Genomic DNA, 57,671 nt, shown 5'->3' with positions numbered 1-57,671 from the left:
CGTCGATGTCAACATTTTAGAAGAAATAGCCAGCCAACAGTGCTTTGAAATTGCCGACCTGCAAAACTTAGAGCCCGCCGAATTCGATCGCGTCGGCTTAGGCGCAGTTGACCAAAAACAAATACCAGGAATGCAAGCCGTCGAAACCTACTCCAAACTCAGAGTATTAGGTAAACCAGGAGTCGGCAAAACCACCTTTTTGAAACATCTTGCCATTCTGTGCAACCGGGGCAAATTTGCCGCCCATCAAGTGCCAGTTTTCATCGCCCTGAGAGATTTTGCCGAAGAATCCAGAGATGATGGCAAGTTTAGCATCCTAAATTACATTCATCAGGCATTTCTCACATCAGGTATTCCCAATCCGTCTGTAATTGAAACTTTACTCAAAGCCGGTAGAGTTTTGCTGTTGCTAGATGGCATGGATGAAGTGCTCAACCAGGACATTACAGTAGTTCTGAAAGAGATGCGCAAATTCTCAGAAAAATATCACAAAAACCAGTTCGTCGGCACCTGCCGCACCGCCGCCCAAAAACTGCAACTGCAAGGCTTTACCGATGTGGAAATTGCCCCCTTAACCGAGGCTCAAATCACCACCTTCGCGGAAAAGTGGTTTGTAGAATTTGCCAAAAACAACTCTCAATCTGGGAAAGCACAGTCTATGCAGTTTATGCGGAAATTGGACTTGTCGGAAAACTGGCAGTTTCGCCAACTGGTAGTCACGCCACTGTTTCTGCATCTTGCTTGCTGGGTGTTTCACGGTCAAGACAAATTTCCGACTAAACGCACGGAGTTTTACAAGCAAGGACTGGATTTGCTGCTGGGGAAATGGGATGAAGCTAAAGGAGTCGAACGCGATGACGTGTACCGAGGGTTTTTATTACCTCAAAAACTCAGGTTGCTGAGTCAGTTGGCGGCAGTCACCTTTGAAGACGGACAGTATTTTTTTGAGCAACGGATCATCGAACAATACATTGGGGATTATTTGCGGAATTTGCCAGGTGCGACATTATTAGAACCAGAGGAACTCCAACTCGAAAGCGAAGCCATACTTAAATCAATCGAGGCTCAACATGGGTTACTTACAGAACGAGCGCGAGGAATTTTTTCGTTTTCCTATTTAGCATTTCAAGAATACTTCACGGCTCGAAAAATTGTTGCCAGTCACAATCTGGGAGGATTAGAGCAAGCGCTGTCCGGGTTGGTGAGTCACATAACTGACCCGCACTGGCGCGAAGTTTTCTTGTTAACAACTGCGATGTTGCGGAGTGCAGATTCGCTGGTGCAGTTGATGAAACAGCAGATTGATGTATTAGTGGCTCAAGACCCTTATCTGCAAGAATTTTTGCTGTGGGCCAGTCAAAAATCGCAGATGATTCCCAAAGAACCCAAAGTTGCCACTTCACGAGCGTTTTACTTGGCGCTTGCCCAAAGCCCTCATACAGCGGCTCACTTTGCGTTAGCGTGCACCCTGGATCAAGGGATGTTTTTAGATGCGGCCTTAGATAATTTGCTGCTGGAATGTGCGGTTAATCAAAGTCAGGATTTTGCTTGTGCCAATGCTTGCAGTGAGGCGCTCAACAATATTCTGGTGACGGTTCTGGATGCTGGATTTTATAAGTCTTTGCAACAATTGAGAGACGAATTGCCATCTGCGAGTCAAAACCGAGAATGGCTTGATGACTGGTGGCAGAAACACTATTCTGCTTGGATGGAAGAGTTGAGGGAGACGATCGCCCATTACCGCAATATTAACCATACTTGGGAGTTTAGTCCAGCTCAACAGCAAGTGCTGCAATCCTACTACAATGCCAATCAACTTCTGCTCGATTGTCTGCACAGCAATTGTGAAGTGACAGCCGCCATCCGACAGGAAATCGAAGCGACTTTATTGCTGCCTCAGCAGGAACTGGAAGCTAGGGAATGGCAATAAATTCTGAATTGATACATATTTATGTAAAGAATTATCAAGTATTCACTCAATTAATACAAATCAAACATCTGTTAATACTCGACTTGAAACGTCAAGTGCCTATAATTTTTATAAGATAACTCACTCTTAGCTCAATACGGTTCACTTAGGACTGCTCCCCCCTAGCCCCCCTTAAAAAGGGGGGACAAGAAAGTTCTCAAAGTCCCCCTTAAAAAGGGGAGGACAAGAAAGTTCTCAAAGTCCCCCTTCTTAAGGGGGATTTAGGGGGATCTCCGGGCAATCAACAGCGCTAACCCAAGCGTATTGATCTGTAAAAGCTTTGTGGAAAAAAACGGCACGTTAACTCGATCGACTCAGGATATGAGATGAACACTTTATTGACTAATGCAATCCCATTGTCAAGGAACTTAAAACCCGATCGCACCCAGCAGGTTTTAGACACACCAGCGATCGACGGCTGCATGAGCAGCCGTCATACTTGTCTGTGCTGTTCTACTGTTTTAGTCCGACATATGCGATCGGGAAGGATTTACTGGCGTTGTGGCTGTTGTCATACAGATATGCCCGCTTAATCAACGCCGACAAGGATGGTTTTCGGACTCGGCAATCATAAATTAGAGGTAAAAATGTCATTCGAGCTAATCAATTTAACATTGCCGACGGTACTGCGAGAAATTGGCGAAGTCTTAGATGACTACCCAGAACATCCCTATCAGTCAGCTTTTGCGATTCATGAATTTCGGCAAAAGCTGATTGCTCATGTTCTGGGCCAAATTCCCAACCATTACGCGATCGCCGGAGAACCAGCACCGACGAGAAAAATCAGCGCTCCACATCGTTCTGCTTTAGCTGAGCGAATGTACCGAGAAACGGTGATTCGAGGGGGCATTCTGCACATTTTGAGAGAAAATGCCGATCGATTGAGTCATATTTTTCAGCAACAAAGCGCTTAGAGTTTACTGCTGATAGTGAAACTGGGAGCAGATATTTCGGAGTGTCATACCATTTCTAAAAATTTTGCTATGACAGAATTTTTGGGTGTGTTTACTCAACTATTTTGTCCGGTGCGTCGCTGTGAGATTCTCGATTTTTCTTTGGGATTTTCTTTCTTCGACGCACCGTACGGCTACTCATTTAGAAAATCTGACTTTTACCAAAATGTTTTTTCTTACGTTTGTTACGTAGTGAATCAACTCATTCAATTTATTCAAAAAACAACCCAACAGCTTGTCAGAATCAGAGTAAATACCAGAGTTTTTAATTCGGATCCGGCAAGCAGTCTTAACATTTAATAACGCAGATGATGAGCTTAAAAAATCGAGCCAAGGCAACCGCCAAAAATATTGAAGGTAAAGTTCAAGAAGGAGTGGGCGATTCCCTACGGGATAGCTACGCCGCGCGTACTAAAGATGGCAACACTCAAGCGATCGCCACGGCATCTAGAGTCGAAGTCCTCGCCAAACTCTACCTAGAAAGCGCCCCGGCTGAAATTTCTGATACAACGATCGCCCAATTGTGCGATTGGCTGTGGAGTGAGTTTCAGAATACCCCGCTAAATATAGAATTCTCATGGTATGAGCGTTACAACAGTCCCGCAGAGATGTTTGCCGATATCCAGCAAAATCATCTGTGGGTATCTGCCGAAAATTACGACACAACCCTGGGTATTAATCCCATCTATAACTTCATCTTCCAGGCAGTGCACGACGATGACCACTACCGCACTGATAGCGATTTTAGTCTGGAAGGCGAAATCGCGACTTACAATGCCACCGCCAAACGTGCACCAAGTCTAGAAATCCAAAAGATTATCTATTCCGAAAGTGTGTTGCGATCGGCGGCCAACCTTTTCCTGGGACATCCGCCGATCGCCAAAATTGTCTTTCCGTGAATTACAGATACTCAATCCACGAGTGTCCTTGTGCTTCACCTTAATCACCTCTCTACAATCAAGAGCCTATCCCATGACTGCAACCATAATCTCATCGAAAAATACCACAATTCATTGGGCGGATGTCATTGAGTATTCCCAGACTCAAGTCAAGAGCAAGATTCTGCTAGAAGATAGAAACTGCCGATATTCCCTGATGTCGATCGCGGTGGGAATGCACATCGCAGAACATTCTTCGAGTCGCAATGCCACAGTGAATGTGATTGAAGGACAAGGCGTGCTGACGCTGGAAGGCACAGAAATTGTCCTTCAATCGGGAGTGTTTGTTTTTGTACCTGCTACCGCACGCCATGCTATTAAAGCAGTGACAAACCTCGCCTTTTTATTAACACTCTCTGAACAGGTTGGTGACTCCAATCATTCTTCTTGAAATTGTCTGCCTTCATCTCCGTGAATCTGCCTTATATCTGTGGTTGATCTATCAATCAAAAATTTAGGTAATCTGGTATAATAAAATCAATTGAGTAAATCGTGAAAAGGAGAATAATGATGTTAGATATTGATGAAATGGGACAAAAAGAAATTCAGGAGTTTCTACAACAAGTAGGATACGGTCATCTTGGCTACATACACGAAGGAAAACCCTACGTGATGCCAATGCACTATTATTTCAAAGATTCTGATATCTACCTGTTTACAACCGAAGGTATGAAGACTCATGACATAAACGTGAATCCAGAAGTCTGCTTACAGGTAGAAGAAATTCACGATCCGCTGCATTGGCGCAGCGTGATTGTGAGTGGCAGAGCCGATCGCCTAACCGAGCAGCAAGACATCGATCTAGCGATGGAATTAGTCAAAGGGCAAAATCCCACACTTTCGCCTGCGATCAATCGAACTTGGATCGACTCTTGGGGACGTGCAGAGGTAATAGCAATCTACCGCATTTCTCACGGCGAGATGACCGGACGCACGACTGATGGACCAAGCAGTCATTAGCGCTCCTGATTAATCAATCCGTTCAATTTATTTAGGAAATAACCCAAACGAAACAGCCCTGCTTAAGAAGGAAGGGATAGGATATTCTTAAAATCCTCTTCTTAAGAGGGATGCGATAGGATATAGATTCGGTTATAAACAAGACATAACAAAGGTTTTTAGGTTTAAGTTAAAAAATATTAGTGAGATCAAGGAGAAAAAAAAGAATATGAGGAAATTTCTTTTAACATTATTGGTGGGAACGCTATCATGTATTTGTTTTTTGGCGATCGCACCAATGCCAGTCATAGCGGCTAGTTCAATGCCCCAAGCTCAATTGTCAGAAACCATCGATAATTTTTTGACTTCTCTTCCTCGCGATTATTACACGATTAAAAATACAGAAGCTCTCAAAAGTATTGTCAAAAATGATCATGCTTCATTAATTGATGTCAGACAACCTTCTGAATATACCTCCGGTCACATTTCAAGCGCTATTAATATACCCTTGGAAACTTTAATGGCAAATCTTGATAAAATTCCCAGAAATCACCCTGTAATTCTCTATTGCACAACTGGTTATAGAAGCGCAATGGGAGTTATGACTTTGCAAATGTTAGGATATGCTAACGTGAGGGGTTTTCCTCCTAGTATTCAAGGTTGGAAAGCGGCAGGAGAACCTTTAGAAAAGTAGGATGTAAGTATTTATGATACTCAACCTAATCCAGCATAACTAGCTAGGAAAAAGACGATTCACTCAGTTTTTCAAAGAGGGCAATATTTATGTTCGGACGTTTTGTTGGAAAAATAATTTCCCAGTTACTATTACTGGGAGCCTTGGTTTTAACTGTAGTTCTGGGGTTGGGAATATTTACTAATGCCCAGGCACTTGCAGAAATTACAGAACTGGAGGAAGCACCAAGCCAAATGGTTTACCAATCTCGGCAGAACCTCAAAGATCAGCATGGCAATAGCTGGCAGGCGATCGCTTTTAAAAGGATTTCTCCTAATGGCCAAATGACTTTTGAACTGCGTTTAGTAGGTTTCCCAGGTGTGGCAAAAATTGACCGTAGTAAACCCTTATTGTTGACTAATTCAATGGGTAAAACACTGAGTGCTAATGATACCTCCAGCCTTATTTTTACTGATTTGTCTGCTCCCGAATCTAATGTAGGTCAGTATGATATTCAGCCGTTGTTACCGGAGTTACAGCCAGAAAACCCCCTAAAGTTGACGCTATCAGCGATGGACGGTGAAGCGATTAATCTATCAGTTCCACCACTTTTTCTGCAAGAGTGGCAAACCATTTTTTCTTCAGGAAATTAGGTTCGGTTGATAAGTTGCTGGCAAAGTTGAAGTAGCCGTAGGGTGCGTCGCCGTTGACAATCCCTAAGTTTCACAAACAATCTCACAGATCCGCACCTGATCAACAGGGCCCAGATAGGGAGCATCTCACTGTAAAAAAATACTTTTTTTTACAGTGCGAGCGTCCAGATACAGCCCTCGGTTTCACTTCGCCCAACACTTTTTTTGTAGCAAGAATTTGTATAAATCATATTAAATAACAAATAATGAATTCACAACTTTCGATGTTTTGGAGCTTACCTGCCGATCGGGTGCTGGCTCAGGTGAAGTCTACAACCGCAGGTTTAAGCAGCCAGGATGCTAAACAACACCTGAGCGAATACGGCGCGAACAGCCTGAAACAGAAACAGCAATCGAACTCACTGACGCTGTTGCTCAACCAGTTCAAAAGTCCGATTATTTTGATTCTGATTTTTGCCGCTGTGCTGTCGATATTTCTGAAAGATGCGGCAGATGCGATCATTATTTTGGCGATCGTCCTAATTAGTGGCTTACTAGGATTTTGGCAAGAACGGGGAGCGACAAATGCTGTTGAGAAACTCCTGGCTTTGGTGCAAGTGAAAGCAACGGTTGTGCGTGACGGTAAATCTCAAGAAATTCCCAATGAGGACGTGGTTCCGGGTGACATTGTGTTGCTTAACGCTGGCGATAGTATTCCCGGTGACTGCCTGATTTTAGAGTCGAAAGATTTGTCGGTGAATGAAGCGGCGCTGACTGGAGAAACTTACCCGGCTGACAAACTCAGCGGCGTTTTGCCCGCTGAAACCGATTTGGGTAAGCGCACTAACATCCTTTATATGGGAACTAATGTTATTAGCGGTACTGGCAAAGCAGTGGTGGTGCATACCGGAAAGGAAACTGAGTTTGGTAAGGTATCGGAACGATTGAAACTTAGGCCGCCGGAAACCGAATTTGAACAGGGACTCAGCAAGTTTGGTTACTTTCTGATGGAGGTGACGCTGATTCTGGTTGTCCTAATCTTTGCCGCCAATGTTTACCTGAAACGCCCGGTTTTGGAATCATTTCTATTTTCCCTAGCGCTGGCGGTTGGCCTGACTCCTCAACTTCTGCCCGCCATTGTCAGCCTCAATTTGTCTCGCGGCGCTAAGCAAATGGCTAACAAGCAGGTGATTGTAAAGCGGTTGGCTGCGATCGAGAATTTTGGCAGTATGAACGTGTTTTGTACGGATAAGACGGGTACGCTGACGGAAGGGGAGGTGAAAATTCACTCGGCGGTTGATGTGGATGGCAAGGAGAGCGATCGGGTTTTGCTCTATGCTTATTTGAATGCTGCATCTGAATCTGGCTATGTCAATCCGATCGACCAAGCCATCCGCCAACACAAGACATTCGACATCTCAGGCTATCAAAAGCTCGATGAAGTGCCCTACGATTTCAACCGCAAACGCTTAAGCATCCTGTTTAAACAACAGAATACCCATCTAATTGTCACCAAAGGAGCGCTTAAGACGATTCTGGATGTCTGCTCAACGGTAGAGACTGGTGACGGAATTGCGATCGACATTGCGCCACAACAGGACAAGATTCAACAACGCGCTGAAGAATTGGGCAGCAAGGGATTTCGAGTATTGGGAGTTGCTTACCGCAATTTTGAAACCGATTCCTTCAGCAAAGACGATGAAACGAACATGACATTTATGGGCTATCTGGCGCTGTTCGATCCGCCGAAACCAGGCATTGCTGACACCCTCAAAGATTTGGTAGCCCTGGGAATCACCCCGAAGATGATTACGGGCGATAGTCGGGCTGTAGCGATCAGTATTATTCAACAGGTAGGACTACCCGAACCAAAGGTTTTGACTGGTTCCCAACTGCAAAAACTCAGTGATGAAGCGCTACTTCATCGTGTTGGAGAAACCAATGTTTTTGCTGAAGTTGAGCCGAATCAAAAAGAGCGGATTATCATCGCGCTGAAAAAAGCGGGGAATGTGGTTGGCTATTTAGGAGACGGCATTAACGATGCCTCGGCGCTTCATGCTGCGGATGTGGGAATTTCCGTTGAGAGTGCGGTTGATGTGGCGAAGGAAGCAGCCGACATTGTGCTGATGGAAAAAGATTTAAATGTTTTGGTTGAGGGTGTGAAGGAAGGACGGGTAACGTTTGCTAATACGCTGAAATACGTGTTTATGGCAACGAGCGCTAATTTCGGCAATATGTTCAGCATGGCAGGTATTTCTCTGTTTTTACCGTTTTTGCCGCTACTGCCCAGTCAGATTTTACTCACAAATCTATTGACTGATTTTCCCGAAATGACGATCGCCACCGATCGCGTAGACAAGGAATTGGTAAACAAACCCCGGCGCATGGATATCAAGTTTATCCGCAAATTTATGTTGGTGTTTGGTTTACTCAGTTCAGTCTTTGATTATCTGACGTTTGGAGCATTGATATTTCTGCTGCACGCCAACCCCGCGCAATTCCGAACTGGTTGGTTTATGGAATCTGTGATTTCTGCATCCATTATTGTGCTGGTAATTCGGACGCGGCAATCGATTCTCACGAGCAAGCCGGGAAAGTATTTGTTGATGTCAACGATCGCGATCGTCATGATCGCACTATTTCTTCCCTATACTCCGCTTGCAAGTTTACTGGGATTCCAATCCTTGCCGCTCGAATTCCTGTTGGTGCTGGCGGCAATTGTCGGACTTTACATCCTCAGTGCAGAAACTGTGAAACGAGTTTTCTATCAACACGTACAATAGACTTGGATTGCATATTTTTTTGATTGATAGATCGATCGCATATAAAAGGCATATCAACACAGATTAACCTGCATCACAGGGGATTTAAGCCCCCACCTTTAGGTGGATTGTTTTTAGGCAGGGGATTTAAGCCCCTGCCTAAAAACTTCGCACTTAACTGTCAACCGTCAACTGTCAACTGTCAACTGTTAACTGACTGCTGAGACACAATTTATGTCAACTAAACCTGAAAGATAGTAACAGTATACTGTTGGAGGATTCCCCTCGATAATTTTCTCTAATTTCCCTTAAAAATGGAGGGATTTGAGTATTTTTAAAGTCCACTTCTTTAGGAGGATACGAGGGGATTGGGACTCAGTTATAAAAGAGAGATATAACAACCAGTAAGGTATTTATTACCTAATGTCTTTAATAAGCTGCAAGAAATAAATTTAGACAATATTTTGGGGATTTTTACTAAGTCTTTGTGTTTTATTTACCCTGGGGCAAAACTCAGTTTTGGCAGTGCCTTTCGCCAAAACTGGCGTGATTGCTCAAGAGAGTCCAGCAATCTCTGAAGTCGCTGTGAATCTGGAATCGGAGGTCGATCGCTTTCTCACGTCGCTTCCACCAGGCTATTTCACGATCGCCAATGTTGCAAGATTGAAAATCCGATTAAAAAATCCTCAAACCGTATTGGTAGATGTGCGAGAACCCTCTGAATATAAGTCGGGACATATCCCTAACGCGCTCCATTGTCCGTATCCTCAATCTCGGTTCACATAAGAACCTTTAAACCATGACACTCAAAATGCTTTCCCGCACACTTTCCCCGACATTACTTCATAACATTGATGCTTACTGGCGTGCCGCAAACTATTTGTCTGTTGGACAGATCTACCTCTACGACAACCCGCTGCTAAAGGAGCCGCTGAAACTTTCCCACGTCAAACCGCTAGTCGTCGGACATTGGGGTACAACACCGGGGCAGAACTTCATCTATGTGCATTTGAATCGGGTGATTAAGAAGTATGACTTGGATATGTTCTACATTGCCGGGCCCGGTCACGGTGGCCCTGCGATCGTAGGCAATGTTTACCTCGAAGGCACCTGGAGCGAGATTTATCCGAACATTACCCAGGATGAAGCGGGTCTGAAAAAACTGTTCCAACAATTCTCGTTTCCTGGCGGGATTTCCAGCCATGTAGCACCCACAACGCCAGGGTCAATTCACGAAGGCGGTGAACTGGGGTATTCCCTCAGCCATGCCTTCGGAGCAGCCTTCGATAATCCCGGTCTAATTGTTGCCTGCGTCATTGGCGATGGTGAAGCGGAGACGGGGCCTCTGGCGACCGCTTGGCAATCCAACAAGTTGCTCAACCCAATTACTGACGGTGCCGTGCTGCCGATTCTGCACTTGAATGGCTACAAGATTAACAACCCCACCGTCCTCGCTCGCATTGAGCCTGAAGAATTGGAGCAATTTCTCCGAGGCTGCGGCTGGACACCTTACTTTGTGGAAGGCGATGATCCTGAAAAGATGCACGAACTGATGGCTAGCACGTTGGATCGCGCGATCGCAGACATCCGGCAAAATCAAAGCAATGCGCGAAACCAGAACAACGCAACTCGACCGCGCTGGCCGGTGATCGTCCTCAAGTCTCCCAAGGGTTGGACGGGACCGAAAGTGGTCGATGGCTTGCAAATCGAGGGCACATCGCGATCGCATCAAGTGCCATTACTGGTGAATTCCGAGCATCCCGATCATGTCCAACTGCTAGAAAGCTGGATGAAAAGCTACAAAGCAGAAGAACTGTTCGATGAAACCGGACGCCTGCTGCCGGAATTGGCAGAATTAGCTCCGCAGGGCGATCGACGAATGGGCGCAAATCCTCACGCCAACGGTGGTTTGCTGCTGCGTGACCTGCATCTGCCAGACTTCCGCAACTACGCGGTGACAGTGCCTACGCCCGGTGCTGTTGACGGTCAGGATACGCTCGTGCTCGGCAAGTTCTTGCGAGATGTAGCCAAGCTGAATCAGGAACAGCGGAATTTTCGGATCTTCGGGCCCGATGAAACGCTCTCGAATCTTTTAGGTGCAGTGTTTGAAGTTACGAATCGACAGTGGGACGCACGAGAAGAACGCAATGATGAGTTTCTCGCGCCCGATGGACGGGTGCTGGACTCAATGCTGAGTGAGCATCAGTGCGAGGGTTGGTTAGAAGGCTATCTGCTGACTGGACGACACGGGCTATTCAATAGCTATGAAGCTTTCATTCGCATTGTGGATTCAATGTTTAGCCAGCACGCCAAATGGCTGAAGGTCACGGCGGAACTTCCCTGGAGACGACCGATCGCATCGCTCAACTATCTACTCGCCTCCCATGTCTGGCAACAGGATCACAACGGCTTCACGCACCAAGACCCCGGTTTTATCGACCATGTAATCAACAAGAAAGCCGATATCGTCCGGGTGTATCTGCCAGCCGATGGCAACTGTTTGCTGTCAGTCTTCGATCACTGCTTGCGGAGTCGTCATTACGTGAATGTGGTGGTAGCTGGTAAACACGCCCTGCCGCAATGGCTGACGATGGACGAAGCGGTTATCCATTGCACCGAAGGCATCGGGATTTGGCAATGGGCTAGCAATGACCAGGACTCTGAACCGGACGTAGTGATGGCTTGCTGTGGCGATACGCCGACGCTAGAGATTTTGGCGGCGGTTTCGATTCTGCGCGAACATCTCCCCGATCTGAAAATCCGGGTTGTTAATGTGGTCGATCTGATGAAGTTGCAGTCTGCCAGCGAACACCCCCACGGACTGAGCGAAGCGGACTACGACTCGCTTTTTACAACAGACAAACACATCATCTTTGGCTTTCATGGCTACCCCTGGCTGGTACACCGACTAACCTACCGCCGCACCAATCGCAACCTCCACGTCCGGGGCTACAAGGAAGAGGGCACGATCACGACTGCTTTTGATATGCGGGTGCAAAATGACCTCGATCGCTTCCATCTCGTGCAAGACGCGATCGATCGTCTGCCACATTTAGGCGCGAAGGGGTCTTACCTGAAGCAGATGATGCAGGACAAGCTGATTGAGCACAAGCTGTACATTAACCAACATGGCCAGGATCTGCCGGAAATCCGTGACTGGAAATGGAGTGCGGGTGCAACGCAGAAAGGGAAATTGCTGATCGAAAAAACGCCTGTACCTAATTGAAATGATGCAAAGGAGTCTCAAATGCCCATTCAATTCAAACCATGAAAACGGCGGTTCGATTCTGCATCCTCTATGTGGAGTTGAATCGAGCCATGAACAAGTATGACCTGGAAGTAAAACAGACTTCTGTTACCCCGATCGCAACCAAACCAGTTCTAACAAACCAGGAGAGAGTGATTATATCTGGAGACAGATTATCTGTCATTCGCTTCGGCTCCCTGATAGTTCTGGTCATTTCCATTCTGATGCTGGCAAAAACTTGGAAAGTGGTCAGAGCAAAAAATATAACGTTCAACTACTTCCATACACTTCCCTGTAGGAACTGTCATTTCTTTACAAATAACCACTATTTACGCGCGATCCGTAAACCCCGCTGGTGTTCTCACTGAGCAATCACGCTTATTGCCCTGACTATCGTCCTCTAAGCAAAAATTGATTATTAAGGAGAAGGTTTCTATGCTGAGTAAAGCTAAGACTCTAGAAGGTTACAAATTGGCAAACCTCCATGATGAAATCGGGAAGGTTAAAGAGTTCTACTTTGATGACCATTACTGGACAATTCGCTATTTAGTCGCTGACACAGGAAACTGGCTGACGGGCAGGCAGGTACTGATCTCTCCTTATGCGCTGGCGGCACGGGTGAAAGAACAGCATCACATCACCATCAATTTGACCAAAAAGCAGATTGAGAGCAGTCCTTCCTTGAGCAGCGACAAGCCAGTCTCCCAACAATTTGAGACGGACTACTACGGATATTATGGATGGCCGATGTATTGGAGCGGTTCCTATTCCTATATGTGGGGATCGTATCCCTACCCCTACCTGGAGCCTAACCCTGAAAAACAGGCCGAAACCACCCCAGAAGAGAAAGGGTGGGATCCTCATTTGCGTAGTACCCATGAGGTGACTGGTTATCACATTCAAGCCGCAGACGGGGAACTGGGTCACATTGAAGATTTCATCATTGATGAGGAGACGTGGACGATTAGGTATCTCATCGTCGATACACGCAATTGGTGGCCCGGACAAAAGATTCTGTTGGCACCGCAATGGATCGATCGCGTGAGTTGGGGCGAGTCAAAAGTCTTTGTCAACCTTCCCCGCGAAACCATCAAGCAAGCACCGGCATATACAGAGGAGTCGCTGCTATCGCGGGATTACGAGACCAGACTGCATCAGCATTACAATCGCCCAGGCTACTGGGAATCGACAGCTAAGGAGTTCCTCCGTTGAAGCGGACAAACCTTTAAACAATCATAGGTAGCTATTGTTAGGAACGGGCGTTGCTGAATGAAAGTATGATGGGTTAGTAGGGGTAAAGCCCCCGTGCTTACCCCATCGGCGGTGGGGGCAACCACGGGGGGATTGCCCCTACAGATTTCATCTCCCAATTCAGCAACGCCATAAATTAAACCTCTGCCACACTCCTCTGTTTCCATAAGCGGCAAGTCCAAGAGAGGCAGAGCCTCCGGATCTGCATTACCAGGCAGAGCCTGGTAACGAGTAAAACGAGTCAATCGCTTAAGTTATTAAATTTTCATTCCTTAGCAACTCAAAAGCGACGATCCACTACTTCGATCGCACCGACACCGCTGAAGCGCGGCAGTGGTTGGGTGAAGCATCGCGACGGGAAATCCGCAACTGGAGATGGAGCAATGAATTACCAAAAGCTTATAGACACTGCCAAAATGCTAGTCGCCAATGACAAGGGACTGCTAGCAATGGATGAGAGCAATCCCACCTGCAACAAACGCTTTGCCAAACTGGGGATTCCGCAAACAGAGGAATACCGACGCGCCTATCGAGAGTTGCTGATCACCACGCCCGGTCTCGGCGAGTTCATCAGTGGCGCGATCCTCTACGACGAAACGATCCGCCAGCAAAAAAAAGATGGTACGCCCTTTGTGCAAGTCATCACCGAAGCGGGAATCATTCCTGGTATCAAAGTGGATATTGGAGCTAAGGATATGGCAGGTCATCCGGGCGAAACCATTACCGAGGGTCTGGATGGCTTGCGCGATCGCCTCCAGGAATATGCTCTTATGGGCGCTCGTTTTGCTAAGTGGCGGGCGGTGATTACGATCGGCACGGACATTCCCAGCCAAGGCTGCATCGAAGCAAACGCCCAGGCCTTAGCTCGCTATGCGGCGTTGTGCCAGGAAGCTGGACTGGTTCCCATTGTCGAGCCAGAGGTATTGATGGCGGGTGATCATACCCGATCGCAATGCGGCGAAGTGACGGCGAAAGTCCTGCAAACGGTCTTCCAACAGCTTTATACACAACGGGTGATGCTAGAGGGCATGATCCTCAAACCCAACATGGTACTGCCGGGATTGACCTGTCCCCAGCAAGCATCGGTGGAGGAGGTTGCTGATGCTACGGTGCAGTGTTTGTTGCGATCGGTTCCCGCTGCTGTTCCGGGGATTGCATTCCTGTCGGGCGGTCAATCCGCTGAACAGGCATCGGCTCGTTTGAATGCCATGAATCTGAGATTCAAAGCGCGATCGCCTTGGGCATTGACGTTTTCCTATGCCCGCGCCATCCAGCAGCCCGCGTTGGAACTTTGGCACGGCAAGGAGTCCAACGTGTTGGCGGCACAACAGGCACTGCTGCATCGAGCCAAGTGTAATGGGGCGGCGCGTCAGGGCGAATACAAGGCAGCGATGGAAAGGACGGCAGCATGAAACCAAACCCCCTGCGCCATTTCGGGATCGTTGCCCCCATGTTCAGCCAACCTCACTCCCTAACAAACATGAAAATTCTAGAAGACTCTCGTGATTTGATTTACACAGATTGGACGCTGCGTGAAGCTCAATTTGATCCAGAGCAGTTGTGTGCTAGAGAAACCGTCTTTACGATCGGCAACGGTTGTTTAGGGACGCGGGGCAGTTTTGAGGAAGGATACCCAGAGGCGTTGCCAGCCACCTTAATTCATGGGGTTTATGACGATGTGCCCGTGATCTATACCGAGTTGGCAAACTGTCCTGACTGGCTATCTTTGACGATCGCTCTTGACGGAGAACGGTTTCGGCTCGATCGCGGCGAAATCCTTCATTACGAACGGCAGCTTGACTTACATCATGGGCTTTTGAGCCGCTCAGTGCGCTGGCGGAGTCCCACTGGCAAGACATTGGATTTAAAGTTTGAGCGCTTTGCCAGCCTAGACGATCACCACGTACTAGGACTGTGCTGTCAAATCACACCGATCGACTTTAGCGGCACGATCGAGGTACAGTCCAGCCTCAATGGTTATCCTGACACCCAAGGCTTTAACCACTGGGAGCAGATCGATTCGGGACAGATCGAAAAAGGGACAGGGCAGGGCGTTTGGCTACAGGTACGCACCCGCAGTTCTCACATTGATCTCAGTATGGCGTTCAAACTGGCGGTGATTGGCGCTGATGCCTCTTTTCAGGTGACAAATGCTCGCGGTGACTCTACCGTATTGAGCGTCTTCAGTGCGATCGCGGGACAGACTATCAGCATTGAAAAGGTCGCGACAGTGTTTACGTCCCAGGATGTTGAGATCCCACTGCAAGCAGCCCAGGACAAACTGGCGAATCTGCCAGCATACAGGGTGCTCCTTGATGCTCATCGGCGGGCGTGGGATGCCGTTTGGGAACACAGCGATATTGAGATCGAGGGCGATCGCACGGCTCAGTTGGCAGTGCGCTACAACATATTTCAACTCCTGATCAGCGCCTCCTCTCACAACGATCGAGTCAGCGTTCCGGCTAAAACGCTGTCTGGGTTTGGCTACCGAGGGCATATTTTTTGGGATACCGAAATTTTCATCCTGCCCTTTTTTACTTTTACGCAACCTGCGATCGCCCGCAACTTGCTCACCTATCGCTATCACACCCTGGAGGGCGCACGTCGCAAAGCCGCCCATAGTGGCTACAAGGGCGCAATGTTTGCCTGGGAAAGTGCCACCACTGGCGATGAGGTAACGCCCCAAACGTCGATATCGACCGACCCCTATGCAGAAGTAGTCCGCATCTGGTGTCGCGATCGCGAAATTCATCTGAGTGCTGACATTGCATTAGCTGTCTGGCACTACTGGCAGGCAACGGGCGACGATAACTGGCTGCGCGACTATGGCGCTGAAATCATCCTCGACACGGCGCTGTTCTGGATGAGCCGGCTGGAGTGGCACGCCGAGCAGGAACGGTATGAACTGTGCGGGGTGATTGGAGCGGATGAATACCATGAGCGAGTCAATAACAATGCCTTCACCAATCGGATGGTGCAGTGGCATCTCGAAAAGGCTGTAGCTGTCTACGACTGGCTACAACAGACGTTTCCAGATCGGGCAACTGCACTGGCACAAGAACTGCAACTCACCGCAGAGCAGCGGCGGCTGTGGCAGACAATGATTGACAAGCTGTATATTCCTCACGATGTTAAAACAGGTCTAATCGAGCAGTTTGAGGGGTTTTTCAAGCTTCAAGATATCGATTTAAGCAAGTATGAGCCCCGCGATCGCTCGATGCAAGCAATTCTCGGTATTGACGCCACAAATCAGCGGCAGGTACTCAAGCAACCCGATGTGTTGATGCTCCTCTACTTGATGCGAGACACGCAAGCTCTCCCGGATTATTGTAATGTGCTGCAAAAAAACTGGGACTACTACGCGCCCCGCACAGACAGCACCTACGGATCGTCCCTGACACCCGCCATTCACGCGAGCCTCGCCGCCAATCTAGGTGAGGTAGAAGATGCCTACAAGCATTTGATGCAGGCTGCGATGGTCGATCTTGATGATAATCGCGGCAATACCATAGATGGTATTCATGGGGCTTCCGCAGGCGGAGTCTGGCAAGCTGTGGTGTTTGGCTTTGGCGGCATTCAACTGAAAGACAGTGGCCCCGTTGCCACTCCGCACCTCCCTCCCACCTGGACTCGTCTCAAATTCAAGCTGAACTGGCGCGGCACTTGGCACTGCTTCGATCTAGTGCCGTCGCAGGCTTATGGATCTGACGATCACGCGACTGACATTCAGGGGTTCATTTTCGACCTTGACGGGGTTCTCACAGACACGGCTGAATTTCATTATCGTGCTTGGCAGAAACTGGCTGACGAAGAGCATCTGCCCTTTAACCGAAAGGCAAATGAGGCACTGCGAGGTGTCGCTAGACGCAAATCTTTGATGCTGATTGTGGGCGATCGCCCGTACTCTGAAGCCCAGATCCAGGAAATGATGGAGCGCAAAAATCGCTACTATGTGGCATCGATTCAAAGCATCACACCGCAGAATCTTTTGCCAGGAGCGATCGCGCTTTTGGACGAACTGAGGCAAGCGGGTATGAAAATTGCGATCGGATCTGCCAGCAAGAATGCCAAAGCTGTGATTGAAAAGTTGGGGATTGCCGAGCACGTCGATGCGATCGCAGATGGCTACAGCGTCGATCGTCCTAAGCCAGCCCCTGACATTTTTCTGTACGCCGCAACTCAGTTAGGACTTGCTCCAGCTCACTGTGTGGTGGTGGAAGATGCCCCGGTTGGTGTTGCCGCTGCGATCGCTGCTGGTATGGGGTCGATCGGCATCGGTTCTCCCAGTCGTGTTGGTGCTGCCAATCTCGTTCTACCCAACCTGATCGGGGTTCACCTGACCGAACTGCAAACCAAATTAGATCATAGAGCGTTAAAAGTATGACAAAACGCTGCAAGAAATGGTTGACGAAGCGCAATGAACGCTCATCAAGTTCTTAAAGATGGGGTCAGAGAATGTTTTTAATAAGCTGCAAGAAATCAATTCAGACAATATTTTGGGGATTTTTACTAGGTATTTGTGTTTTATTTACCCTTGGTCAAAACTCAGTTCTGGCGGGGTCTTTGGCCGAAACTGGCGTGATTGCTCAAGAGAGTCCAGCAATCTCTGAAGTCGCTGTGAATCTGGAATCGGAGGTCGATCGCTTTCTCACTTCAATTCCATCAGGCTATTTCACGATCGCCAATGTTGCAGGATTGAAAACCCGATTAAAAAATCCTCAAACTGTGTTGGTAGATGTGCGAGAACCCTCTGAGTATAAGTCGGGACATATCCCTAACGCGATCAATATTCCGCTTCGCACACTGGCTCAAAACTTGAATGAAATCCCGCGCGATCGCCCGGTGGTGTTGTACTGTTCAACGGGCTATCGCTCGGCAATGGGAGTCATGACTCTACACCTGTTGGGCTATGAGAATGTACAGGGATTTCCCCCTAGCTTTGCAGGCTGGAAGGCTTCGGGAGAGCGTATTGCCTCCAATTAATTCACAAAAACAATTGGATTAAACCTCCAATTGTTTACACTGAAACTACCAAAAACTTGAAACTCATGAGGACTTTTATGATCAACTTAATCAGCTTTAATCGATTTAAAATCTCCCCTTGGCGCTGGCTGCTAACCGTTTGCATTTGCGGCTTACTGCTGGTGGGAAATTCCTTACCCGCTTTTGCTGTTGTGACGCAAATCGAAGAATATCCAGGCCAGATGCTCTACCAATCTCGGCAAAGCCTGCAAGATCAAGCTGGAAAAACGTGGCAGGCGATCGCATTTAAGCGCGTCCATCCCGAAGGAAGTGCGATCGTCTCCCTGCGACTCATCAGTTTTCCCGGTGGGGCGGAGCTCGATCGCACTCAACCGCTCACCCTAACCACATCCCTGGGACAAACACTGACTGCTAAGGATATTTCTAGCAACATTTCTCAGGACACAGCCACTCCAGCGAATGTTGGGGAATATGACATTAAGCTTGCCCTATCGCAGTTGCAGGCAGAAATTCCCTTGCAATTGACAGTCCCAACCCTCGACGGGAAAGCCGTCCGATTATCGGTTCCCGCTGCTGCAATTCAGGAATGGCAAACCCTTACCAGCCCTTGAGTAAACGCTTTACATCAGGCGATCGACAGCAAACAGTTAAATCAAGATATGCCCCGCTGGAACATCAATCAATTAAGGTCGGCGTGGGGCTGTAGAGCCTCTGCCCTTTCAAGTTATTCAGTCTTTGGGATTCGCTTCCAATAAGCTGTTATGCCCCTAAAATTTCAAATACATAACAGCTTAATCATTCAAAAATCAAAAGGATAATTGTTCATGTTTGCACCCATTGTTTCTTTAATCCGGCGAGTTCTTGGCGTACAGCGTTTTACTCATATCAGAGCTAAAGTCATTGAGATACATTCCAACATCATTATTCATGCGAGTGGATGGATGGGTCTGAACCATCAACAACAGATTGAGTTACTTCATATTGCTCGCGAAAACGGTAGAAAGCTGGGATTTCTTATTTAGGCTGATGCCGCACATCACCAAACTCATTACTATTCATCACCGTTAGCGAAATTTCGATGACGAACTGCTCAAACACTTCTGTTAAAGTCATCGGCGCAGTCATCTATTTCAAGGTAAGACCAAGCACATCATTCAATCTCCAGGGAGCAAGAAAATAATGAGCGATCGCCACAGCAAACCTGATTCAGGATTGAAACTATTTTCCAGCAAAAGTCATGCCGAATTTATGCGTCCCTTGATTGTGCCGCCAGGGCAGAAAATTTCCCTTGCCAAAGACTACGACCCAGATTATAAAGCCCATTATCTGAAAAAGTCGGACTCTAAAAGTGACTTGCGGGAAGTGATTGAGGCTTTAAAACATTACCAAGATATGCTTTATGCCCAAAATACTTACTCGTTGCTGATTATTTTTCAAGCGATGGATGCGGCGGGAAAAGATAGCACTATTAAGCACGTCATGTCCGGCATCAATCCCCAGGGATGTCAAGTGCATAGCTTCAAAGCTCCGTCTACAGAAGAGTTGGATCATGACTATCTATGGCGATGTTCTAAGGCGCTACCAGAACGAGGAAAAATTGGCATTTTTAACCGCTCTTATTACGAGGAAATTTTAGTAACACGAGTCCATCCAGAAATCATAGAGCAACGGCAACTCCCGCCTAGCCTAATCGACAAACACCTTTGGAAGCAGCGTTTTGAGGAAATCAACAACTTTGAGAACTATCTCGTCAAGAACGGGACAGTAATCTTGAAATTTTTCCTGAATGTCTCCAAAAAAGAACAAAAGAAACGCTTTTTAGAACGAATCGATCGCCCTGAGAAAAATTGGAAATTCTCCACCAATGATGCTAAAGAGCGTGCTTTTTGGGATGACTACATGACTGTTTACGAAGATATGTTCAATCACACCAGCACAGCGTGGGCACCCTGGCACATCATCTCAGCCGATCATAAATGGTTTACGCGCCTTGCTGTAGCAGGAATCATTTATTCCCAATTAAAGGAACTCAATCTTCACTATCCCAAGGTCAGTGAGGCACAACACCAGGAACTTTTGCAAGCGAAGGTAATGCTTGAGAGCGAAAGCTGAAGACGGCAATCCTTTCACTACAACTCACGATATTCAGTTAACAGTTGACAGTTGACAGTTGACAGTTGACAGCTACTTCTACCTAGAAGGAAGAGGATTGGAGTAATATACCTCTTGCAAAAATCCGAAAATACCCTGAAACAATCTGCGTCAATCGGTGTTGCATCTGCCCGATATCTGCGGTTGCTCTATGACTCGAAGATTTCTACAAGAGGTCTAATGAATAGTCTGATTTTAATTTCTCGCCTTTAAGGGAAAGGCTTTAAACCAATTTTTTCTGGTAAAAACAATAAGGAATATACATCATGAAACCCAGTACCAAAGCTCCTAAAGCGCCCAAAGATCCCAAATCGCAGCCCGATGCCAAAGACGATTTGAAAACTCTGCCACTACCAGAAGTGCAGAAAAGATTAAAGTCGTCACCCGATGGTCTCCAGAAAGCCGAGGCAAAAAAGCGCTTGACTGAAAATGGGCCGAATGAGATTGAGGAAAAGAAGACTAACCCACTCTTGAAATTCCTCAGCTATTTTTGGGGCCCGATTCCGTGGATGATCGAAGTGGCAGTGATTTTGTCAGCCGTGGTGCGACACTGGCCAGATTTTTTCATCATTCTCTTTTTACTGTTGACCAATGCGGTGGTCGGTTTCTGGGAGGAACGTCAGGCGGGCAATGCGATCGCGGCTTTGAAGGCTAAACTTGCGACTCAGACTCAGGCGAAACGTGATGGGCAATGGGTGACATTACCAGCGCGCGAACTGGTTCCGGGCGATGTCATTCGGCTTCGCTTGGGTAACATTGTGCCAGCCGATGCCCGCTTGCTGGATGGCGATTCAATGTCGATCGATCAGTCCACACTGACGGGCGAATCCCTACCCGCTACACGCAACTCTGGAGACGCGGTATTTTCTGGCTCGATCGTGCGTCGGGGTGAGAGTAACGCGCTGGTTTATGCCACAGGTAGCAAAACCTATTTCGGCAAGACGGCGCAACTGGTGCAGGAAGCTCATACAGACAGCCATTTTCAAAAGGCAGTGCTCAAGATTGGCAACTACCTGATCGTCCTCGCGCTTGTATTGGTGACGTTGATTATTACTGTTGCGCTGTTCCGTCATGACCCTATCCTCGAAACGTTACAGTTTGCTTTGGTGCTGACTGTTGCCTCGATTCCTGTGGCGATGCCAACGGTGTTATCCGTGACGATGGCAGTTGGTGCACGGAAACTTTCTCAGAAAAAAGCGATCGTTAGTCGGTTGGTGGCGATCGAGGAATTGGCTGGTGTGGACGTTTTATGCGCGGATAAAACTGGCACTCTGACCCAGAACAAGCTGACTTTGGGCGATCCATTCAGCGTCAACAATATCCCCGCCGATCAAGTGATTTTTAATGGCGCACTGGCATCAAGTGCAGACAATAACGACACGATCGATCTCGCTGTTCTAGACGGACTCAAAGATCAGGATTCATTAAAGACTTACAAGACTGTTCACTTCACCCCCTTCGACCCGGTTCACAAGCGCACTGAGGCGACCGTAAAAGACAAGGATGGCAAAACGTTCAAAGTGACGAAAGGCGCGCCACAGGTGATTCTAGCACTGTCAAAGAATGCTGACCAGGTGAAGCCTGATGTTGATAAGGCGGTCAACGACTTTGCAAAACGCGGCTTTCGCTCATTAGGTGTGGCGCGATCGGAGAATGATGATCAATGGCAATTTATGGGGGTGTTACCGCTGTTTGATCCGCCTTGGGACGATGCTGAATCAACGATCGCCAGCGCAGTCAAGATGGGCATCAAAATCAAGATGGTGACAGGCGATGCCATTGCGATCGCCCAAGAAACCGCTAAGAAGTTGGGGCTAGGCACAAACATTCTCGATGCGAGTAGTCTAGGCGATTCAAAGCAGCAAGAAACTGCGGCAGTCATGCAGTCGATCGAACAAGCGGATGGTTTCGCCCAGGTGTTCCCCGAACATAAGTTCCACATTGTCGATGTGCTGCAAAAACAGAATCACATTGTGGGCATGACGGGGGATGGAGTCAATGATGCCCCTGCATTGAAGAAGGCTGATTGCGGCATCGCTGTTTCGGGTGCAACAGACGCGGCGCGTGCAGCGGCTTCGATTGTGCTGACAACGCCCGGACTGTCAGTGATTATTGATGCGATCAAAGAGAGTCGCCGCATTTTCCAACGGATGAACAGCTACGCCATCTATCGCATCGCTGAGACGCTACGTGTATTGTTGCTGATGACCCTGGCGATTTTGGTGTTTAACTTTTACCCAGTCACCGCAGTGATGATCGTGATTCTGGCATTGCTTAATGATGGTGCTATTTTGTCGATCGCCTATGACAATGTGCAGTACCGCAATCAGCCTGAAGCTTGGGATATGCGCTTGGTGTTAGGGATTTCTACAGTGCTGGGTGTGATCGGGGTTATCTCCGCGTTCGGCTTGTTTTATCTTGGGGAGCGTGTCTTTCATCTCGATCGCGATCACATTCAAACCTTGATGTATTTGAAGCTATCTGTAGCGGGACATCTGACGATCTTCCTCACGCGCACACGCGGCCCATTTTGGTCGATTCGTCCTGCACGCATTTTATTGATGGCAGTATTCGGGACGCAAGCTATAGCGACGGTAATCGCGGTTTATGGTGTATTTATGACACCCCTTGGCTGGGGTTGGGCACTTTTCGTTTGGGGCTATGCGCTGGCGTGGTTTATCCTGAATGACTGTGTGAAACTGCTCGCGTATCGGCTTTTAATGCCACGGAGATCGAGCCAAACAAATTCTATCAGAACCGCTTGAGCCTGCGAAATCGACTGCTAAATTCACTGGCAGAGGCGGTAGAAACCAAACAATACCCAGTTGATCTATACAGCTATTTTCACAAGCATCAAAGCACAGGGGATTTAAGCCCCCACCTTTAGGTGGATTGTTTTTAGGCAGGGGATTTAAGCCCCTGCCTAAAAACTTCGCTGTCAACTGTCAACTGTCAACTGTCAACTGTTAAAAATACAGGTGAGTCAGATGTGGATTCAGTGGACTGCAACGATCAGTTTTTTAATCTATGGAATCGGTGATTTCTGCATCCATGATTGTGCTGGTGATTCGGACGCGGCAATCGATTCTCGCGAGCAAGCCGGGAAAGTATTTGTTGATGTCAACGATCGCGATCGTCATGATCGCACTATTTCTTCCCTATACTCCGCTTGCAAGTTTACTGGGATTCCAATCTTTGCCGCTCGAATTCCTGTTAGTGCTGGCAGCAATTGTCGGACTTTACATCCTCTGTGCAGAAACTGTTAAACGAGTTTTCTATCAACACATCCACTCTTGACCATTCACAATTCACCGCATCAATTTTTTGGTAAGCTGAGAAGAAAAACATGATTACTGTCCACCACTTGAACAACTCTCGCTCCCAGCGAGTGCTCTGGCTGCTAGAGGAACTCGACCTAGAGTATGAAGTCAAGCGCTACGAGCGCGATCCGAAAACAATGCTGGCTCCCGCGTCGCTGCGTGCAGTGCATCCACTGGGAAAGTCTCCGGTGATTACCGATGGTGCGCTGACTCTGGCTGAATCCGGTGCGATCGTCGAATACTTAGTTGACCGTTACGGTGGCGGACGACTCGCTCCAGAGCTTGGCACGCCGGAACGGTTGCGATACATCTACTGGCTGCATTATGCTGAGGGCTCTGCGATGCCCCCGCTAGTGTTGAAGCTAATCTTTAACCAAATCGAAACAAGTCCGATGCCGTTTTTCGCTCGACCGATCGCGCGGTCAATTGTGGCTCGCGTCAATAAATCGTTCATTGATCCTCAAATCGCACTGCATCTGGGTTATGTAGAAGCAGAACTTGAGAAAAGCTTATGGTTTGTTGGTAGTGAGTTCACCGCAGCCGATATTCAGATGAGCTTTCCATTGGAGGCGGCGGCTGCACAGGTAGGGTTGGACAGCAGCCGACCGAAACTGATGGGCTTTCTCGATCGCATTCACGGGCGTCCCGCATACCGCCGTGCATTAGAACGTGGCGGAGAATACGAGCTGCTGAATTAAGTGGAAATCCTTTCATAAAATGAGGTGAAGCGTTTAGCCCGAAACGATTGTTAATAATGCTGGAAAGTCTGTGATGTCTTTGACATCATCACACTTTCTATTGTTGAGGCGATCGCAAGGTGCAATTGACGATCGCTGAACGCTTGAAGTTACCCATCAATGCCATTAAAGTTGCGATCGACGCTCAGCGCGATCGCCCACGTGGAAGAGGAGCACAACGGCAATCTGAGATTTACGCGGAATGGCGAGACGCTGACGGTTCACCCCCCGAAGCACAAAAATTTATCTGATTTGAACAAACGATGTGGCAGTCATCGCGATCGCCTACGCTTTGACAAAATAAGTCCAACAGCAAGCTAAAATATTGGGCGAAAACATTCAGAATGAGAATAGAGTTGATGCGGCAGTTAAAGCGATCGCTAGCTGCCTTCAGCCAAGATTAGTCTGAGAGATGAGGCGATCTCATTGACATTGTACGACAATCTGCCTGCAACACATATACCAAAATCTTCAGAGTCAGATATTCAGTATTCTTTAGTTGCTTTTGGAGCTGAATTTGGTAAAATTGAGGTAACATATTTAATAAATGGGGTTGGTTCACAAAAGTGACCCATCTTTTTTTACCTTAAATTGTCACAGAGCGCTACAGACAAGGCTTTTGACCGTGTTGTCACCCCGTCAAAGGATTGTCGTTGTTACGCTATCGCTATCAGCTTGAGCATTTTCACGGGTCGTTGTTGCTCTTTTTTGCGGTGGATATCGCATTAAGTGGAAACTTTCTCTCTAATCATTAGTTATGCCGCATAATTTTCAAAGTGAACTGGCAGTTACAGGTAACATCTGATTTGAAATATGGATATTTCCCCATCTTCTGTTGGGACTTCTAAAGCTTTGAAGCCTAATAATTTAACTCATGTTTAGTATTTGCAGGAATCCCCCCAGACACCACACAATGAATTAGCAGAGTAAAGTTATTGCAAGTGAAAAGAAAATTCTTGATCGTATTATTGTATGAACCAAAAAATTATTCAGCATCTTAAAAAAAGCTTACTAGGAAGACTACGTATTAAGCTCTTTTCAGAAATATCTGAAAACAATTCCATTCCGAACCAAGAAGAAGTAGAGTCATTTGTTCTGAAGAATCTCCAATTGAGTATGCCAATAGGAGAGCTCTACGCGGCAATATTATTGCTGTCAGATTTTAGCTGGGAATCATATAGTAGCTTTATGGACTTGATAGATGTTAAGAAATTATTGATTGCCTTAGAAAAGTTTCCCCTAAAAAATGATTTCTTTATTGAGCTTGAAAACTGTCCGAATCCACTGCCTGAATCCATCGGCATCCTAATCAAATGTTCCGAGCTTGCAAAAGTAGATCAGGGATTTGTTTATTCAGTTTACATACTTGAAGAAGAAAGGTTTCCAGAGGCAATTATTGATTATATAGAAGTTAGAGCTTGTGAATGTCTGCCAGATCCTCTTGTCGGTTCTCATACGGCAAAGGGTGGGAGTACATCAGAGCTAAATGAAATTGCTCAGTCATTGACTATACAAATTGCATTAAAGTCTCTCTATCATCTATTACATCGACAATTTCAGAAAGAGAAAAATATAAAGGAAAAGGAAATCGTAAAAGCTCCTGAGCGATTTCCTATCTCAGATAATTTATTTGCTCGATTCCTGAGACAAAAATCAGGAAGAATGGAACTTGCCTTGATAATTGGAGATGAGGCATCAGCAGAAGAGTTGCGGTCGGCATGGGCAAAGATAGATACTCTCCGTACTAGGTTGAGGGAAAAGCAAGGAACTGATTTGAATCAAGCCAGATTCTCTCTTCCCTATAACTCTTATCAAATGCATAAGTATGGCTGGAGTTATCATTTGATTGCAATGGATTTGAACTATGATTGCCTTGTAAATTTGTGTCAAGCATCTGATGAAATCATTGACATTGATTCCAAAAACATAAACTCATTGGGTTTTTCCAGTGCTTATCAAATACTTAAATCAGTGAAGATGAAAGAAAAAGACATATTGGACTGGTTAAATAGTGGATTAAAAGAAATCTGGAATAAAAATTGTCCTTGGTCTCTCCAACAAGGACCAGTAGAGAAGCAGAGAGTGAGAGATGCACTTAGGCAATGGCCTCGTGATGAGTCATCTCAGAAAGTAATAGTTCAAAAACCTCCGAAAACAGATATAGTTTCCCTTGATTCAGTAAAAAGCCCAGTCATAAAGCGATATAACCAAATGGCTGAGGATTTGCTCAGTCAAACTTTTCCTGGTTCATATGATGAATATCAGGCTGATCTGATTAAAATTATGAGCAAGACGGGATATATCGGCTCTATCCGTATGTCATAGGGGTGGAAAAAGTCGGACGTTTTTTTCCATTCCCACCACGCTGACTAGAGAATACACTTCAGGTAGTCTATAAAGCAATCTGGAGAGACCAATGCTCGAATACGTCGCGATTTTAGCCTTTGCAACAGCCGTCGTTGAAATGCTTACAACCTGTCTTCGGCTCTATTTAGATTTTCGAGAAATAAAGAAAATTGATAGAGATATGTCAGATGATCAAAAGTGAGAAGCTGCCTAATCTACTTCAGAACTATTACAGGACTTACGCATTCATGCCCAATAAACCGGGTTTCTGACCCAGATTTTGCGGCTAAAATCTAGATTTTTCGTTCAGAAACCCGGTTTCTGCGTAAGTCCTGTATTAAATGATTCTTGTATCTGCCAAAGTCCGTGTCAGCCTGTTGTACAGTTCCCGAAATTCTCGATTTATTGGAAGTTAACACCCCTGTATGTATCGATGATGGGTCGCTACTCATGCAGATATTATTGGCTACTCTTTTGTGCAACAACCTGCCAAGATCGAGTTACCCCAACAAGAATTGGAAAATCGCTCTAAGGGAAGATTATCTAGACCTGCGAACATGGCTAAGATTGAAACCGCGATCGCAGTTCATAATTTACCACAATTAATCATTCATACATCGGGTAAGCAAGGGTTTGGTGTGACGATAGCTAGAGGCGACTTAGCCGTTGAAATTGGATATCAGCGTTTAACAGAGATCCAAGAAGAAATTCTTTGGCTTTGTGAAGCGGTTCATGTTCCTGTTATTTGGGCAACTCAAGTATTAGAGAGTTTGGTAAAAGATAGAGCGCCTTCTCGTGGTATTTCTTTTAACCAAAAACTTTTGGCTTGTGTCGAGAAATTAGCACAGGTTAAGGTCGATCGCTGAACCAAAATCCCATACCCTGAGAGCATTGGGAGTGTCAAACCTTTCAAAACATGACTAAAATCCAAGAAATTTCTCTAGACGATTTGTGGGAATCAGCACCGAAGAGCGATCGCCCGTGCATTAGTAAATCATCCACCATTGGTGTTAGCAGATGAGCCGACGGGCGCATTAGATTCTAAAACTTCTCAGGAGATTATGGATCTGCTGACGGAATTAAATCAACAGGGTACGACGATCGTAGTTGTCACCCATGATGCGAGTGTAGCGGCGCAGACGAAGCGAACGATTTATATAGTGGATGGAACGATCGCCCTGACTGCGAATGCAGGAGTGCAGCCTGTGGATAATCATTTGATAGCCAATGCTGCTATCGTACAGCGGTGATATCTCGCTCGGAAATCTGAGAAGTGACGATTAATATCGCGATCGATAACTCAACTTGTGGAACGGGCAAGATGCCCGTTCCACAAGTTGATTAAAAGGCAATACGGTTCACTTAAGACCGATCCCCCCTAACCCCCCTTAAAAAGGGGGGGACAAGAAAGCTCTCAAAGTCCCCCTTCTTAAGGGGGATTTAGGGGGATCTCCGGGGCATAAATAGTGTTAAGTGAACCGTATTCGATTAAAAGGACTTTTGCAATCTTGTCTAGTGGGCGATCGATTAAAAACTTTTACAGCAACCAAATAAATATGTTTGAAACCCTTTTTATACCCAATCCCAGTGCTGAAACTAAAGTCAGCATCCGTCCGCGCAAAGGTGTGATTATTGGTGCCGGACAGGTAGGAATGGCCTGTGCTTATTCCATGATGATCCAAAACTGTTTTGATGAATTGATTCTGCAAGATATTCAGACAGAGCGGCTTCAGGGAGAAGTCATGGATCTGATGCACGGCGTTCCTTTTGTCGAACCTGTCGATATTAAAGCGGGCAACGTTGCCGATGTCGGACAGAATGCAGACATGGTAATTATTACCGCAGGAGCCAGTCAGAAGCCGGGAGAGACCCGCCTGGATTTGGTTGTCCGCAATGTTGCCATTTTTAAGAACCTCATCCCAGATGTCGTCAAACACTGCCCCAATGCCACCCTGCTGATTGTCAGCAATCCGGTGGACATTATGACTTACGTGACGCTAAAGCTCTCCGGTTTTCCGGCGGCCAGGGTAATTGGCTCTGGAACGGTACTCGACTCTGCCCGTTTTCGTACCATGCTAGCACAGAAAATGGGCATCGATCCGCGCAGCGTTCATGCTTACATCATTGGCGAACATGGCGACAGTGAAGTCCCCGTCTGGAGCAAGGTAAATGTTGCCGGAATGTCTCTTTATGACCGAGAAGATAACCCAGCACTTGACAACGCTGCACTACAGGAGATTTTCGATCGCGTTAAAAACGCTGGCTACGAAATCCTCAAACGCAAAGGCTCTACTTCCTACGCTATTGGACTGGCGACGACTGAAATTGTTAAAGCTATCCTGCACGGACAAGAACGCATCCTGACGGTTAGTTCACTGGTGAATGACTTCTACGGCCTTCGCGATGTTTGTCTCAGCCTGCCCTCTGTTGTGAATGAAAAAGGTGTCGTTAAGACGCTCAATCTTACCCTCAACGACACGGAGCAACAACAGCTTATTCATTCCGCCCAGATTTTACGTGACATTTTTGACACGCTGGAACTCTAGTGAAATCATCTCTATATGGACTTCCGATCTGCCAAGGTAAAACACAATACGGTTTAGTTAAGCCAGATCCCCCCTAGCCCCCCTTAAAAAAGGGGGGGACAAGAGTCTGCTCAAAGTCCCCCGACCTAAGGGGGATTTAGGGGGATCTCCGGGCAATAAACAGCGTTAACCCAAGCGTATTGAGGTAAAAAACACAATGGCTAAATTAATTTTGATCCGTCACGGACAGAGCCTTTGGAATGCGGAGAATAAATTTACGGGATGGGTTGATGTTCCTTTGGGCGAACAGGGACGAGCAGAAGCAACGATCGCCTCGTGCAAACTGAAGGATTATCGAGTCAGAGTTTGTTTTACCAGTATGTTGTTTCGATCGCTCGAAACTGCGATCGCGATCTTGACAGAAGTAGATGATATTTGCGACGGCAGAATTCCGATTATCAAGCATGGGGCAGACGATCGAGACTGGCATGGTTAGGATCAATACAAGGGCGATCGCGAACGGTCGCTGCCAGTTTATCCCACAGCTATGCTAGATGAACGTTACTATGGCGAACTGCAAGGGTTGAACAAAGCTGAAACCGCCGCCAAATTTGGCTCATTGCAGGTGCAACTCTGGCGGCGATCCTATGCTGTGGCTCCACCGGGCGGCGAAAGTTTGGCAGATACAGTCAAGCGTACTGTACCATTTTTTCGCGATCGCATTTTACCGCACTTCATTGCCGGAGAGAATGTGTTGATTGCAGCGCATGGCAACTCACTCCGTGCCATCATTAAGCCCCGGTCAAATCTATCTGAAGCGGAGATTGTGAACGTTGAGTTAGGAACTGCAATTCCCGCCGTGATCTCTCGCTGGGAAATCTGAGAAGTGACGATTATTGCGATCGATCAATTCATTCAGTAACTCAAGTGGTAGTCAATCAAAGTTGTAGATGAGGTTGTCAATAATCAGCAGGAGAAATTAATGGATGTCCAGATATCCAAGACTCATCAAACCATTTACAGAGCCATCTTTCTACACCCAGCCACCCGAAACCTTGTCTGTAGGGAAACGGCACTGCCGTGTCCTCTATCTCTGCTTACCTGGAATCTGCTGTAAATCTTATTATCTGTAAGTTTTATCACGTAATCAATCAATTAATACAATTAATACATGAAATCACCCAACAGCCTGTTACCGTAATTGCATAAGCAGTAAACAATCTCTGAAAATCTTCTCTAGCCATCCAGAGGCAGAGAATGCTTTCAATGAACTGCGAGATCCTGAATTCGCAATCAGGTATTGATCGTTGACCGAAATGTTGAAATCCCTGTCAATTAAACATCAAATATAATACCAGTATATTGTTTGACGCTTGGTCTCGGTTATTCCCTGTAATTCCTTAAAAAAAGGAGAAATTGGAGTGTTTTTTAAGTCTATTTCTTAAGGCTGATGTGATGAAATTGAGACTAAGTTATAAGTAAGTGATACAAATGTTTTAGGCTTGAATTAACATTTTTGGCAAGACATTACTTAAATGGCTGACCATATTTGCAACTCAAGGATTCGAGCGGATTGTTTATGCCTGTGAATAGAAATTTTGGGGATTTAATTTGGCAAGCATTTAGTCATAGTCTAATACTATTCAAGGATACAAAATCATGATGTCAGACAAGCACGAAATAGTTCATGTTTTCCCGACCCATGTTGAAGCAGAAAAAGCGGTATTGGTACTGCAAAAAGCAGGCTTCGATATGCAGAAGATTTCAATCATTGCTAAAGACTATCAAACTACAGATCATGTACGCGGATTTCTAAGTTGGAAAGATACCACAAAGGCCGGAGCGGGCGAAGGAGCCTACTGGGGCAGTTTTATGGGCGGACTGTTTGGCATCCTCACCGGTGCCGGATTACTATTTATTCCTGGAATGGGTCAGGTGATTGTCGCTGGGCCAATTGTGGGAGTGCTGGCAGGTTGGCTCGAAGGGATGATTATTGGGGGTGCTGGTGCTGCCGTTGTTGGGGGACTCGCGGGTGCTCTCGTCGGATTGGGAATTCCCAAGGAGCAAGCCCTGAAGTACGAGACAGAAGTCAAAGCAGGGAAGTTTATGGTGATTGCTTCAGGTACGGATCTGGAATTCAATCGAGCACAGCAAATTGTGCAAAATGCCAATCATGATGAATTAATTGCTGTTTAAATCGATCGCAATTGCATGATTTTTTGTACAGAATTTGAGTGCAACCAAGGGACAAACCTTCTAAAACAGGGTTCATTCCTTAAATCAATGGTTGGGTTTTGATTCGCCAATGGCTTGCTGTCACAGCGAAATTAGATGCGAAGCCGAAGAGTTTAATTAAGGCGATTGAGGCAACTCGATCGCAACTGGCCAAGCTTGGCAAAAGGAGGAATTGATGGAAACTATGCAGATGTCCAAGGTTCATGAAACCACTTATAACGCCGTCTTTGCACACCCGATCGCCCGAAACCTTCAATGGCACGATGTGCGCTCAATGCTCAGCGCGATCGCCGACGTGGAAGAGGAGCACAACGGCAATCTGAGATTTACGCGGAATGGCGAGACGCTGACGGTGCACCCCCCGAAGCACAAAGATTTATCCGACATCGAGGAATTGATGCAGATTCGGCACTTCCTGGAGCGATCGGCTGTACCCGTAGAGGTGCCAGTCGTCGAGGTTGGGCACCTGCTAGTCGTTATAGATCACCGCGAAGCTCGCATATATAAGACCGAAATGCACGGCTCAGTGCCGCAGGTGATCAGGCCTTACGATCCAGACGGCTCACATCGCAACCTGCGCTACGTGGAAGAGAATTCCAGCGGTCAGCGCAAGCCGGAACTCAAACCCTTCTACGAAGCGGTAGCAAAGACACTGAGCGGTGCAGAAAAGATTCTGATTTTTGGTAGCTCGACTGGAGCAAGCAGCGCGATGGACTATCTGCTGGCCGAACTGAAAAAACATCACCCGGATATCGCTGGGCGAGTGATCGGTGCGATCGTCGTTAATGAACAACACATGACTGAAGATCAGTTGCTCGCACAGGCGCGATCGTTCTATGCGGCAAACTGATGAGGAATTTTTATGCTCGGATATTTTGTTAGAAAGATATTTCCCCAGTTTTTATTGCTGGTAACCTTGGTTTCGATTGTATTTTTGGGGTTAGGAACATTTACTAATCTCCATGCAGCCGCAGCAATTACACAACTCCAAGAAGCACCAGGACAAATGGTTTACCAATCTAGGCAAACCCTCCAAGATCAGCATGGAAATAACTGGCAGGTAATCGCATTTAAACGTGTTACTCCTAATGGCAAAGCCAGCTTTGACTTGCGGTTAGTTGGTTTTCCAGGTGTGGTAGCAATAGATCGCAGTAAACCTTTATCGTTGACAAATTCACTAGGTAAAATATTGACTGCTGATGATACCTCCAGCTATATCTTTACCGATTTATCTGCTCCAGAACCTAATGTGGGGCAGTATGACATTCAGCCCTTGTTATCGCAGTTGCAGGTGGAAATTCCCCTAATGTTGATTTTGTCAGCGATCGACGGTGAAACTATTCATCTATCAGTTCCACCATCTTTTGTGCAAGAGTGGCTAACACTCTTTGATTCAAGAGAGTAGAATGGTCGCAGCTAGCTTTTGGGGTATGTAATCAATTCGTTAATCAGGTATTGAACGTTTTGCCCTACAAGCTACGGCGCTAGGTCTCAAAAATGCACTGTTGAATCAGCCGATCGAGGTTTCGGCATTGCGTCCACAGTTCGCGACTTATCTTGGTATGGGCGATCGCAGGCCAGATCTGGTTCTGCGTTTCGGCTATGGCCCTGAAACTCCCAGATCGCTGAGGCGATCGCTCGATCGAGTAATCGTTGCATGAACATGAACCAGATTGAACATCTATTCTCAATCACATTTATCAAAGTCATTCATAGTGCGATCGACGACTGATTTTCGGGTATTCGTGGGAACGAATCCTCGCTGACTACAACCTAATATCAGGGGAGATTGATGTCCATCGGTCTAGTGCTAATGATGCTTTCGCCTTGGGCAGATCCAGAGAGGGCTGGCACTAAAACACTTAGAAATGCGATCGATACCGATCGCCCAAATTGGAGAACACTATGATTAAAACTCAAACTCAAACTAAACCGATTTCGATTGATGATTTGTGGGAATCAGCACCGAAGAGCGATCGCCCGTTCAATCCTGAATCATTAATCAATCTTCCCAATCTAGCCCGTCGCTATTTGGAGAATGCGATCGCCCCCGGCACACCCCTCGCATCCGCCGTTCGATTGTGGATGCACGGCGAAATCAAACTCGATCAAAAATGGCATCCCTTCAAGGGAGAAGAAGTTATCTACGGTCATCGGGGGATGATCTGGCGGGCGACGACTTGGGCGAAGGGGTTGCCGATTTGGGGAGGCGATCGCATCGTGGATGGTGTTGGCGAGTCGCAGTGGAAAATCCTGGGGCTGTTTCCAGTGGTGCAGGCATCTGGTGCTGATATAACCCGCTCTAGTGTCGGCCGAGTTCAAGTAGAGTCGATGTTGCTGCCTTCCATTCTCTGCAATCCCGACATCTCTTGGACAGAGTTGAACGCTTCACAGGTACAGGCAAACTTCAAAGCCCTCGGCGAACCTGCAAAACTCACCCTGACAGTTAGCGATCGGGGAATGTTGGAGCAAGCCAAAATCGATCGCTGGGGCAATCCCGAAGGTGAAGCGTTTCACTACGTAGATTTTGGGGGAATTGTCGAGCAAAGCAGTACCTTTGACGGCTACACAATCCCGACTCGTCTTCGGGTAGGCTGGTTTTTGGGGAGCGATCGCTTTGAGTCTGAAGGCGAATTCTTCCGATGTGCGATCGATAAAGCAATCTATCAATAAAGGAGTCATTTATGTCTAAATCAATGAACCAACAAATTCTGCTCAAAAGTTACCCGACGGGAGAACCCAAAGAAAGTAATTTTGCTTTAGTTGAAACAGCAATTCCAGAACTGCGAGAGGGAGAAATACTCAGCAGCACCATTTACTTGTCTCTCGATCCGTATATGCGAGGACGAATGAGCGATCGCGAGTCCTATGCAAGTCCGGCAAAGTTAGGCGAAGTCATGGTGGGGAGCACTGTCAGCCAAGTGGTGAAATCAAACCATCCCAAATTTTCAGCAGGAGACTTCGTGCTGGGATATGGCGGTTGGCAAGATTATGCGATCGCCAAAGCCGAAACTTTGAGAAAACTCGACCCCAGTCAAGTACCAATCTCTTACGCATTAGGCATTACCGGAATGCCTGGAATGACAGCCTATTTTGCACTGCTAGATATTGGCAAACCCAAAGCCGGCGAAACAATCGTGGTTTCTGCTGCTTCTGGTGCCGTTGGTGCAGTTGTCGGTCAAATTGCCAAAATCAAAGATTGTCGGGCAGTAGGCATCGTTGGCAGTGATGAAAAATGCGATTATGTTGTCAATGAATTAGGATTTGATGCCTGCATTAACCGCAAAACTCAAGACCTGAATTCAGCATTAAAAGCTGCTTGCCCACATGGAATTGATATCTACGTCGATCATACGGCGGGCCCAATTCTTGAAGCAGTTTTGCAACAAATTAATCTGGGAGCCAGAATTCCTTTAGTAGGTTTAATCTCCCAGTACAATGCCGAAACTCCACCTCCCGGCCCTAATCTGATGCCGCTACTCGTTAAACGTGCGTTGATTAAAGGGTTTCTGGTTGGCGATTACCAGCAGCGTCACGAAGAGTTTATCAATGATATGTCTCAGTGGTTGCAGGCAGGCAAACTGAAGTACAAAGAAGACGTTGTAAAAGGGTTGGGAAATGCACCCCACGCCTTTATTGGTTTACTGCAAGGAGAAAACTTTGGCAAGTTAATCGTTCAGGTTAGTGACGATCCAACAAAGAAATAAAACATCAATTGGAGACAAGCATAGCTCATGAAGTATAGAATTATTGCTTTGGGATTGTCACTCTTTCTATACGGAATAGCACTTACCTTGCCTTGTCTACTTTTTGAGATAGTTCCTAGAGAAATATCAATAGAGCACCTAAAAGATTATGGGAGTTTTTATGAAATGAATGGGCTTGAAGTTACTGGTTGGGGAATATTAGGATTGCTGTTCCTGCAAATTCCAGCCTTGGGTTGGTTAGCTAATCCCGTTTATTGGTTATCTTGCATATTTTTTGTTCGACAGCAATATAAGTTCTCAGCAATTACTTCCTTAACTGCGATCGCTATAGGCTTTGGCGGAACACTATCAGCATTTTGGTTTAATTTACCTAATGGTAGTAATCTTTTCTCTGTATTGGTATTGCACAAACTGTTAGCTGGTTTCTGGGTATGGCTTAGTGCCCCTGGCTTGCTAGGTTTTATTTCCGTATTTTACCTAGTGAAAATGACCCAATATCCAGAAAAATCTACTTGATTTTCAGTTCAATTCTTTCAGGCTTACGGGGCCCGTGTAAACAAACCGAATACTTCTTTTGTAGCAAAATTTTGTAAAAATGGTATGAGGTGCGTCGCTGTGAGATTGTCGCTCGAATCTAGGGATTTTCTCTGAACGATACACCCTACAACTAATGTTGCATAAGTTTTGAGTAATAGCATTATATCCAAATGCAGAATAGCTCACATCAAAATCTAATTTAGGAATTTAAAATCATGGCAAAAGTTGTTGGAATTGATTTAGGTACGACTAACTCTTGTATTGCAGTTATCGAAGGTGGAAAACCGATCGTGATTGCCAATGCCGAAGGACAACGCATCACGCCTTCTGTAGTTGCGTATACCAAAACGGGCGATCGCCTGGTTGGTCAAATTGCCCGCAGACAGGCGGTAATGAATACAGAGAATACGTTCTACTCCGTGAAACGATTTATCGGACGCAAATACGATGAAATCACTCACGAAGCGAGCGAAGTTTCTTACAAAGTCATCCGCGATAATAATGGAAATGTCAAGCTGGATTGTCCGGCGCTAAAAAAACAGTTCGCGCCTGAAGAAATTGCTGCTCAAGTCTTGCAAAAACTTACGGATGATGCTAGCAAATACTTGGGAGAACGGGTGACGCAAGCAGTAATTACAGTGCCTGCTTACTTCAATGATTCGCAACGTCAAGCAACCAAAGATGCAGGCAAAATTGCTGGGTTAGAGGTACTCCGCATTATTAATGAACCGACGGCAGCAGCGCTTGCCTATGGTTTGAACAAAAAGGGCAATGAAACGATTTTAGTGTTCGATTTAGGGGGCGGTACCTTCGATGTTTCGATTCTAGAAGTGGGAGAATGTGTGTTTGAAGTCAAATCTACCAGTGGGGATACTCACTTAGGCGGCGATGACTTCGATAAAAAGATTGTCGATCGCATTGCTGACGAATTTCAGCGTAACGAAGGCATTGATTTACGCAATGATAAGCAAGCCCTCCAACGATTAACCGAAGCGGCAGAAAAAGCCAAAATCGAACTCTCTAATGCGACTCAAACGACGATTAATCTGCCGTTCATTACGGCAACCAATGATGGGCCCAAGCACCTGGATATCACCTTAACTAGGGCAGATTTTGATAAACTGTGTTCAGATTTGCTCGATCGCTGCCGTATCCCAGTTGAGCAGGCCTTGAAGGATGCCAATCTCAGCAGTGAAAATCTCGATGAAGTTGTGCTAGTCGGCGGTTCTACGCGAATTCCAGCCGTGCAGCAACTTGTCCGACGGATCACAAATAAAGATCCAAATCAGGGCGTTAACCCCGATGAAGTGGTGGCTATTGGGGCAGCAATTCAAGCCGGGGTGCTGGCTGGAGAAGTAAAAGATGTTCTGCTGCTCGATGTCACACCGCTTTCTTTGGGCGTAGAAACTATGGGCGGGGTAATGACAAAAATTATTCCCCGCAATACCACAATTCCTGTCAAGAAATCGGAGACTTTTTCGACGGCTGCGGATGGCCAAACAAATGTCGAGATTCATGTTTTGCAGGGAGAACGAGAATTAGTCAACGATAACAAAAGTTTGGGAACGTTCCGGTTTGATGGTATTCCTCCGGCCCCGCGCGGCGTGCCACAAATTGATGTGACGTTCGATCTAGATGCCAATGGTTTACTATCAGTAACTGCGAAAGATCGCGCCACTGGCAAAGCACAATCAATTACGATTTCTGGTGCTTCTACTCTGAATCAAGCCGATGTGGAACGCATGGTGCGCGATGGGGAAACTCATGCTGAGGAAGATCGAAAACGGCGCGAGCAGATTGATACCAAAAACAATGCAGATTCGCTGGTTTATCAATCGGAAAAACAACTGGAAGATTTGGACGGTCAAGTTTCTGATGCGGATAAGGAGCGGGCGCACTCATTGATTGGAGATTTGCGATCGGCAATTAGTCAAGAAAACTACGATCAAATGCGATCGCTCACAACGGATCTCAAACAAGCCCTGATGCAAATCGGTAGCGCCGTTTACGCCAAAGCTGGTGCGGATGCGAGCAATCCTAATCCCGCCAATCCACCGTCGGGAAACAGCGAGGAAGATGTGATTGATGCTGATTTTGTCTAAATAGACAAGATTGCAAAAATCCTTTTAATCAAGTTTTTGGGCAGGCAGAACACCTATCCCACAACAAAAAATAATTTTTGTGGGATGGGCCGGAGAGCCCGTCCTAGGTATTTTTACAATCTTGTCTAATGAGCAAAGTAAACATGAGGACAAAACCTAGCGTCCAAATAATTATGCCTAGGGACTTCTGAACTATTTCATGGCGCTTATCTTGTTCCTGATGACCTATGTTTTGAGTGAAAGAAAGACCCCATGAAAATATTGACACTGCTCAGCATTGGATTAGTTATCGGCTTGGCGGGATGCAATCTCATTAGTAACACCTCCAACGTCAAAGGAAGTGGTAATGTTAAGACCGAGAAAAGATCGCTTGCTTCCTTCGATTCTCTAGACGCGAACTATGTTGGTTCGATCCAAGTGCGTTCTCAAGGGCAGGAGAGTCTCGAAATTAGTGGCGATGATAACATCATCCCATTAATTACTACTAAAGTTAAAAATGGTACTTTGTACATCCGACCCACTAAAGGATACAATCCTCAGCAAAAACTACAAATTATTATATCCACTCCCGATCTTAAAAAGTTTGTCTTCGATGGAGTAGGTAAAGCTAATCTATCAAATGTAAAGAACGACCGATTGGAGATAGTGGTGAATGGTGTCGGGGATTTCAGTGCATCTGGTGAAACAAAGGAAGCAGATATTACATTATCGGGTGTCGGAAGTTTAGACGCGAAGAATTTACATACTGTAAACGCGAAGGTAAATTCGACTGGAGTAGGTAATGTTGATATATATGTGACGGGGAAACTGGATGCAAAGACATCTGGTGTAGGGGAAATCAATTACTATGGTAGCCCGAAAATCGTCAACAGCCAGGCTGAAGGGATTGGGAAAATAAACAGAGATAAATGATGTGCGATCGGCTGAGTAGGTAAAATCTCATGGAGTCAAATATTTTATGCTGAACTCTATCGCCTTCATCAGATTCGTTCATTCCGCAATCTTCATATTCTTCAATGTAATCATGGCAGTTATATTATATGAGGTTACTGCTGACAAAATCTCAATTCTCACATGGATTGCCGTTGCTTTATTCGCGATCGAAGTCATCGTTCTCATCGCCAACAATTGGACTTGTCCCCTGACGACTTACGCTGAAAGCTTGGAATCTTATCACGGTCAAACAACCGACATTTTCTTTTTGCCAAAGTGGTTTGGCGATCGGATGTTCATATTCTATGGTGGCTTGCTTGCAGTTGCACTTCTGCTTCTCGTGATTAGATTGTTGAGTTGAGGGAAAAAACTTGGTCAGTCTAATCTTAGAAATGTTGCTATAACGATTCGGGATGTTTTGACCGATCGCAATTAACATACATGAGGAGCGTCCAATCTATGGATACGACAATTGCCATCGCGCAAATTTTGATTCCAGTAGCATTGTTGCCGATCGTTTTTAATCAGTTATAATAAAGGAAGCCAATTAATCACAAATCCTGCTGATTTTCTAGTTTAAAATAAGCAAACTAAACCACAACTCAAGAGGTTCCCATCATGAATGACGAATCAATGATAGCTCAAGCAGCAGTTCCCAATCAAGCCGCCGCCGAAGCTCTACAAACGATCGCCGGAAAAAATCATTATGCTGGAGGTAATGCACTGTTGGCCGCCGAAGCCGAGGCAGGAGCCGAAATCGATCCTTCTGCGATCGATCGCTCAGCAGCGACCAATTTTGCTGGCAATCCAGCCACAGATCCAACAGAGGCAAAGCGGTTTACCACAAATGAAGACTTTCAACAACTCAGTGAAGAAGGAGATTTATCACTGACAAACGATGTTCCCAGTGCAGAATAATCGGATTTTGAATGTCAAATAAATTCACCTAATTAAACGTCAAATACGGATCGCTCAAAATGTCGCTGTGTATGTCTTCTTCCTTCTTCCTTCTTCCTTCTTCCTTCTTCCTTCTACTTAAATCATGCCAACTGCAACCGACTTCAAAGATTACTACACCATTCTGGGAGTTAGCAAAACTGCAACTCCTGAAGAAATCAAGCGAGCATATCGCAAACTTGCCCGCAAACATCATCCAGATGTGAATCCCGGCAATCCAGAAGCTGAGGATAAGTTCAAAGATTTGAATGAAGCCAACGAGGTTTTATCAAATCCTGAAACGCGCAGCAAGTATGACCAATTTGGGCAGCACTGGAAGCAAGCAGGGGCTGGCGGCGCTCCTCCTAGAGGAAGTAGCACGAATACCGGGGGATTTGATTTCGATCCGTCCACCAATTTCGATCAATACAGCAATTTTGATGATTTTCTCAAGGATTTGCTGGGTCGCGGTGGCCAAACTCGATCGCGACAAACTCATTCGGGCACCTCGAATCAGGCTGATGATTTTGCGGGATTTCGCACTCAAGCACCTGCACCTGATACTGAAGCGGCGATCGCCCTTTCGCTTTCAGAAGCCTTTCACGGCGTGCAGAAACGCTTGCAGTTGGACAATGAAACCCTTAACGTTCGCATTCCCGCAGGTGCTAAATTAGGCAGTCGGATTCGGCTGAAAGGAAAAGGTCGCGTCAGCCCTTTTTCTCAACAGCGAGGCGATTTGTATCTGACAATCGAACTATTTCCCCATCCCTTTTTTAAGTTTTCAGGTGATAACTTAACTTGCGAGGTTCCTATTCGCCCAGATGAAGCTGTTTTAGGTACTCAAATGCAAGTGCCAACGCCAGATGGGGGTGTGATGATGACTGTGCCGAAAGGGGTAAATTCCGGGCAATCGCTGCGACTGCGCGGCAAGGGTTGGATATTACCGAAAGGCGATCGCACCGATCTAATTGTGAAACTTCTGATCGTGTCTCCGAAGGAGTTGAGTGAAATCGAGCAGGAGTGTTATGAAAAAATTAAGGCGAGTAGCAATTTTAACCCGCGTTCTGCAATAGAAGAGGTGAGACTATGACGGAATTTAGCTTGTCCACTATGGTTGTTTCCGAAAATGGCGATCGGCTGTATACGTTTGAATATGCAGCTTTGGTGACGGAAACTTCAACGATGATAATTGAGCAATTTGTGCAAGTGGGGTTGATTGAGCCGATCGGCTCAATGCTACACGCGCGGGAAATTGCGCGCATTGGTCAAATCCAACGGTTGCGCCAAGATTTAGGACTAAATCTCGTAGGGGCGGTAATGGTTGTAGATATGGCGCAGGAAATCGCCCAACTTCGGGCCAGGCTAAAAGCATTGGAGTCTTGACTTGAGAAAATATTGGTTCTGTCATCTTCATGACTTACGCATGGGTGGTAAAAAACCGGGTTTTTTCACAAAAATACTTCTTTGCAACCCGCAGATTCAGTAAAAAAACTGGTTTCTTTGTTCTTGATTCGTCCATAACCATTAATCAAATTTGATGCCGATCTAGTCTTTGTTCTGCAATATTTTTTGCAACAAAACCGCTTTTGAAATATTTAACATTCAACCCAATAATCCAATGATTAATCATCAATTTCAATCGACAGATTCCGCCGCCGCTCAAAGTGAAAATCGCGTTGCAGTGTTGCTGGCAGGTTATGGTGAAGTGCAATCTTACCGCGATCTGAGTCGCTACAATCAAGCTGCAACTAAGTACATCGCGGCTCAGTTTGTGCCAATCCCAGATTGGCTGTACCCCTTGGCTGGCAAGTTTCTGGCGCTTCAAGATTTGTACAATTTTGGGGTCAAGCATCATCAGTTCATGTCACCGGAAAATGAGATATTTGAAAAACAGCGCCTCGGCATTGAAACACAGTTGCAAGACCGATGGGGCGATCGCGTGCAAGTTTTCAAGGGATTTTATTTTTGTCAACCTTTTGTGCAGCAGGTTGTCGCAGACCTGATTCAGCAGGGCTTTGGGAATTTATTGATCTATCCTTTGCTGGTTGTCGCTTCTGCCTTTACGGGAGCAATTGCGATCGAACAAGTCAATGAAGTTATTGCAGCAAACGCACCTGAGAATAATCCTCAATACTCTCCATTTAAATCAGTTCGTTACATTCCATCGTTTGCAACTGAACCTGCTTATGTTGATTTGATAGTGCATCAACTTGAGGAAACGCTGACTGAACTTTTTGCCGATCGCTTTTTTGAGTCTCGAATTGGCATTATACTCACCGTTCATGGTGGACCAGAGCGAGCCAAAGGACTGTTGACTGGTGTGATTGATGGACAAGCACTTTGTGATGCTGTGCGATCGCAATTGCAACAGCGATATCCGTTAATTTCGATTGGCTGGATTAATCATGATATGCCGTTCATTAATTGGTCACAACCCGACATAAAACAAGCTGCACAAAGCTTGATTAAAGCAGGTGCCCAAGCGATTGTATTTAAACCACTCGGTTGGGCAACTGAGAATTATGAAACCATTCTTGATGTGGAGGATGCCATTCAATCTTTACGCAGTAAGTATCCAACTGTAACTTATGTGCGGCTAGATTGCGTCAATGACGATCCTGATTTTTTAAAGATTGCAGCAGCATGGGCAAATCCTCAGATTGAAGCCATGTTGGCCGCACAGCCACTCACGGTTGATACTCACAGTTCTAGATAGGTTGACAAGTCATGCAAGCATTTATTTTTGCTCTCATACTGTCAGCCTTACCTGTTCTTAGTAACTTCATCGGTGCTATGCTTGCCGAAGCATTACCGTTATCAAAAAAAACATTAGGACTGGCATTGCACTCTGCTGCTGGCGTGCTACTGGCGATCGCCTCCACCGAACTGCTGCCCAGAGTTATTTCAGCTAAACCAGTCTGGGCAACTATTCTGGCACTGTTTGTTGGAGGAGCTTTTTTTGTATGGGTTAATCAACTTCTCAACTTGAGCAAGAATCGCCTACAGGGCATCGATCACAATACGGTTGGTTGGGTGATATTTCTCAGTATTGCGATCGATTTGTTTGGCGATGGATTAATGATTGGAACCAGTCTGACAATTTCGGAACATTTAGGAATAACGCTGGCATCGGCGAGAGTCGTTGCTCACATTCCAGAAGGATTTGTGACCAATGCAGAGTTTAGAAGTCAAAATATGCCGCGCGGACAGCGATTTTTGTTGCTGGCTGCCTTTCTGATCCCGGTTTGGCTGGGTGCAACTCTCGGTTATTGGGGATTGCGCGGACAATCTGAGCTTCCTAAGCTAGTTGTGCTGGCATTTACAACGGGGACTCTGATAACTGCGATCGTCGAAGAAATTATTCCTGAAGCGCATCAAACTCAGGATACCAACTGGTCTAGTTTGACATTTATTGGAAGTTTTGCTCTTTCACTACTATTTTCTACCTAGACTTTCATCTGTGCCAAAACCAGGCGTTGATCGCTTTCTCATGCACTTTGCGACTTTAGATAGGGGCGGGTTTTCGACACAGGAAGTTAGAATTATAAAATCTCTCAAAACAGATCGCCCGCCGAAAAAAATGCACTCCCAAATATTGCAAAAACCAGACGGCCGCCCACTCACACTCTACAGCCGCTACCCAATCCCAGAAGGCATCGTGGCGGTAAGTCCCAGCAACGAGCCCGTACAAGCAAACCCACATTTTCGCTGGCATCCTTTGCGCGGGGAATGGGTAGCATATGCCAGCCACCGCCAGGGCAGAACATTCATGCCGCCGCCGGAATACAATCCGCTGGCTGCGACAATTAACCCCAAGTTTCCCACAGAATTACCCCAGGGAAAATACGACGTAGCAGTTTTTGACAACCGCTTTCCATCGATGAGTTTGCAGGCAAATAATGCACCTACAAGTATTGTCGAAACTCTGCCCGCTAACGGCATTTGCGAAGTGGTAGTATTTACTCAAGATCCACAAGCTTCTTTGGGTTCTTTGGAGTTGAGTCACTTAGAATTGCTGTTAGAAGTATGGGCCGATCGCACTTCAGTGATTGGCAGCAATCCCGAAATTCAATACGTCTTACCGTTTGAAAATCGCGGCGTCGAAGTCGGAGTAACTTTGCACCATCCCCACGGTCAAATTTACGCTTATCCGTTCGTGCCGCCAGTGCCGGCGCGGATGTTAGAATGTCAGTCGGTTTACTATCAAAAAAATAGTAGCGGTTTGCTGCAAGATTTGATTCAAAAAGAGATTGCTGACAAACAGCGAATTCTTTATTTAGACGAAGAGGCGATCGCCTTTGTGCCCGCTTGCGCCCGCTATCCTTACGAAGTGTGGATTGCCCCGATCGCACCAACTGCTACATTTATCGATCTTACCGAAAAACAGCGTCAAGCACTTGCCAAGGCCTTAAAAACAGTCGCGCTTAAATATGACGGTTTGTGGCAGCGCCAATTCCCTTATTTGATGGCTTGGTTTCAAGCGCCCACAGACGGAAAGCCTCACCCGGAGGCGCATCTGCACGCTGAGTTTTATCCGCCATATCGATCGAGCGATCGGCTAAAATACTTAGCAGGAACCGAACTAGCAGCCGGAATGTTTGCTAACGATGCTTTACCGGAAGAAAAGGCTAAAGAATTGCAAGCAGTAACGGTCAATCTATTTTAGATTTTGGATTGAAAGATTGAAGAATTGAAGAATTAACTCGATATCAATTGCTTTATGATAAACTCATTAAACCCAGAAGTTGACAGCAAACTCGAATTCATCCGCAAAGCCTTAACCGAAACAGGAGCGATCGCCCTGCGGTTGCGTGGCACTGATTGGTTTGCTTGGGCTACCGCCGGCGGTTCCCATACAGTATTGCTTACCGCAGAAACCGGAGTTGCAGAAATATTAATTACCGCCGAAAATGCTTTTGTGCTGACAGATGAAATCGAAGCCCAGCGCTTGCAAGATGAAGAAGTTCCAGCCAACTTTCAAATGCACATCTATCCTTGGGCGGATGTTGCACAGCGCGAAGCTTTTGTCAAAGAAATTACTGCGGGCGGTAACGTGATGAGCGATCGACCAAATTCCCAAGAAACACCAATAATCGCATCTTTACAGTCTCGCAAACAGACAATGATGTCAAGCGAATTAGAGCGATATCGGCGAGTCGGGCGTTTAGCCAGCGAAGCGATGACAGAGGTACTTTCAGCCGCCAAACCGGAATGGACAGAATATCAATTAGCGGGTGCCGGTGCAGAGGCTTTGTGGGCGAGAGGTTTGCATCCAGCCCTGACATTAGTGGCTGGAGAAAGACGTTTACCGCTATACCGCCACGCCACCGCTACCGCCGAACAAATCGGGAAGCAAGCCATGTTAGTATTCTGCGCTAGGGGAAACGGTTTGTATGCAAATTTAACCCGATTTGTCTGTTTTGGTTCTTTGGAAAAACAGCATTCAGAGTTACACCGACAAGTCCGAGAAATTGAAGCAGCCGCCTTAGATTCTTGTCGCCAGGGAGTATCGCTGAATGCGGTTTATGATACCCTAAAAACAGCTTACGAACAGCACGGATATCCTCAAGCAATTCGCGAACACCATCAAGGCGGAACTACCGGATATTTAGCGCGGGAAATTGTGGCGAATCCGGCTACTTCAGAGATTTTAGCAGTAAATATGGCTGTGGCTTGGAATCCGAGTTTGTCGGGAGCAAAAATTGAGGATACGTTTGTAATTGGTAGCGATGGAACTTTGGAAAATTTGACTTTCGATCCCAGTTGGCCGAGTGTAGAAGTCGCGGGAAGGTTGCGGCCTGTGCCGAAAATAGTTTAAAGTTTTGAGATTGCTTAAACTCTCAAAACAGGTCTTTCGGGATTTTCGGGATTGGGAACTAAACGCTGATTCTTGCAATCTACTAGCAAATCTAAAGTTTCTAACACAGTTTGACCGATTAGCACGATATCGCCTAAAACCATTGCCGCCTCAATCGTCTCGCGCCCTTCGATTTCCACAATCACAGGCCCATTCAATTCTACTATTTCTTGTCGGCCATCAGCATACTTTGCTATTTCCTGACTCCGAATTCTTAAACCTAGGTGTTCACAAACTTCTACGGGAATTGCTGTGCGTACTACGCCAGTATTTATCACTGCTTCTGCTTCGTAAACGCGCAGAAGATTTGGGTTGAGCAATCCTCGATTAACCAAGCCTTCATCAATGGCATTGGTTAGCTTGACTTTGACTCGAACTGCACCCATATTTTTGGTTATTTGACTTAGATTGCGATCGATATTTATCATACCGCCTCTCTTTGCGTATAGAAAGTATACCTTCAATTATATCTTGCACATTAGTGCAGCCACAGGTTTTAACCTGTAGGCTGCAACCGCACGCAAAATATCTCTAAAGATTACCAGAAAGAATTGGTTTAAAGTCTCTCCCTTTTAGGGGGAAATTAAACGAAGACTATTCATTACTCCAATCCTATTCCTTCTTTTGTCAACTGTCAACTGTTAACTGTCAACTGTTAACTGTCAACTGTCAACTGTCAACTGTCAACTGTCAACTGTCAACTGTCAACTGAATGACTAATCTTCAGCATAGATATAGCGATACAATTCGCTCGGATCGGGTTCGGGGCTGTTCTCCGCAAACTCTACCGCATCATCAATTACAGCTTCGATCTTTTTGTCGATCGCCTTTAATTCCTCAGCAGTAGCCAAAGTTCGATCGATCAAATCAGCAGCCAACTTCTTAATCGGATCGCGGGGGAACCAATATTCCTTCTCTTCCTTAGAGCGCAACTCATCAGGATCGGCTAAAGAATGACCCCGAAAGCGATAAGTCAAGGCCTCGATGAGCGTCGGGCCTTCGCCAGCCCGCGCCCGTGCTATGGCTTCCTTGGCGACTTCCCGCACGGCCAAAACATCCATCCCGTCAACCTCGAATCCAGCCATGCCAAAAGCATGAGCTTTTTTGTAAATCAAGGGGTCAGAAGTAGCTCGCTCGTGGGCCATGCCGATCGCCCATTTGTTGTTTTCCACAACATAAAGAATCGGCAACTTCCACAAAGCAGCCATATTCAAACACTCGAAAAACTGCCCGTTATTTGCAGCACCATCGCCAAAAAAACAAGCTGTTACGCCATCGGAACTCTCATCGCCCAAAGCTTCGCGCCGATACTTCGATTGAAAAGCCGCCCCCGTAGCTACAGGAATCCCCTCAGCCACAAAAGCATAACCTCCCAACAGCCGATGTTCTGCCGAAAACATATGCATCGAACCGCCGCGGCCCTTCGAGCAACCGGTTTCCTTCCCGAACAACTCCGCCATCACTTCCCGCGCCGGTACGCCCGCGCTTAAAGCGTGAACGTGATCGCGGTAGGTGCTGCTGACATAATCCGTACTATCCCGGCGCATCGATCGAATCACGCCAGTCGAGACAGCTTCCTGGCCGTTGTACAAGTGGACAAAACCAAACATTTTGCCCCGGTAGTACATCTCAGCGCACTTGTCTTCAAAAAAACGCCCCAAAACCATATCCTCGTAGAGCATCAAGCCCTCATCGCGAGAAATAGTTACGCTCTGTGCGTCAAAAACTGGTAAAACCCGTTCCTCAGCCATAAAAAATTAATACCCGATCGGCGAACTAGACAGCTTAAATCGAACCATACTCAAATCACTGTAAACCGAGATTGGACACAACCGCAGCAGAAAATGGTCGCCCATTTTCAAGCGCAGCAGTTACAAGGATTGTTAAAATGAGCTTAGTATGGGAAATTTGCCAAAATTGGGAGAGCCAACTGCCACATCGACCCACTGCGGTTGTGTCTAAAACTTAAGATCGGTCTTGTTCAAAGTGGGGCGGGATGCCAACCTCACTCTAAAACGCCCTAGAGGGAAACAGTCGGAGTACCTTGAAGGAAGTTCTCGATATCCTTAACAGGACTCAGAAGCTCAGATCAAAATCATATTTTTTTAATTTGATGTGAGAGCATCACCTAAGATAGGCTAATTCAGTTGCTAGCGCTTTGGGGAAGTGGACGCTGTGTTAATTCCACTAGATTACTACCGGATTTTGGGTCTACCGATTCAAGCTACTGCCGAACAGTTGCAGCAGGCTCACCGCGATCGCACTTTACAACTTCCGCGCCGGGAGTATTCCGAAGTTGCGATCGTCGCCCGCAAACAATTGATCGATGAAGCCTGCGCCGTTCTGTCAGACTCAGACGGGCGCAAAGCTTATGATGCCAATTTTTTAGCCAAAACATACGATCGAGAGTCGGAAGCAGCAATTGCAGCCAAGCAGAGGTTGAAAACCTCATCTGGGCAAGCCACATTCCTGCAAGATGCAGGAGAAACCGTTGCGGCAGAGTCTAAAGCCTTAGACGCTGCTCCCGACCCCCACACTCCAAGTATTGAAATCGATGACAACCAATTCGTAGGAGCCCTGCTCGTACTGCAAGAACTGGGGGAATACGAACTCGTACAGAAGCTGGGGCGCCCGTATCTCAACAATGGCAGCATCGCGATCGACGAAGCCCGCTTCGGCGACCCGCAGCTCGTGCGGCCCGACATAGTTTTAACCGTAGCCCTGGCCTGCCTAGAACTCGGCCGGGAACAGTGGCAACAAGGTCAATACCAAAATGCCGCCAAATCACTAGACGCAGGTCAAGAACTGCTGCTGCGCGAAAGCTTATTTCCAAGCGTGAGGGGTGAAATGCAAACCGATATATACAAACTCCGTCCGTACAACATTTTAGAATTACTATCGCTCCCCGAAGAAAAAGTCTCCGAGCGCCGCCAAGGACTGCAAATCCTGCGAGAAATGCTCGAAGAACGGGGCGGTATCGATGGATCGGGGGACGATCGCTCCGGTTTAGGAATAGAAGACTTCCTCCGCTTCGTCCAGCAACTACGCAAACACCTAACCAGTAGCGAGCAGCAGACCCTATTTGAAGCTGAAGCCGGCCGCCCCTCCGCAGTCGCCACTTACCTCTCGGTCTACACCCTGTTAGCCCAAGGATTTGCGGCCAGACAGCCCGCGATGATCCGCCGCGCCAAGCTGATGCTGATGCAGCTCGGCCGCCGCCAAGACGTTCACCTCGAAAAAGCCGTGTGTTCCTTGCTGCTGGGCCAAACAGAAGAAGCCAGCAGAGCTCTCGAACTCAGTTCGGAAAAAGAACCCCTCGCCTTCATTCGCGAGCATTCCCAAGATTCTCCCGATTTGTTGCCGGGACTGTGCTTGTACGCCGAACACTGGCTGCAAGAAGAAGTGTTTCCTCACTTCCGCGACTTGGCAAACCAGTCAGTCTCTTTGAAAGATTATTTTGCTGACCCGAAAGTCCAAGCTTATTTAGAAGCTTTGCCTTCGGATGCAGAAACGGCCAACGAATGGGTTGTGGTGCAGCCCCGATCGGGCAAACCCCAGGGACGACTGCAACCAACTGGCGATCGCCCGCCCGCGGCGACACAGCCGCCCGCAGCCAAACAGGTAGCCAGTAGTGTCAGCTTGACCCCCGTACCGGCAGACACCTCCAGCGCAGATTCAGCGCCGAAATACCAGGCAACGGTGGCAGGAATCGGGGCAGTGGCGGCCGTCTCTCTCCCGACAACTACGGCGGGACGCCCCGCAGCCTCGACCTCCAAACCGCGCCGGAGCCACAGTTCAAGCCGACGCAGCGGAGGGATCGGTCAGGGGTTAACAGGCAGTTTTGCCGATCGGGCGCGCACCATAGCAGCCCAAATTTCCGCCCAAGTCAAGTCCATGCCACCAAACAAGCTGGCCCTGCTTGTAATCGCAATCGTCCTGAGTCTCTTAATGCTGTGGTTAATACTCAGTCTGTTGGCTAACGCGATGCAAGCCCTCTCAGGCCCATCCCTGCAAGGAGAACAACCCTCCGTCAGCCTGGAAGCACCGCCCATAGAAATCCCCGCCTTAACTGCGGCCCCAGAACCCAGCGCCCCCGCCCCAGTATCGGGAGAAATCACTGACGAAGCAGCGGGACAAATAGTTCAAAGCTGGCTGTCAGCGAAAGCAGCGGCTTTAGGCCCAAACCACGCTGTGGAAGAATTAAAGCAAGTTCTCACGGAACCGGCTTTGTCTCGCTGGCAATTGATGGCCGAAGCTCAACAGAAAAATAACGCCCACCAGCGTTATGTACACAAGCTAGAAGTTAAAGGAGTTAAGACAAATCCGACAAATCCCGATCGGGCAGAAGTAGAAGCGCAGGTAAGCGAAAAGGCCGAAGTGTTCGATCGCGATCAGCTAGTTACTTCCCGCAACGAAAACCTACGTATCCGCTACGACTTAATCCGCCAAGATGGACAGTGGCGGATTATGGATTGGCAAGTGATGAAGTAAGGAATTGGTAATGGGTAATTGGTAATTAGTAATTTATGGTTACTGATTGCTAATTACCAATTGCTGATTATTAATAGTCACAGGATGCGTCGCTCGCTCAAAAAATCCCTAACTAATACCAAGGATGAAAAGTATTGCTACTACCGAAATTAGAGGATTTCATCTGTAGGGAAACGGCAAGGTGGAGTATCAGGTGGGGGGTTATGTTTAGGAAAGATAATTTGTGTAGTATAAATAATTGTAGCAAAATTTTGTGAAATTGGTATTAGCTATGGACAAGTTTCAATCCCTAATAGGGTTTTAGTTTGATTGCGGCCTTCCCGGCCCCTGTAAAAAGGGGCTTTTTTGTTGTTTCAATCCCTAATAGGGTTTTAGTTTGATTGCGGCCTGCACCTCCCCCATCATATCTACAATTGGCGGCGTTTCAATCCCTAATAGGGTTTTAGTTTGATTGCGGCTCCCAATCGGTCAAAGTTCTCCCCGCCAGCAGCAGGTTTCAATCCCTAATAGGGTTTTAGTTTGATTGCGGCGCTGATGTCTTGCAGGCGGCTTCGGGCCCGCAAGTTTCAATCCCTAATAGGGTTTTAGTTTGATTGCGGCGTGAGTCGAGCGTCTGCGCAAAGGGCATCGCTGTATGTTTCAATCCCTAATAGGGTTTTAGTTTGATTGCGGCTAGAATTCACAGATTTCAGAGGGGGTGCTGCCAGAATTGTTTCAATCCCTAATAGGGTTTTAGTTTGATTGCGGCCGAGAACTGTCGGTGGAGTAGCGGCCTTTATATGGTTTCAATCCCTAATAGGGTTTTAGTTTGATTGCGGCGCGGACATTGTACTTCCTTTCATTAGGGGTGACGTTTCAATCCCTAATAGGGTTTTAGTTTGATTGCGGCTTGAGGTCGCAGCGCTTCTTTTTTTAGCTGCCAATGCTCGTTTCAATCCCTAATAGGGTTTTAGTTTGATTGCGGCTGGTGCGTATTTGCCAGCGCGGAACCCCGGAACCGACCTTGTTTCAATCCCTAATAGGGTTTTAGTTTGATTGCGGCAAATATTTAAATTGGCTGCTACGAATATCAGCATGTTTCAATCCCTAATAGGGTTTTAGTTTGATTGCGGCGCCATTTTCGAGGGTGTAACACCTTGCCAATTATGAGTTTCAATCCCTAATAGGGTTTTAGTTTGATTGCGGCTCTAACAAACGCGGAGATGATTGAAAATAATCAGGTTTCAATCCCTAATAGGGTTTTAGTTTGATTGCGGCTTTCTTGCGAACATCAGCATAACCCATGCGATGGTTTCAATCCCTAATAGGGTTTTAGTTTGATTGCGGCCCGATCTGACTCTCGAATTCAACCGTCGGCATTTGTTTCAATCCCTAATAGGGTTTTAGTTTGATTGCGGCTTTTGCAATCATCGATCAAGCGATTGCCGTAATAGTTTCAATCCCTAATAGGGTTTTAGTTTGATTGCGGCGCGACCCATATATCTGCGCAAATTGCCATTAATCCACGTTTCAATCCCTAATAGGGTTTTAGTTTGATTGCGGCAGAGCCGTGCCGGGCGAAGGCCCATCTTTAAATTTCGAGTTTCAATCCCTAATAGGGTTTTAGTTTGATTGCGGCATGGTTGTTATCTAGTGCGGAAGTTCGATCACTTATTGGGTTTCAATCCCTAATAGGGTTTTAGTTTGATTGCGGCTTTAGTTATCTATATCTTTTTTGCCATGCAACAGCTTAAAGTTTCAATCCCTAATAGGGTTTTAGTTTGATTGCGGCTTAAGCTGTCCGCTGGGTTCTGCGAGGTGTTGGTTTCAATCCCTAATAGGGTTTTAGTTTGATTGCGGCCTTGTGTTAAAGATCCATCTCCAGCCGTAACTTATACGTTTCAATCCCTAATAGGGTTTTAGTTTGATTGCGGCCAGGCCCTGGCAAGATGGCAATTTTAGCGATCGCACTTTGCAGTTTCAATCCCTAATAGGGTTTTAGTTTGATTGCGGCTGCTGATGCTTTGGCGCTGGCTATTTATGGATGGGTTTCAATCCCTAATAGGGTTTTAGTTTGATTGCGGCTGATGTTTTTAAGGAGTATTTCAGCCTCTTTAATGTGTTTCAATCCCTAATAGGGTTTTAGTTTGATTGCGGCATCGCATTTACAATACACGAATCGCACAAAGGCTTTGTTTCAATCCCTAATAGGGTTTTAGTTTGATTGCGGCGCCATAATTATTCCTATAAAATTCTATTATAGCAGTTTCAATCCCTAATAGGGTTTTAGTTTGATTGCGGCGCAAGAATTTGCGCGAAAAGTACAACAAAATATTGTTTCAATCCCTAATAGGGTTTTAGTTTGATTGCGGCTTGGGCCCGGTCGGGCGATGGGATTTCCCTTTTCGGCAGTGGGTTTCAATCCCTAATAGGGTTTTAGTTTGATTGCGGCCTGAATATTGGCAGATTCTATATTCACCCTCAGGTTTCAATCCCTAATAGGGTTTTAGTTTGATTGCGGCTATAGGTGTGATAGAGGCTTGTACTACTTTTAGCCGTGTTTCAATCCCTAATAGGGTTTTAGTTTGATTGCGGCTGAGGTTTAGGGTGCTACCCGGTTTAGGGTTCAGCGTTTCAATCCCTAATAGGGTTTTAGTTTGATTGCGGCTATTCAGCAGGTTTTACTTAAAGTAACAATAAATTGTTTCAATCCCTAATAGGGTTTTAGTTTGATTGCGGCTGCACGAGCCGCTGATTTCGGTCTACTAAGCACCATGTTTCAATCCCTAATAGGGTTTTAGTTTGATTGCGGCGGGGCCACCATTCAGCCTGCGCTATGTCAGACTACGTTTCAATCCCTAATAGGGTTTTAGTTTGATTGCGGCCCAACAGTGACGTTTTGAGCGCGATATTACCGTAAATGTTTCAATCCCTAATAGGGTTTTAGTTTGATTGCGGCTGTGTCGATTCCTCCAATGGGTCTAATGTCATCAGGGTTTCAATCCCTAATAGGGTTTTAGTTTGATTGCGGCCCACTAACCACGACTTCCCCAACCGTTAATTCACGTTTCAATCCCTAATAGGGTTTTAGTTTGATTGCGGCCCTTAATTGCTAGCTTGTAGCCAGAATGCTTGAGTTTCAATCCCTAATAGGGTTTTAGTTTGATTGCGGCTCGGAAAGTGCGTGTTCACCTACTACTTAATAATGTTTCAATCCCTAATAGGGTTTTAGTTTGATTGCGGCGAAAGGCGAGCGGCAGGGGATACTTACCCTTGCTGTTTCAATCCCTAATAGGGTTTTAGTTTGATTGCGGCCGGGTACAGTCGTCAAGATGGGTCGGTATGATTGGAGCATAGGTTTCAATCCCTAATAGGGTTTTAGTTTGATTGCGGCCAAATTGCCATTAACCCACGAAAGCACCTGGGTCACCGTGTTTCAATCCCTAATAGGGTTTTAGTTTGATTGCGGCTTGGCTTGCCGTACAAGCATAGCCCTCACCCGCGCGATAGGTTTCAATCCCTAATAGGGTTTTAGTTTGATTGCGGCCCTGCACAATTCCAGCATCCGATGGTTTCAAATTCGTTTCAATCCCTAATAGGGTTTTAGTTTGATTGCGGCACGAATTGCGTCATGCGCCCAGCAGAGAGCCATCCAATTAGGTTTCAATCCCTAATAGGGTTTTAGTTTGATTGCGGCGTTCTCCCTCTGGTGCTAAATGAGTTAAAAGCCCGGAGGTTTCAATCCCTAATAGGGTTTTAGTTTGATTGCGGCCAAAGCGAGGCTTCCCACTGATTATCACTTATCTTGTTTCAATCCCTAATAGGGTTTTAGTTTGATTGCGGCCTAAATTCTTAGCAGAAAATACAGCCGAAATCTCGTTTCAATCCCTAATAGGGTTTTAGTTTGATTGCGGCTTGGCTAGGGATTTCCCCTAATTTCCTTGCCTAGTTGGTAGTTTCAATCCCTAATAGGGTTTTAGTTTGATTGCGGCGTTTGCTCAAAAGTGGGAATTCAAGAGGATGTTGTTTCAATCCCTAATAGGGTTTTAGTTTGATTGCGGCGATGGCTTATTGTCTGAAAATATCTCGCAAAAATTTTAGTTTCAATCCCTAATAGGGTTTTAGTTTGATTGCGGCTTTTGAGATTTACAGTCACCGGAATTTGTTTTGTTTCAATCCCTAATAGGGTTTTAGTTTGATTGCGGCGCCTGTCATCATAATTAGTCGGTGGCCCATTTATGAGTTTCAATCCCTAATAGGGTTTTAGTTTGATTGCGGCTTTAGCCAAATTTCGATCGTATTCCCCGGGGTTCGTTTCAATCCCTAATAGGGTTTTAGTTTGATTGCGGCTCTGGCATCAATCCAAAGGCTGTCAGTGTGCATTCTCGGGTTTCAATCCCTAATAGGGTTTTAGTTTGATTGCGGCGGTTGTGCGCTGCCATCGGGGCATTGCTTTTCTCAACAGGTTTCAATCCCTAATAGGGTTTTAGTTTGATTGCGGCTTTCGATTTGGGAATGTGGGAGTAATTCCCCAATTCCAAGTGGTTTCAATCCCTAATAGGGTTTTAGTTTGATTGCGGCTCTAAGGCAAGCTGCAAGAAGTAGCAATTGCGAGTAGAGTTTCAATCCCTAATAGGGTTTTAGTTTGATTGCGGCTCAGAGGTTGATGGCAGTCCTGACGATGACAGGGTTTCAATCCCTAATAGGGTTTTAGTTTGATTGCGGCCTTATGTACCTCACTTTCAAAAATTGAATCAAAGATCTGAAGTTTCAATCCCTAATAGGGTTTTAGTTTGATTGCGGCTTTTTCGGGCGTGGAGGATTTTATCAAAGATCTGTTTCAATCCCTAATAGGGTTTTAGTTTGATTGCGGCCCGGGAAATCATCGGGAACTGTCGGGAACGTTCCGACCGAAGTTTCAATCCCTAATAGGGTTTTAGTTTGATTGCGGCTCGCGATGATTACCATAATCCCGATTCTGCCGAAAGAGTTTCAATCCCTAATAGGGTTTTAGTTTGATTGCGGCTTGACTACTACCAAGCGGGCATCCACAAGCACGCGCCGGATGTTTCAATCCCTAATAGGGTTTTAGTTTGATTGCGGCTATAGTCGCGCAAAGAACTTATCAGTCTCGTCAGTTTCAATCCCTAATAGGGTTTTAGTTTGATTGCGGCATGAGGATGTCGCGTATGGTAGGTGCGTCAGTCCAGTTTCAATCCCTAATAGGGTTTTAGTTTGATTGCGGCTTGGGGTCAATGCCTTGGTAAGGCTGAAGCTCTGCGGGGTTTCAATCCCTAATAGGGTTTTAGTTTGATTGCGGCCGCCGGTGTCTGGGAGGCTTGCACTATAAGGTTTTCAAGGTTCAGTTGCGTCTGAATGAAATTAATATACTATTTCACCGATCGCCCTGTCAAGGGGGCAAAATTCAAATAGACCTCAAACTCTCTCCCAGTAAAGTTTTCAGCATTTGCGTCTGACCCGCATGAGGTACAAACCACCGCAAACCCATTCCTAGTAAAGCTCTCAGCCATTAAAATTCACCCCCTCCTTTCAACACCCATAGCCAGACGCAAAATCACACCATAAAGATCGTAGTATCCAGCGGTGCCCGGCCGCCAATCCGCTCAATCTTGCCCTGACAGCAAGCGCACAAAAAATGAAACAGAATACTATCCTCATCAGACTTAATCACCCGGCCCAGACGTTGGCGCATCCGGGCATACTGAGTATCCGTCACATCGCAATGAAACACCGAATACTGCTTCCATTCCCCATAAGACTTGAGAATCTTGTGAATCTTAGTGCGGCGGTTGTCCTCAGATATATCGTAGCAAACCAGAACAAACATAACTTGATTGTCTCCCTATTTCAAAAACAAAGGTGGATACTTATCAACTTCACCCATCAAATACTTAGCCATCAGCCGCCCTTGAATTTCAAAAGCTTCTTGATAGGTGCACAGCTTTCCCATAACTGGATGCTTGAACTTTGACTGTTTCTTTTGCTCGTAAAGCCGCAAAAAATTGTGCAACCCTTCTTTTGTCAAAGAAACCGCGCCACTCAAAGGTTCAGCCGTAAAATCACTTGGAGAAACTTTCTGCAAATTGATCGCTGCTAACACCACAGCATCAACTACCAAAGGTCTAAATTCTTCCATCAAGTCCAGCGCTAAAGAAGGACGCCCGTAGCGCTCAAAATGCAAATATCCCAAATACGGATCGAACCCGATAATATTCACCGCACTTTGAACATCGTGTCGCAACAGAGAATATCCCAAACTCAACAGAGAATTTACCGGATCGGTAGGCGGACGGCGGCGGCGAACTTCAAAGCTAAATTCCGGCACCCGAATCAGCCGGTTGAAGCAGCCAAAATAAGTCGCACTACCCGCCCCCTCTAATCCTCGCAGCGAATTAATATTTGAAGTTTTATCAACCGATGCAATTACTTCTTTCAATTGTGCGATCGGTTTTTCAAAATCTGGTTGAGAATATTTGCGCTGGCACTCTAACAACGTAGTCCGGTAATTCTTGAGCTTTCCCCGTACAAACCCCCTGACTAAATGCACCGCTTGTTCCGATTCACCGGCAGCTTTCCACTGAGCTTTTCGCACAAAGATATTCTTAGTCATTTCCGGTTCCAGCCTCCCTAAATAGCGTCCGTTTGCCGTCAGAAAGCTTAAGGGTATGTGACGTTCCAACAATTCCACAACAACAGCCGGAGAAACCGTAGCGCGTCCCAATACAACAACACCGTCAATTCTAATTAATGGCACGTCGATGAGAGTTTTTTTGTCAGCTTTAACGGTAAGGCGTTCGTCTAATTTGCCGATAAAAGCATCTTCTGGCGTAATGTAAACAGTTCCCATTGTGAATTCTCCTATTTGCAGGTTAACTTGCTTCTTGATAGCGGTTGACTTTGGTAGCAGCTTGGGGCATACATTGGGAAGAAAGACTACATCCCGAACACCGAGCGCTGTAAACTGGTAACGGGATATTTCCCGATCGCCAAAGAGTAGCGACTTTTTCAATAGTTGCGATCGCCTCCTGTCTCAAACCCTCACAAATCTCCACCTTTTGCCGCTGGTGCGACTGCGCGTAATACACATATCCAGTCGCAATACTTTTCCCCGTCATCTCTTCCAAACACAAAGCTTGCGCGCACACTTGCAACTCATCATTATCCCATTCCCCTTTCTTGCCGCGCTTGTATTCAACCGGATACAATTCACCATTCTCCGATTCAATCAAATCCGACTTAGGAATGAAAATTTAATAACCTCAGCGGTGTATAATAAATAAATGAGTGAATATGAATAGGTTCATGTTTCGGTATTGATGTCAAATATTATACCTACTTGGTTCTTCTTATGTCGCCCATGATTTGTTGATTTGAATCATTAATTCTAACTTAATTTATGTATTACTCAGACGAAATTACTGCTTTAATGCTCCAACATCATCAGTCT

General features: G+C 46.3%; 48 protein-coding genes, 1 pseudogene and 1 CRISPR repeat array (1 of these 50 running past the window's edge). Of the genes and pseudogenes, 44 read left to right on the top strand and 5 right to left on the bottom strand.

What is annotated here, in order from left to right; all coding sequences use genetic code 11:
* The 43 genes and pseudogenes from K4039_RS28780 to K4039_RS28565 all read left to right on the top strand — a co-directional run.
* On the top strand, nucleotides 1–1,930 hold the 3' portion of the coding sequence (locus K4039_RS28780) for an NACHT domain-containing NTPase (RefSeq protein WP_265239935.1). 386 nt of this gene lie to the left of the window's left edge; the window shows 1,930 of its 2,316 coding nt (coding positions 387–2,316); its start codon lies off the left edge, out of view; it ends in the stop codon at nucleotides 1,928–1,930.
* A gap of 365 nt (nucleotides 1,931–2,295) precedes the next feature.
* Nucleotides 2,296–2,502 (top strand): hypothetical protein, encoded by a 207-nt coding sequence (locus K4039_RS28775; protein ID WP_265239934.1) that lies wholly within the window; start codon nucleotides 2,296–2,298, stop codon nucleotides 2,500–2,502.
* A gap of 54 nt (nucleotides 2,503–2,556) precedes the next feature.
* A complete protein-coding gene (locus tag K4039_RS28770; protein WP_265239933.1) occupies nucleotides 2,557–2,883 on the top strand; it encodes a hypothetical protein in 327 nt (108 codons plus the stop codon).
* A gap of 347 nt (nucleotides 2,884–3,230) precedes the next feature.
* Nucleotides 3,231–3,821 carry a transposase gene (locus tag K4039_RS28765; protein ID WP_265239932.1) on the top strand — a complete coding sequence of 197 codons (591 nt, stop codon included), beginning with the start codon at nucleotides 3,231–3,233 and terminating at the stop codon, nucleotides 3,819–3,821.
* Nucleotides 3,822–3,894: 73 nt separating this feature from the next.
* On the top strand, nucleotides 3,895–4,251 hold the full coding sequence (locus tag K4039_RS28760) for a cupin domain-containing protein (protein ID WP_265239931.1): 357 nt from the start codon (nucleotides 3,895–3,897) through the stop codon (nucleotides 4,249–4,251).
* A 116-nt stretch (nucleotides 4,252–4,367) separates the two neighbouring features.
* Entirely contained in the window at nucleotides 4,368–4,820 is a 453-nt protein-coding gene (locus K4039_RS28755) for a pyridoxamine 5'-phosphate oxidase family protein (RefSeq protein WP_265239930.1), read from the top strand.
* Between the two features lie 208 nt (nucleotides 4,821–5,028).
* The gene (locus K4039_RS28750) at nucleotides 5,029–5,493 is read left to right on the top strand and encodes a rhodanese-like domain-containing protein (RefSeq protein WP_265239929.1); all 465 of its coding nucleotides are present in this window, start codon (nucleotides 5,029–5,031) and stop codon (nucleotides 5,491–5,493) included.
* An 89-nt stretch (nucleotides 5,494–5,582) separates the two neighbouring features.
* A complete protein-coding gene (locus K4039_RS28745; protein WP_265239928.1) occupies nucleotides 5,583–6,125 on the top strand; it encodes a DUF3122 domain-containing protein in 543 nt (180 codons plus the stop codon).
* 245 nt (nucleotides 6,126–6,370) lie between these two features.
* Nucleotides 6,371–8,887 carry a magnesium-translocating P-type ATPase gene (gene mgtA, locus K4039_RS28740; protein WP_265239927.1) on the top strand — a complete coding sequence of 839 codons (2,517 nt, stop codon included), beginning with the start codon at nucleotides 6,371–6,373 and terminating at the stop codon, nucleotides 8,885–8,887.
* 504 nt (nucleotides 8,888–9,391) lie between these two features.
* Entirely contained in the window at nucleotides 9,392–9,652 is a 261-nt protein-coding gene (locus K4039_RS28735; protein ID WP_265239977.1) for a rhodanese-like domain-containing protein, read from the top strand.
* 13 nt (nucleotides 9,653–9,665) lie between these two features.
* Entirely contained in the window at nucleotides 9,666–12,092 is a 2,427-nt protein-coding gene (locus K4039_RS28730) for a phosphoketolase (protein ID WP_265239926.1), read from the top strand.
* A 456-nt stretch (nucleotides 12,093–12,548) separates the two neighbouring features.
* Nucleotides 12,549–13,325, top strand: a complete 777-nt coding sequence (locus K4039_RS28725; RefSeq protein ID WP_265239924.1) for a PRC-barrel domain-containing protein — start codon at nucleotides 12,549–12,551, stop codon at nucleotides 13,323–13,325.
* A gap of 422 nt (nucleotides 13,326–13,747) precedes the next feature.
* The gene (locus tag K4039_RS28720; protein WP_265239923.1) at nucleotides 13,748–14,776 is read left to right on the top strand and encodes a class I fructose-bisphosphate aldolase; all 1,029 of its coding nucleotides are present in this window, start codon (nucleotides 13,748–13,750) and stop codon (nucleotides 14,774–14,776) included.
* Nucleotides 14,773–17,748, top strand: coding sequence for a beta-phosphoglucomutase (pgmB, locus tag K4039_RS28715; protein WP_265239922.1), 2,976 nt, complete (start codon nucleotides 14,773–14,775; stop codon nucleotides 17,746–17,748). The genes K4039_RS28720 and pgmB overlap by 4 nt, the downstream gene beginning before the upstream one ends.
* 71 nt (nucleotides 17,749–17,819) lie before the next feature.
* Complete coding sequence (locus tag K4039_RS28710; RefSeq protein ID WP_265239921.1) at nucleotides 17,820–18,347, top strand: rhodanese-like domain-containing protein; 528 nt, start codon at nucleotides 17,820–17,822, stop codon at nucleotides 18,345–18,347.
* Nucleotides 18,348–18,424: 77 nt separating this feature from the next.
* Nucleotides 18,425–18,958 (top strand): DUF3122 domain-containing protein, encoded by a 534-nt coding sequence (locus K4039_RS28705; protein WP_265239920.1) that lies wholly within the window; start codon nucleotides 18,425–18,427, stop codon nucleotides 18,956–18,958.
* 568 nt (nucleotides 18,959–19,526) lie between these two features.
* Nucleotides 19,527–20,459, top strand: a complete 933-nt coding sequence (locus K4039_RS28700; protein WP_265239919.1) for a polyphosphate kinase 2 family protein — start codon at nucleotides 19,527–19,529, stop codon at nucleotides 20,457–20,459.
* Nucleotides 20,460–20,764: 305 nt separating this feature from the next.
* Nucleotides 20,765–23,263, top strand: a complete 2,499-nt coding sequence (locus K4039_RS28695) for a plasma-membrane proton-efflux P-type ATPase (RefSeq protein ID WP_265239918.1) — start codon at nucleotides 20,765–20,767, stop codon at nucleotides 23,261–23,263.
* A 262-nt stretch (nucleotides 23,264–23,525) separates the two neighbouring features.
* Complete coding sequence (locus K4039_RS28690; protein WP_265239917.1) at nucleotides 23,526–23,795, top strand: cation transporting ATPase C-terminal domain-containing protein; 270 nt, start codon at nucleotides 23,526–23,528, stop codon at nucleotides 23,793–23,795.
* A 49-nt stretch (nucleotides 23,796–23,844) separates the two neighbouring features.
* Nucleotides 23,845–24,516: a glutathione S-transferase gene (locus tag K4039_RS28685; RefSeq protein WP_265239916.1), complete on the top strand. Its 672-nt coding sequence runs from the start codon at nucleotides 23,845–23,847 to the stop codon at nucleotides 24,514–24,516.
* A gap of 159 nt (nucleotides 24,517–24,675) precedes the next feature.
* Nucleotides 24,676–24,876, top strand: coding sequence for a hypothetical protein (locus K4039_RS28680; RefSeq protein WP_265239915.1), 201 nt, complete (start codon nucleotides 24,676–24,678; stop codon nucleotides 24,874–24,876).
* A gap of 651 nt (nucleotides 24,877–25,527) precedes the next feature.
* Nucleotides 25,528–26,880 carry a hypothetical protein gene (locus K4039_RS28675; RefSeq protein WP_265239913.1) on the top strand — a complete coding sequence of 451 codons (1,353 nt, stop codon included), beginning with the start codon at nucleotides 25,528–25,530 and terminating at the stop codon, nucleotides 26,878–26,880.
* 479 nt (nucleotides 26,881–27,359) lie between these two features.
* Nucleotides 27,360–27,767, top strand: coding sequence for a pyruvate kinase (locus tag K4039_RS28670; protein ID WP_321161675.1), 408 nt, complete (start codon nucleotides 27,360–27,362; stop codon nucleotides 27,765–27,767).
* Between the two features lie 138 nt (nucleotides 27,768–27,905).
* Nucleotides 27,906–28,151, top strand: coding sequence for a hypothetical protein (locus tag K4039_RS28665; RefSeq protein ID WP_265239912.1), 246 nt, complete (start codon nucleotides 27,906–27,908; stop codon nucleotides 28,149–28,151).
* A gap of 306 nt (nucleotides 28,152–28,457) precedes the next feature.
* On the top strand, nucleotides 28,458–29,447 hold the full coding sequence (locus tag K4039_RS28660) for an L-lactate dehydrogenase (RefSeq protein ID WP_265239911.1): 990 nt from the start codon (nucleotides 28,458–28,460) through the stop codon (nucleotides 29,445–29,447).
* A gap of 196 nt (nucleotides 29,448–29,643) precedes the next feature.
* Nucleotides 29,644–30,309 (top strand): annotated as a pseudogene (locus K4039_RS30055) (histidine phosphatase family protein).
* 776 nt (nucleotides 30,310–31,085) lie between these two features.
* A complete protein-coding gene (locus tag K4039_RS28645; RefSeq protein ID WP_265239909.1) occupies nucleotides 31,086–31,622 on the top strand; it encodes a general stress protein in 537 nt (178 codons plus the stop codon).
* Between the two features lie 214 nt (nucleotides 31,623–31,836).
* Nucleotides 31,837–32,511 (top strand): hypothetical protein, encoded by a 675-nt coding sequence (locus K4039_RS28640; RefSeq protein WP_265239908.1) that lies wholly within the window; start codon nucleotides 31,837–31,839, stop codon nucleotides 32,509–32,511.
* A 12-nt stretch (nucleotides 32,512–32,523) separates the two neighbouring features.
* Entirely contained in the window at nucleotides 32,524–33,066 is a 543-nt protein-coding gene (locus K4039_RS28635; protein WP_265239907.1) for a DUF3122 domain-containing protein, read from the top strand.
* 100 nt (nucleotides 33,067–33,166) lie between these two features.
* A complete protein-coding gene (locus K4039_RS28630) occupies nucleotides 33,167–33,322 on the top strand; it encodes a hypothetical protein (protein WP_265239905.1) in 156 nt (51 codons plus the stop codon).
* 244 nt (nucleotides 33,323–33,566) lie between these two features.
* Nucleotides 33,567–34,334, top strand: coding sequence for a DUF6920 family protein (locus K4039_RS28625; protein ID WP_265239904.1), 768 nt, complete (start codon nucleotides 33,567–33,569; stop codon nucleotides 34,332–34,334).
* Between the two features lie 11 nt (nucleotides 34,335–34,345).
* Complete coding sequence (locus K4039_RS28620) at nucleotides 34,346–35,368, top strand: NADP-dependent oxidoreductase (protein ID WP_265239902.1); 1,023 nt, start codon at nucleotides 34,346–34,348, stop codon at nucleotides 35,366–35,368.
* Between the two features lie 27 nt (nucleotides 35,369–35,395).
* Nucleotides 35,396–35,884, top strand: coding sequence for a hypothetical protein (locus K4039_RS28615; RefSeq protein WP_265239901.1), 489 nt, complete (start codon nucleotides 35,396–35,398; stop codon nucleotides 35,882–35,884).
* A gap of 236 nt (nucleotides 35,885–36,120) precedes the next feature.
* Complete coding sequence (gene dnaK, locus K4039_RS28610) at nucleotides 36,121–38,007, top strand: molecular chaperone DnaK (protein ID WP_265239900.1); 1,887 nt, start codon at nucleotides 36,121–36,123, stop codon at nucleotides 38,005–38,007.
* 252 nt (nucleotides 38,008–38,259) lie between these two features.
* Entirely contained in the window at nucleotides 38,260–38,919 is a 660-nt protein-coding gene (locus K4039_RS28605) for a head GIN domain-containing protein (RefSeq protein ID WP_265239899.1), read from the top strand.
* Nucleotides 38,920–39,031: 112 nt separating this feature from the next.
* Nucleotides 39,032–39,301 (top strand): hypothetical protein, encoded by a 270-nt coding sequence (locus K4039_RS28600; RefSeq protein WP_265239898.1) that lies wholly within the window; start codon nucleotides 39,032–39,034, stop codon nucleotides 39,299–39,301.
* Between the two features lie 257 nt (nucleotides 39,302–39,558).
* On the top strand, nucleotides 39,559–39,858 hold the full coding sequence (locus K4039_RS28595) for a hypothetical protein (RefSeq protein WP_265239897.1): 300 nt from the start codon (nucleotides 39,559–39,561) through the stop codon (nucleotides 39,856–39,858).
* Nucleotides 39,859–39,982: 124 nt separating this feature from the next.
* Nucleotides 39,983–40,966, top strand: coding sequence for a J domain-containing protein (locus K4039_RS28590; RefSeq protein ID WP_265239896.1), 984 nt, complete (start codon nucleotides 39,983–39,985; stop codon nucleotides 40,964–40,966).
* Nucleotides 40,963–41,259, top strand: a complete 297-nt coding sequence (locus tag K4039_RS28585; RefSeq protein WP_265239894.1) for a chaperone modulator CbpM — start codon at nucleotides 40,963–40,965, stop codon at nucleotides 41,257–41,259. The genes K4039_RS28590 and K4039_RS28585 overlap by 4 nt, the downstream gene beginning before the upstream one ends.
* Before the next feature lie 235 nt (nucleotides 41,260–41,494).
* Nucleotides 41,495–42,592 carry a ferrochelatase gene (locus K4039_RS28580; protein WP_265239893.1) on the top strand — a complete coding sequence of 366 codons (1,098 nt, stop codon included), beginning with the start codon at nucleotides 41,495–41,497 and terminating at the stop codon, nucleotides 42,590–42,592.
* Between the two features lie 11 nt (nucleotides 42,593–42,603).
* Nucleotides 42,604–43,326 carry a ZIP family metal transporter gene (locus K4039_RS28575; protein WP_265239891.1) on the top strand — a complete coding sequence of 241 codons (723 nt, stop codon included), beginning with the start codon at nucleotides 42,604–42,606 and terminating at the stop codon, nucleotides 43,324–43,326.
* A 130-nt stretch (nucleotides 43,327–43,456) separates the two neighbouring features.
* Nucleotides 43,457–44,542, top strand: coding sequence for a galactose-1-phosphate uridylyltransferase (gene galT, locus K4039_RS28570; RefSeq protein ID WP_265239890.1), 1,086 nt, complete (start codon nucleotides 43,457–43,459; stop codon nucleotides 44,540–44,542).
* A gap of 54 nt (nucleotides 44,543–44,596) precedes the next feature.
* The gene (locus K4039_RS28565; protein WP_265239889.1) at nucleotides 44,597–45,694 is read left to right on the top strand and encodes a Xaa-Pro peptidase family protein; all 1,098 of its coding nucleotides are present in this window, start codon (nucleotides 44,597–44,599) and stop codon (nucleotides 45,692–45,694) included.
* Between the two features lie 14 nt (nucleotides 45,695–45,708).
* Here the strand turns inward: K4039_RS28565 and K4039_RS28560 are convergent, their stop codons facing one another.
* Both K4039_RS28560 and pdhA read right to left on the bottom strand, forming a co-directional pair.
* A complete protein-coding gene (locus K4039_RS28560) occupies nucleotides 45,709–46,161 on the bottom strand; it encodes a clan AA aspartic protease (RefSeq protein ID WP_265239888.1) in 453 nt (150 codons plus the stop codon).
* Nucleotides 46,162–46,449: 288 nt separating this feature from the next.
* Nucleotides 46,450–47,484, bottom strand: a complete 1,035-nt coding sequence (gene pdhA / locus K4039_RS28555) for a pyruvate dehydrogenase (acetyl-transferring) E1 component subunit alpha (protein WP_265239887.1) — start codon at nucleotides 47,482–47,484, stop codon at nucleotides 46,450–46,452.
* 424 nt (nucleotides 47,485–47,908) lie between these two features.
* Between pdhA and K4039_RS28550 the strand changes: the two genes are divergently transcribed.
* Nucleotides 47,909–50,224, top strand: a complete 2,316-nt coding sequence (locus K4039_RS28550; protein WP_265239886.1) for an IMS domain-containing protein — start codon at nucleotides 47,909–47,911, stop codon at nucleotides 50,222–50,224.
* Nucleotides 50,225–50,503: 279 nt separating this feature from the next.
* A CRISPR array of direct repeats spans nucleotides 50,504–55,524; the repeat unit is 37 nt; unit sequence GTTTCAATCCCTAATAGGGTTTTAGTTTGATTGCGGC.
* Between the two features lie 254 nt (nucleotides 55,525–55,778).
* Here K4039_RS28550 and cas2 read toward each other — a convergent pair.
* From cas2 to cas4, 3 genes are read right to left on the bottom strand one after another with little or no spacing between them, the layout of a single operon-like run.
* Nucleotides 55,779–56,051 (bottom strand): CRISPR-associated endonuclease Cas2, encoded by a 273-nt coding sequence (cas2, locus tag K4039_RS28545; protein WP_265239885.1) that lies wholly within the window; start codon nucleotides 56,049–56,051, stop codon nucleotides 55,779–55,781.
* A gap of 15 nt (nucleotides 56,052–56,066) precedes the next feature.
* On the bottom strand, nucleotides 56,067–57,071 hold the full coding sequence (cas1d, locus tag K4039_RS28540) for a type I-D CRISPR-associated endonuclease Cas1d (protein ID WP_265239884.1): 1,005 nt from the start codon (nucleotides 57,069–57,071) through the stop codon (nucleotides 56,067–56,069).
* A gap of 22 nt (nucleotides 57,072–57,093) precedes the next feature.
* Nucleotides 57,094–57,453, bottom strand: coding sequence for a CRISPR-associated protein Cas4 (cas4, locus tag K4039_RS28535; protein WP_321161674.1), 360 nt, complete (start codon nucleotides 57,451–57,453; stop codon nucleotides 57,094–57,096).
* Nucleotides 57,454–57,671 lie beyond the last annotated feature (218 nt).

Source organism: Lyngbya sp. CCAP 1446/10 (assembly GCF_026130175.1).
GTDB lineage: Bacteria > Cyanobacteriota > Cyanobacteriia > Cyanobacteriales > Microcoleaceae > Microcoleus.
The sequence above is the reverse complement of the archived record's forward strand: the minus strand, read 5'-3'. Positions and strand labels throughout refer to the sequence as shown.

Excerpts from the sequence above, each read along its gene's own strand:
- K4039_RS28595 (WP_265239897.1), top strand. The coding sequence starts at position 39,559 with ATGAATGACGAATCAATGATAGCTCAAGCAGCAGTTCCCAATCAAGCC.
- K4039_RS28695 (WP_265239918.1), top strand. The coding sequence starts at position 20,765 with ATGAAACCCAGTACCAAAGCTCCTAAAGCGCCCAAAGATCCCAAATCG.
- K4039_RS28705 (WP_265239920.1), top strand. The coding sequence starts at position 18,425 with ATGATCAACTTAATCAGCTTTAATCGATTTAAAATCTCCCCTTGGCGC.
- K4039_RS28760 (WP_265239931.1), top strand. The coding sequence starts at position 3,895 with ATGACTGCAACCATAATCTCATCGAAAAATACCACAATTCATTGGGCG.
- K4039_RS28565 (WP_265239889.1), top strand. The coding sequence starts at position 44,597 with ATGATAAACTCATTAAACCCAGAAGTTGACAGCAAACTCGAATTCATC.
- K4039_RS28625 (WP_265239904.1), top strand. The coding sequence starts at position 33,567 with ATGATTAAAACTCAAACTCAAACTAAACCGATTTCGATTGATGATTTG.
- K4039_RS28660 (WP_265239911.1), top strand. The coding sequence starts at position 28,458 with ATGTTTGAAACCCTTTTTATACCCAATCCCAGTGCTGAAACTAAAGTC.
- K4039_RS28585 (WP_265239894.1), top strand. The coding sequence starts at position 40,963 with ATGACGGAATTTAGCTTGTCCACTATGGTTGTTTCCGAAAATGGCGAT.
- K4039_RS28720 (WP_265239923.1), top strand. The coding sequence starts at position 13,748 with ATGAATTACCAAAAGCTTATAGACACTGCCAAAATGCTAGTCGCCAAT.
- mgtA (WP_265239927.1), top strand. The coding sequence starts at position 6,371 with ATGAATTCACAACTTTCGATGTTTTGGAGCTTACCTGCCGATCGGGTG.
- cas2 (WP_265239885.1), bottom strand. The coding sequence starts at position 56,051 with ATGTTTGTTCTGGTTTGCTACGATATATCTGAGGACAACCGCCGCACT.
- galT (WP_265239890.1), top strand. The coding sequence starts at position 43,457 with ATGCACTCCCAAATATTGCAAAAACCAGACGGCCGCCCACTCACACTC.
- pgmB (WP_265239922.1), top strand. The coding sequence starts at position 14,773 with ATGAAACCAAACCCCCTGCGCCATTTCGGGATCGTTGCCCCCATGTTC.
- pdhA (WP_265239887.1), bottom strand. The coding sequence starts at position 47,484 with ATGGCTGAGGAACGGGTTTTACCAGTTTTTGACGCACAGAGCGTAACT.
- K4039_RS28745 (WP_265239928.1), top strand. The coding sequence starts at position 5,583 with ATGTTCGGACGTTTTGTTGGAAAAATAATTTCCCAGTTACTATTACTG.
- K4039_RS28775 (WP_265239934.1), top strand. The coding sequence starts at position 2,296 with ATGAACACTTTATTGACTAATGCAATCCCATTGTCAAGGAACTTAAAA.
- K4039_RS28730 (WP_265239926.1), top strand. The coding sequence starts at position 9,666 with ATGACACTCAAAATGCTTTCCCGCACACTTTCCCCGACATTACTTCAT.
- K4039_RS28645 (WP_265239909.1), top strand. The coding sequence starts at position 31,086 with ATGATGTCAGACAAGCACGAAATAGTTCATGTTTTCCCGACCCATGTT.
- K4039_RS28725 (WP_265239924.1), top strand. The coding sequence starts at position 12,549 with ATGCTGAGTAAAGCTAAGACTCTAGAAGGTTACAAATTGGCAAACCTC.
- K4039_RS28560 (WP_265239888.1), bottom strand. The coding sequence starts at position 46,161 with ATGATAAATATCGATCGCAATCTAAGTCAAATAACCAAAAATATGGGT.
- K4039_RS28770 (WP_265239933.1), top strand. The coding sequence starts at position 2,557 with ATGTCATTCGAGCTAATCAATTTAACATTGCCGACGGTACTGCGAGAA.
- K4039_RS28750 (WP_265239929.1), top strand. The coding sequence starts at position 5,029 with ATGAGGAAATTTCTTTTAACATTATTGGTGGGAACGCTATCATGTATT.
- K4039_RS28680 (WP_265239915.1), top strand. The coding sequence starts at position 24,676 with ATGCCATTAAAGTTGCGATCGACGCTCAGCGCGATCGCCCACGTGGAA.
- K4039_RS28640 (WP_265239908.1), top strand. The coding sequence starts at position 31,837 with ATGGAAACTATGCAGATGTCCAAGGTTCATGAAACCACTTATAACGCC.
- K4039_RS28615 (WP_265239901.1), top strand. The coding sequence starts at position 35,396 with ATGAAGTATAGAATTATTGCTTTGGGATTGTCACTCTTTCTATACGGA.
- dnaK (WP_265239900.1), top strand. The coding sequence starts at position 36,121 with ATGGCAAAAGTTGTTGGAATTGATTTAGGTACGACTAACTCTTGTATT.
- K4039_RS28690 (WP_265239917.1), top strand. The coding sequence starts at position 23,526 with ATGGAATCGGTGATTTCTGCATCCATGATTGTGCTGGTGATTCGGACG.
- K4039_RS28685 (WP_265239916.1), top strand. The coding sequence starts at position 23,845 with ATGATTACTGTCCACCACTTGAACAACTCTCGCTCCCAGCGAGTGCTC.
- K4039_RS28710 (WP_265239921.1), top strand. The coding sequence starts at position 17,820 with ATGTTTTTAATAAGCTGCAAGAAATCAATTCAGACAATATTTTGGGGA.
- K4039_RS28675 (WP_265239913.1), top strand. The coding sequence starts at position 25,528 with ATGAACCAAAAAATTATTCAGCATCTTAAAAAAAGCTTACTAGGAAGA.
- K4039_RS28605 (WP_265239899.1), top strand. The coding sequence starts at position 38,260 with ATGAAAATATTGACACTGCTCAGCATTGGATTAGTTATCGGCTTGGCG.
- K4039_RS28575 (WP_265239891.1), top strand. The coding sequence starts at position 42,604 with ATGCAAGCATTTATTTTTGCTCTCATACTGTCAGCCTTACCTGTTCTT.
- K4039_RS28580 (WP_265239893.1), top strand. The coding sequence starts at position 41,495 with ATGATTAATCATCAATTTCAATCGACAGATTCCGCCGCCGCTCAAAGT.
- K4039_RS28700 (WP_265239919.1), top strand. The coding sequence starts at position 19,527 with ATGAGCGATCGCCACAGCAAACCTGATTCAGGATTGAAACTATTTTCC.
- K4039_RS28635 (WP_265239907.1), top strand. The coding sequence starts at position 32,524 with ATGCTCGGATATTTTGTTAGAAAGATATTTCCCCAGTTTTTATTGCTG.
- K4039_RS28600 (WP_265239898.1), top strand. The coding sequence starts at position 39,032 with ATGGCAGTTATATTATATGAGGTTACTGCTGACAAAATCTCAATTCTC.
- K4039_RS28590 (WP_265239896.1), top strand. The coding sequence starts at position 39,983 with ATGCCAACTGCAACCGACTTCAAAGATTACTACACCATTCTGGGAGTT.
- K4039_RS28755 (WP_265239930.1), top strand. The coding sequence starts at position 4,368 with ATGATGTTAGATATTGATGAAATGGGACAAAAAGAAATTCAGGAGTTT.
- K4039_RS28620 (WP_265239902.1), top strand. The coding sequence starts at position 34,346 with ATGTCTAAATCAATGAACCAACAAATTCTGCTCAAAAGTTACCCGACG.
- K4039_RS28765 (WP_265239932.1), top strand. The coding sequence starts at position 3,231 with ATGATGAGCTTAAAAAATCGAGCCAAGGCAACCGCCAAAAATATTGAA.
- cas1d (WP_265239884.1), bottom strand. The coding sequence starts at position 57,071 with ATGGGAACTGTTTACATTACGCCAGAAGATGCTTTTATCGGCAAATTA.